At 66.5% G+C, this 57,320-nt stretch carries 45 protein-coding genes and 6 pseudogenes (1 of these 51 only partly in view); 25 read left to right on the forward strand and 26 right to left on the reverse strand.

The features are described 5' to 3' along the window. Together IPG65_RS17215 and IPG65_RS17220 are read left to right on the forward strand one after the other, a co-directional pair. Positions 1-816 (forward strand): annotated as a pseudogene (locus IPG65_RS17215) (IS256 family transposase) (its annotated part extends 84 nt beyond the left edge of the window); the annotation flags it as partial. Between the two features lie 103 nt (positions 817-919). Beyond that, positions 920-1,360: pseudogene (locus tag IPG65_RS17220) on the forward strand (transposase); the annotation flags it as partial. Between the two features lie 525 nt (positions 1,361-1,885). Here IPG65_RS17220 and IPG65_RS17225 read toward each other — a convergent pair. The 10 genes from IPG65_RS17225 to IPG65_RS17270 all read right to left on the reverse strand — a co-directional run bounded on the left by IPG65_RS17225 (position 1,886) and on the right by IPG65_RS17270 (position 12,858). Further along, positions 1,886-2,581 (reverse strand): ABC transporter ATP-binding protein, encoded by a 696-nt coding sequence (locus IPG65_RS17225; protein WP_293192175.1) that lies wholly within the window; start codon positions 2,579-2,581, stop codon positions 1,886-1,888. An 84-nt stretch (positions 2,582-2,665) separates the two neighbouring features. After that, on the reverse strand, positions 2,666-3,436 hold the full coding sequence (locus tag IPG65_RS17230) for an ABC transporter ATP-binding protein (protein ID WP_293192177.1): 771 nt from the start codon (positions 3,434-3,436) through the stop codon (positions 2,666-2,668). After that, entirely contained in the window at positions 3,433-4,731 is a 1,299-nt protein-coding gene (locus IPG65_RS17235; RefSeq protein ID WP_293192180.1) for a branched-chain amino acid ABC transporter permease, read from the reverse strand. The genes IPG65_RS17230 and IPG65_RS17235 overlap by 4 nt, the downstream gene beginning before the upstream one ends. Position 4,732: 1 nt before the next feature. Next, a complete protein-coding gene (locus IPG65_RS17240; protein ID WP_293192182.1) occupies positions 4,733-5,680 on the reverse strand; it encodes a branched-chain amino acid ABC transporter permease in 948 nt (315 codons plus the stop codon). 99 nt (positions 5,681-5,779) lie between these two features. Continuing rightward, positions 5,780-7,015 carry a branched-chain amino acid ABC transporter substrate-binding protein gene (locus IPG65_RS17245; protein ID WP_293192185.1) on the reverse strand — a complete coding sequence of 412 codons (1,236 nt, stop codon included), beginning with the start codon at positions 7,013-7,015 and terminating at the stop codon, positions 5,780-5,782. Positions 7,016-7,235: 220 nt separating this feature from the next. Beyond that, positions 7,236-8,381: an IS5 family transposase gene (locus tag IPG65_RS17250; protein WP_293192188.1), complete on the reverse strand. Its 1,146-nt coding sequence runs from the start codon at positions 8,379-8,381 to the stop codon at positions 7,236-7,238. A gap of 102 nt (positions 8,382-8,483) precedes the next feature. Continuing rightward, entirely contained in the window at positions 8,484-9,896 is a 1,413-nt protein-coding gene (locus IPG65_RS17255; RefSeq protein WP_293192191.1) for an IS701 family transposase, read from the reverse strand. 78 nt (positions 9,897-9,974) lie between these two features. Then, on the reverse strand, positions 9,975-10,646 hold the full coding sequence (locus IPG65_RS17260) for an IS630 family transposase (RefSeq protein ID WP_293187856.1): 672 nt from the start codon (positions 10,644-10,646) through the stop codon (positions 9,975-9,977). Then, a complete protein-coding gene (locus tag IPG65_RS17265; RefSeq protein ID WP_293187855.1) occupies positions 10,646-11,089 on the reverse strand; it encodes a helix-turn-helix domain-containing protein in 444 nt (147 codons plus the stop codon). The genes IPG65_RS17260 and IPG65_RS17265 overlap by 1 nt, the downstream gene beginning before the upstream one ends. A 128-nt stretch (positions 11,090-11,217) precedes the next feature. Next, positions 11,218-12,858 carry a 3-(methylthio)propionyl-CoA ligase gene (locus tag IPG65_RS17270; RefSeq protein ID WP_293192193.1) on the reverse strand — a complete coding sequence of 547 codons (1,641 nt, stop codon included), beginning with the start codon at positions 12,856-12,858 and terminating at the stop codon, positions 11,218-11,220. A 145-nt stretch (positions 12,859-13,003) separates the two neighbouring features. On the opposite strand from IPG65_RS17270, the gene IPG65_RS17275 reads away from it, so the two are divergent. The 5 genes from IPG65_RS17275 to IPG65_RS17295 all read left to right on the forward strand — a co-directional run bounded on the left by IPG65_RS17275 (position 13,004) and on the right by IPG65_RS17295 (position 16,585). After that, on the forward strand, positions 13,004-14,464 hold the full coding sequence (locus tag IPG65_RS17275) for a YdiU family protein (RefSeq protein WP_293192195.1): 1,461 nt from the start codon (positions 13,004-13,006) through the stop codon (positions 14,462-14,464). Further along, positions 14,461-14,871, forward strand: coding sequence for a peptide-methionine (R)-S-oxide reductase MsrB (msrB, locus tag IPG65_RS17280; RefSeq protein ID WP_293192197.1), 411 nt, complete (start codon positions 14,461-14,463; stop codon positions 14,869-14,871). The genes IPG65_RS17275 and msrB overlap by 4 nt, the downstream gene beginning before the upstream one ends. A 10-nt stretch (positions 14,872-14,881) precedes the next feature. Then, on the forward strand, positions 14,882-15,430 hold the full coding sequence (locus IPG65_RS17285; protein ID WP_293192199.1) for a septation protein A: 549 nt from the start codon (positions 14,882-14,884) through the stop codon (positions 15,428-15,430). Then, a complete protein-coding gene (locus tag IPG65_RS17290; RefSeq protein ID WP_293192202.1) occupies positions 15,427-15,693 on the forward strand; it encodes a BolA family transcriptional regulator in 267 nt (88 codons plus the stop codon). The genes IPG65_RS17285 and IPG65_RS17290 overlap by 4 nt, the downstream gene beginning before the upstream one ends. A gap of 73 nt (positions 15,694-15,766) precedes the next feature. Further along, positions 15,767-16,585: a peptidylprolyl isomerase gene (locus IPG65_RS17295; protein ID WP_293192205.1), complete on the forward strand. Its 819-nt coding sequence runs from the start codon at positions 15,767-15,769 to the stop codon at positions 16,583-16,585. Between the two features lie 132 nt (positions 16,586-16,717). On the opposite strand, the gene IPG65_RS17300 is transcribed toward IPG65_RS17295, so the two are convergent. Next, the gene (locus tag IPG65_RS17300) at positions 16,718-17,476 is read right to left on the reverse strand and encodes a DUF1624 domain-containing protein (protein WP_293192208.1); all 759 of its coding nucleotides are present in this window, start codon (positions 17,474-17,476) and stop codon (positions 16,718-16,720) included. Between the two features lie 65 nt (positions 17,477-17,541). Between IPG65_RS17300 and IPG65_RS17305 the strand changes: the two genes are divergently transcribed. Both IPG65_RS17305 and IPG65_RS17310 read left to right on the forward strand, forming a co-directional pair. Beyond that, positions 17,542-18,012 (forward strand): universal stress protein, encoded by a 471-nt coding sequence (locus IPG65_RS17305; protein ID WP_293192210.1) that lies wholly within the window; start codon positions 17,542-17,544, stop codon positions 18,010-18,012. Between the two features lie 83 nt (positions 18,013-18,095). Beyond that, positions 18,096-18,932 carry a substrate-binding domain-containing protein gene (locus IPG65_RS17310; RefSeq protein ID WP_293192212.1) on the forward strand — a complete coding sequence of 279 codons (837 nt, stop codon included), beginning with the start codon at positions 18,096-18,098 and terminating at the stop codon, positions 18,930-18,932. 180 nt (positions 18,933-19,112) lie between these two features. Here IPG65_RS17310 and IPG65_RS17315 read toward each other — a convergent pair. From IPG65_RS17315 to purL, 3 genes and pseudogenes are all read right to left on the reverse strand, one after another. Beyond that, positions 19,113-19,488 (reverse strand): annotated as a pseudogene (locus IPG65_RS17315) (type II toxin-antitoxin system VapC family toxin). Further along, a complete protein-coding gene (locus tag IPG65_RS17320) occupies positions 19,482-19,700 on the reverse strand; it encodes a ribbon-helix-helix protein, CopG family (protein WP_293192214.1) in 219 nt (72 codons plus the stop codon). The pseudogene IPG65_RS17315 and the gene IPG65_RS17320 overlap by 7 nt, the downstream one beginning before the upstream one ends. A 96-nt stretch (positions 19,701-19,796) precedes the next feature. Next, a complete protein-coding gene (purL, locus tag IPG65_RS17325) occupies positions 19,797-23,822 on the reverse strand; it encodes a phosphoribosylformylglycinamidine synthase (protein WP_293192216.1) in 4,026 nt (1,341 codons plus the stop codon). Between the two features lie 124 nt (positions 23,823-23,946). Between purL and map the strand changes: the two genes are divergently transcribed. Together map and IPG65_RS17335 are read left to right on the forward strand one after the other, a co-directional pair. Further along, complete coding sequence (map, locus tag IPG65_RS17330) at positions 23,947-24,768, forward strand: type I methionyl aminopeptidase (protein WP_293192218.1); 822 nt, start codon at positions 23,947-23,949, stop codon at positions 24,766-24,768. Positions 24,769-24,788: 20 nt separating this feature from the next. Beyond that, positions 24,789-27,443, forward strand: a complete 2,655-nt coding sequence (locus tag IPG65_RS17335; RefSeq protein WP_293192220.1) for a [protein-PII] uridylyltransferase — start codon at positions 24,789-24,791, stop codon at positions 27,441-27,443. Between the two features lie 190 nt (positions 27,444-27,633). On the opposite strand, the pseudogene IPG65_RS17340 reads toward IPG65_RS17335, so the two are convergent. Next, positions 27,634-28,382 (reverse strand): annotated as a pseudogene (locus IPG65_RS17340) (IS4 family transposase); the annotation flags it as partial. A gap of 239 nt (positions 28,383-28,621) precedes the next feature. Beyond that, the gene (locus IPG65_RS17345) at positions 28,622-29,029 is read right to left on the reverse strand and encodes a tautomerase family protein (RefSeq protein WP_293192222.1); all 408 of its coding nucleotides are present in this window, start codon (positions 29,027-29,029) and stop codon (positions 28,622-28,624) included. Between the two features lie 161 nt (positions 29,030-29,190). Here IPG65_RS17345 and IPG65_RS17350 point away from each other — a divergent pair, with 161 nt between their 5' ends. From IPG65_RS17350 to ahpF, 4 genes are all read left to right on the forward strand, one after another. Beyond that, positions 29,191-30,159, forward strand: a complete 969-nt coding sequence (locus IPG65_RS17350) for a LysR substrate-binding domain-containing protein (protein WP_293192224.1) — start codon at positions 29,191-29,193, stop codon at positions 30,157-30,159. 152 nt (positions 30,160-30,311) lie between these two features. Continuing rightward, a complete protein-coding gene (locus tag IPG65_RS17355; protein ID WP_293192226.1) occupies positions 30,312-31,877 on the forward strand; it encodes an AMP-binding protein in 1,566 nt (521 codons plus the stop codon). 476 nt (positions 31,878-32,353) lie between these two features. Next, the gene (gene ahpC, locus IPG65_RS17360; RefSeq protein WP_293192228.1) at positions 32,354-32,923 is read left to right on the forward strand and encodes an alkyl hydroperoxide reductase subunit C; all 570 of its coding nucleotides are present in this window, start codon (positions 32,354-32,356) and stop codon (positions 32,921-32,923) included. 137 nt (positions 32,924-33,060) lie between these two features. After that, positions 33,061-34,656 carry an alkyl hydroperoxide reductase subunit F gene (gene ahpF, locus IPG65_RS17365; RefSeq protein ID WP_293192230.1) on the forward strand — a complete coding sequence of 532 codons (1,596 nt, stop codon included), beginning with the start codon at positions 33,061-33,063 and terminating at the stop codon, positions 34,654-34,656. A gap of 371 nt (positions 34,657-35,027) precedes the next feature. Here the strand turns inward: ahpF and IPG65_RS17370 are convergent. Next, positions 35,028-36,365 (reverse strand): annotated as a pseudogene (locus tag IPG65_RS17370) (MATE family efflux transporter). A gap of 116 nt (positions 36,366-36,481) precedes the next feature. Here IPG65_RS17370 and IPG65_RS17375 point away from each other — a divergent pair. From IPG65_RS17375 to IPG65_RS17405, 7 genes are all read left to right on the forward strand, one after another. Further along, positions 36,482-37,645, forward strand: a complete 1,164-nt coding sequence (locus tag IPG65_RS17375) for an alpha-hydroxy acid oxidase (protein ID WP_293192232.1) — start codon at positions 36,482-36,484, stop codon at positions 37,643-37,645. Between the two features lie 178 nt (positions 37,646-37,823). Continuing rightward, positions 37,824-38,804 carry an acyltransferase family protein gene (locus IPG65_RS17380; protein WP_293192234.1) on the forward strand — a complete coding sequence of 327 codons (981 nt, stop codon included), beginning with the start codon at positions 37,824-37,826 and terminating at the stop codon, positions 38,802-38,804. Positions 38,805-39,328: 524 nt separating this feature from the next. Next, entirely contained in the window at positions 39,329-39,925 is a 597-nt protein-coding gene (locus tag IPG65_RS17385) for an SIR2 family protein (RefSeq protein WP_293193052.1), read from the forward strand. A gap of 52 nt (positions 39,926-39,977) precedes the next feature. Then, positions 39,978-40,679, forward strand: coding sequence for a DUF87 domain-containing protein (locus IPG65_RS17390; RefSeq protein WP_293192236.1), 702 nt, complete (start codon positions 39,978-39,980; stop codon positions 40,677-40,679). A 6-nt stretch (positions 40,680-40,685) separates the two neighbouring features. Continuing rightward, complete coding sequence (locus tag IPG65_RS17395; protein WP_293192238.1) at positions 40,686-41,378, forward strand: nuclease-related domain-containing protein; 693 nt, start codon at positions 40,686-40,688, stop codon at positions 41,376-41,378. 24 nt (positions 41,379-41,402) lie between these two features. Beyond that, a complete protein-coding gene (locus IPG65_RS17400) occupies positions 41,403-43,373 on the forward strand; it encodes an ATP-binding domain-containing protein (RefSeq protein WP_293192240.1) in 1,971 nt (656 codons plus the stop codon). After that, positions 43,370-45,034 (forward strand): hypothetical protein, encoded by a 1,665-nt coding sequence (locus IPG65_RS17405; protein WP_293192242.1) that lies wholly within the window; start codon positions 43,370-43,372, stop codon positions 45,032-45,034. The genes IPG65_RS17400 and IPG65_RS17405 overlap by 4 nt, the downstream gene beginning before the upstream one ends. 156 nt (positions 45,035-45,190) lie before the next feature. On the opposite strand, the gene IPG65_RS17410 is transcribed toward IPG65_RS17405, so the two are convergent. Then, positions 45,191-46,270 carry a site-specific integrase gene (locus tag IPG65_RS17410; RefSeq protein WP_293192244.1) on the reverse strand — a complete coding sequence of 360 codons (1,080 nt, stop codon included), beginning with the start codon at positions 46,268-46,270 and terminating at the stop codon, positions 45,191-45,193. 136 nt (positions 46,271-46,406) lie between these two features. Between IPG65_RS17410 and dusA the strand changes: the two genes are divergently transcribed. Beyond that, on the forward strand, positions 46,407-47,432 hold the full coding sequence (gene dusA, locus IPG65_RS17415; protein WP_293192246.1) for a tRNA dihydrouridine(20/20a) synthase DusA: 1,026 nt from the start codon (positions 46,407-46,409) through the stop codon (positions 47,430-47,432). A 237-nt stretch (positions 47,433-47,669) separates the two neighbouring features. Here the strand turns inward: dusA and IPG65_RS17420 are convergent, their stop codons facing one another. The 8 genes from IPG65_RS17420 to maiA all read right to left on the reverse strand — a co-directional run bounded on the left by IPG65_RS17420 (position 47,670) and on the right by maiA (position 55,050). After that, the gene (locus IPG65_RS17420; RefSeq protein ID WP_293192248.1) at positions 47,670-48,116 is read right to left on the reverse strand and encodes a hypothetical protein; all 447 of its coding nucleotides are present in this window, start codon (positions 48,114-48,116) and stop codon (positions 47,670-47,672) included. Between the two features lie 318 nt (positions 48,117-48,434). After that, a complete protein-coding gene (locus tag IPG65_RS17425) occupies positions 48,435-48,944 on the reverse strand; it encodes a GNAT family N-acetyltransferase (protein ID WP_293192250.1) in 510 nt (169 codons plus the stop codon). Further along, entirely contained in the window at positions 48,941-49,222 is a 282-nt protein-coding gene (locus IPG65_RS17430) for a DUF1778 domain-containing protein (RefSeq protein WP_293192252.1), read from the reverse strand. The genes IPG65_RS17425 and IPG65_RS17430 overlap by 4 nt, the downstream gene beginning before the upstream one ends. A 387-nt stretch (positions 49,223-49,609) precedes the next feature. Continuing rightward, the gene (phbB, locus tag IPG65_RS17435; protein WP_293192254.1) at positions 49,610-50,347 is read right to left on the reverse strand and encodes an acetoacetyl-CoA reductase; all 738 of its coding nucleotides are present in this window, start codon (positions 50,345-50,347) and stop codon (positions 49,610-49,612) included. Between the two features lie 106 nt (positions 50,348-50,453). Further along, a complete protein-coding gene (locus IPG65_RS17440; protein ID WP_293192256.1) occupies positions 50,454-51,644 on the reverse strand; it encodes an acetyl-CoA C-acetyltransferase in 1,191 nt (396 codons plus the stop codon). Positions 51,645-51,713: 69 nt separating this feature from the next. After that, a complete protein-coding gene (gene phaC, locus IPG65_RS17445; RefSeq protein ID WP_293193054.1) occupies positions 51,714-53,426 on the reverse strand; it encodes a class I poly(R)-hydroxyalkanoic acid synthase in 1,713 nt (570 codons plus the stop codon). A 179-nt stretch (positions 53,427-53,605) separates the two neighbouring features. Next, positions 53,606-54,412, reverse strand: a complete 807-nt coding sequence (gene pgeF, locus IPG65_RS17450; RefSeq protein WP_293192258.1) for a peptidoglycan editing factor PgeF — start codon at positions 54,410-54,412, stop codon at positions 53,606-53,608. After that, complete coding sequence (maiA, locus tag IPG65_RS17455) at positions 54,412-55,050, reverse strand: maleylacetoacetate isomerase (RefSeq protein ID WP_293192260.1); 639 nt, start codon at positions 55,048-55,050, stop codon at positions 54,412-54,414. Before maiA ends, pgeF begins: the two co-directional genes overlap by 1 nt. Before the next feature lie 73 nt (positions 55,051-55,123). Between maiA and IPG65_RS17460 the strand changes: the two genes are divergently transcribed. After that, positions 55,124-55,942, forward strand: a complete 819-nt coding sequence (locus IPG65_RS17460) for a hypothetical protein (RefSeq protein ID WP_293192262.1) — start codon at positions 55,124-55,126, stop codon at positions 55,940-55,942. A 785-nt stretch (positions 55,943-56,727) separates the two neighbouring features. Continuing rightward, positions 56,728-56,937, forward strand: a pseudogene (locus IPG65_RS17465) (GMC oxidoreductase); the annotation flags it as partial. Positions 56,938-57,320 lie beyond the last annotated feature (383 nt).

A 57,320-nucleotide genomic window follows, 5' to 3' on the forward strand; every position in this document is an offset into this window, starting at 1 on the left:
GCCGTCATGGCCGAGGTCACCGCCTGGCAGGCGCGCCCGCTGGAGCCGAGGTACCCGGTGGTCTTCTTCGACGCCTTGCGCGTGAAGATCAAGGAAGACGCGGTGGTGCGCAACAAGGCCATCTACCTGGCCCTGGGCGTGCTGCCCGATGGCACGCGCGACATCCTGGGCTTGTGGATCGAGGGCACCGAAGGCGCCAAGTTCTGGATGAAGGTGTTCAACGACTTGAAGACCCGCGGCGTCAATGACATCCTCATTGCCGTCACCGACGGCTTGAAGGGCATGCCCGAAGCGCTGGCGGCGGTGTACCCGGCCACCACGCTGCAGACGTGCATCGTGCACCTGATTCGCAACTCCCTGGACTACGCCAGTTGGAAGGATCGCAAGCTGCTGGCGGCGGCCATCAGGCCGATCTACACGGCCGCCAGCGCAGAGGCGGCCGAGGCCGAACTCGACGCCTTCGCTCAAGGCCCGTGGGGCGTCAAGTTCCCCACCGTGGTGGCGGCCTGGCGTCGGGCGTGGGACCGGGTGATTCCGTTCTTTGCATTTCCACCGTCCATCCGCCGGGTGATCTACACGACCAACGCCATCGAGAGCATCAACGCGCGACTGCGCAAGATCATCAAGACACGGGGACACTTCCCCAGTGACGATGCGGCCTCCAAGCTGATCTGGCTGGCGCTGCGCAACATAACGGCCGACTGGGGACGGGCAGCCAAGGATTGGAAGGAGGCGATGAACCAGTTCGCGATACTCCACGAAGATCGCTTCACGCAGCCGACCCATGGCGCCAGCAGCAAGGAGGTTGAACCATGAATACATGGCTCAACCGGGGCGCCTCCGGCGGCCTGGCAGGGGCCTGAAGACAGAAGAGAAATCAATCGAGAGCAGATCAACCAACCGCCTCGAACACAAAAATTCAGACAGGCCCGAGAAGCGCCTGCAGGAGCGCCAGCAGCGTGCACGGCCGATCACGTTGGCGCTGCACGCCTGGCTCATCGCCCAGCGCACCAAGGTCGTGGACGGCGGCGCCACCGCCAAGGCCCTCGACTACAGCCTCAAGCGTTGGGCGGCGTTGATGCGCTACCTCGACGATCCGGTGCTGCCCATAGACAACAACCACGACGAGCAGCAAATCAGGACCTGGGCTACGGGCAGAAAAAACTGGTTGTTCGCCGGAACCCTGCTGGCGGGCCAGCGCGCGGCCGCGATCACAAGCTTGATCCAGTCGGCCAAGCTCAATGGCCACGACCCCTACGCGTATCTGAAGGACGTACTCACGCGGCTGCCCACTCACAAGGCTCGCGACATCGACCAACTGCTGCCGCACCTCTGGCAGCCGCTCCCCGCTACCGCATAGCGTCGGCTCGATGCAAGGGGCTCGCGACGTGTGTTCGCTGTCCCCTTACCGCACACAGGCCACGATGGTGTCCTTGTGCACGTCCAGGCCCGCACAGCGCTCATAAAGTATCTGCATGAGAACCTCCTGGCGGTCGATGGGCACCGCAGGCAGTCCTCGTCATCGAACTCTACCAAGCGTGCTTCGGGGCGTCACCGCCCTCTGCCACATTCCGGGGTGCTCGCAGGACTGCGGGTCCAACTACTGAACGGGTTCGCAACACCAAGCAAACGCCGACCTCCTCAGCAGTGCCCGGCTCCATCCCATGACCACCCACCATCCAGCGCCAGCCATGCCCTACGCTTCATGCCCCGGGGTCGGGCTCGCCCGATGACGAACTACTGAGCAGGTACAGCACTGCGCTGCACACCTCGTAGACGCCCATTCGCCGGGGATTGGCTTCGTGCACGCGCGCTCAATGGCTTGACGATCTCGAATTGTTCGCGGCTGAAATCGCTCGGATAGCCCTTGCTCACCACCCGAGCTTCAGACCTCCAGCCATTCCTTGCGAATGGCCGCGTCGGCGCGCAGGCCGTCGGGCGTGCCGTCGAAGACGATGCTGCCATGCCCCATGACCAGGGCCCGGTCGGAGATGTGCATGGCGATGGTCAGCTTCTGCTCGATCAGCAGCACGGAGATCCCCTTGTGCTTGAGCGTCTTGAGGTACTCGCCCACCAGTTCGACGATCTTGGGCGCCAGGCCCTCGGTGGGCTCGTCGATGATGATGAGGTCCGGATCGCCCATCAGTGTCCGGCACAAGGTCAGCATCTGCTGCTCGCCGCCGGACATCACGCCGGCTTCGGTGTGCTGGCGCTCCTTCAGGCGCGGGAACATCTGGTACATGTCGTCGAAGCTCCAGCGGCTGCCCTTGCCACTGCCCTTCTGCCCCAGCAGCAGGTTCTGGTGCACCGTGAGGTTGGGGAACACGTCGCGGCTCTCTGGCACGTAGCCCAGACCCAGGTGGGCGACCTCGTAGGCTTTCTTGCCGGCGAGGGTCTGCCCTTTCCAGTCCAGTCCGCCTTCCCAGTGCACCAGGCCCATGATGGCCTTGGCGGTGGTGGATCGGCCAGAGCCGTTGCGGCCCAGCAGCGCGACGATTTCGCCCGGCCGCACGTCGAAGCTGACGCCGTGCAGCACGTGGCTCTTGCCGTAATAGGCGTGCAGGTCTTGGACTTTCAGCATACGGGCCTCCGTAGGGCCGCCCCAAGGCAGGCCTGGGCCCCCAGGGGGGCGGCGATACACGAAGTGAGGAGCGTGGGAGTCATGTCAGTGCAACCCTCCCTGGGCATCGGCCACCGAGGAACCGAGGTAGGCCTCCTGCACGCGCGCGTTGGCGCGCACGGCTTCGGGCGTGTCGAAGGCGATGACCTCGCCGTACACCACCACGGCGATCTTGTCGGCCAGGCCGAACACCACACCCATGTCGTGCTCCACCGTCAGCAAAGTCTTGCCCACCGTGACCTCGCGGATCAGATCGATGAAGTGGGATGTTTCCGTCTTGCTCATGCCGGCCGTGGGCTCGTCCAGCAGGATCACGCTGGCGCCGCCGGCGATGGTGATGCCGATCTCCAGCGCGCGCTGCTCCGCGTAGGTGAGGTTGATGGCCAGCACATCGCGCTTGGCAGCCAGCCCCACCTGGCGCACCAGTGTCTCGGCGCGCTCATTGGCGTCGTGCAGGCCCGAAAGAAAGCGCAGGAAGGTGTAGCGGTAGCCCAGGCTCCACAGCACGCCGCAGCGCAGGTTCTCGAACACGCTGAGCTTGGGGAAGATGTTGGTGATCTGGAAGCTGCGCGAGAGACCCCTGCGGTTGATCTCGTAGGGCTTCATGCCGTCGATGCGCTCGCCGTGCAGGTGCACCTCGCCACTGCTGGGATGCAGCCGGCCGCTGATCAGGTTGAACAGCGTGGACTTGCCGGCGCCGTTCGGCCCGATCACCGCCACGCGTTCGCCGGCCCCCACGGCCAGGTTGGCGCCGCGGATGATCTCGGTCTTGCCAAAGCTCTTGCGCAGATCCTTCAGTTCGATGGCGTAGGTCATGCGGCCTGCTCCTTGCGTTTGATTTCAGTCTCGATCTCCTCCTGAGCTTGGCCCCAGACGCGGGCGAACCGGCGGCGCACGAATTCCAGCGCCGCTCCACCGATCACCGCGAGCACGATCGCGCCAGCCCAGGCGGCTGCCGAGGACGTGTCGAGCTGCATCCCGAGGAACTTCACCTCCGGTCCCATCGCAGCGTTCAGCTGGATGTGATAGATCATCTCGATGAGGGCGGACACGCCCGCCAGCATCACCAGGCCGGTGACCAGCAGGCCGAGATAGAGGCCCCAGAAGCGGTGCAGCTTGCCGAAGCGCGCGACCCGCACGTTCGCCATGATCAGGCTGGCCACACCGCCGGGCGCGAACATCACCATGATCAGGAAAACCAGTCCCAGATACAGCAGCCAGGCGGTGGTGAACTCAGACAGCAGCACCGAGGCCAGCACCATCAGCACCGCGCCGATGATCGGCCCGAAGAAGACGGTCGCGCCCCCCAGGAAGGTGAACAGCAGGTAGCTGCCCGAGCGCATGCCGCTGAGCGCGTCCGAGGCGTTCACGATCTCGAAGTTGATGGCCGCCAGCGACCCGCCGATGCCCGCGAAGAAGCCCGAGATGATGAAGGCGAACCAGCGCACCAGTTGCGTGTCGTAGCCGATGAAGCTCACCCGCTCCGGGTTGTCGCGCACCGCGTTCAGCATGCGCCCCAGCGGCGTGCCGGTGAAGGCGTACATCAGCGCGGTGCAGACGAAGCAGTACACGGCGATGAGGTAGTACACCTGCATCTGCGGCCCGAAGGTCAGGCCCAGGAAGGGGGTGCCGTAGGTGCGGTTGGTGGTGATGCCGCCCTCGCCACCGAACACGCCCGAAAACATCATCGCCATGGCCGCCACCAACTCTCCGATGCCCAAGGTGATCATGGCGAAGGTGGTGCCCGCCTTCTTGGTGGAAACGTAGCCCAGCAGGAAGGCGATGAAGGCGCCCGCCAGTCCACCAATGATCGGGATCAGCACCAGTGGCAGAGGGACGGCGTGGTCCGTGACGTAGTTGATCGCGTGGATCGCCGCGAAACCGCCCAGCCCCGTGTAGACGGCATGCCCGAAGCTGAGCATGCCACCCTGCCCCAGGAGCATGTTGTAGGACAGGCAAATGATGATCAGGTAGCCGATCTGCGACAGAATGGTCAGTGCCAGGCTGCTGCCGAAGATCCAGGGCGCCGCCACCAATACCAGCGCGAAACTTCCCCAGACCAGCAGGTGGCTGGTCTTCTTGGGTCGATGGGTGGTTGGGTTCGTGGTCATGTCAGTCCTCCCGCGTGCCCAACAGGCCCTTGGGCCGGAAGATGAGGATCAGCACCAGGAACAGGTACGGCAGGATGGGCGCCACCTGGGCCAGCGTGAGCTGCAGCACCGGTGCGCCGAAAGTCTCGCTGGTGATCTGTACGCCCACCTTTTCCAAGAGCGAGCCGAGCGACTGGTCGATCGCCACCGCAAAGGTCTGGATCACCCCGATCAGGATCGACGCCAGAAAGGCGCCGGCCAGCGAACCCATGCCGCCGACCACGACCACCACGAAGATGATCGGCCCCACCGCGTGGGCCATCGACGGTTCCGTGACGTAGGTGTTGCCCCCGACCACGCCCGCGAGGCCCGCCAGCGCGGCGCCGCCACCGAACACCAGCATGAACACGCGCGGCACGTTGTGCCCCAGTGCCTCCACCATGTCGGGATGCTTGAGCGCCGCCTGAATCACCAAGCCGATGCGGGTGCGCGTGAGCAGCAGCCAGACCGACAGCAGCATCAGCACGGCCACCAGCATGATGAAGGATCGCGACTTGGGAAACTGGGTGCCGAAGATCGAGAACAGCGGGCCTTCCAACTGCGGCGGCAGCCCGTAGGGGACGACCGCCCGCCCCCAGATCAGCTGCACGATCTCCAGGATGAGGTAGGACAGGCCGAACGTCACCAGCAGTTCTGGCACGTGGCCGAACTTGTGCACCCGGCGCAGGCTGAACCGCTCGAACGCCGCGCCAAGCAAGCCCACGACCAGGGGCGCGACAATCAACGCGGGCCAGAAGCCAATGACGTTGGAGATCGCATAAGCGAAATAGGCCCCGAGCATGTAGAAGCTCGCATGGGCGAAATTGAGCACGCCCATCATGCTGAAGATCAGCGTGAGGCCCGAACTCAGCATGAACAGCAACAGCCCGTAGCTCAAGCCGTTCAGCAGCGATATGGTAAAAAACTCCATCGAAACTCCTCCTTCTCCGCGAGGAACCTGGTCACAAAACAGCGCCGGCCGGGACTCGCGTCATCCGTCGGCGCTGGGTTCTCTCCCCTCTTGTGGGCTTCAGCCCGGGCGCTTCATCTGGCAGCTGGTGGGCGTGCTGGCTATGTAGGGCTCCAGGTACTTGACGGGCGCAAACGTGAAGCCCGTGTCTTCCACGCTGTACTTGTTCTTGGCATCCACCTTCTGCCACTTGGAAATCCACAGGCCCTGCTGCAGTTGGTGATCGGCCTTGCGCATCTCCGAATCGCCGTTGAAGCCCTTGAACTTCAGGCCCTCCAGCGCCGCAGCCACCTTGACGGGGTCGGTGGACTTGGCCTTCGCGACGGCGTTGCTCATGGCCACCAGCACGTTGTAGATCGAGAAGGTATAGAAATCCTCCTTGAATTTCGCCTTGAACCCGTTGGCCAGGTTACCCAGCACGCCGTCGTAGTTGGAGTGGTTGTAGGCGATCTGGTAGACCTCCAAATCCCTGCCCTGCGCCAGCGCCGTCGGCGTGCCGGACACACCGGCGTAGTAGGCATAGATGGGAAGCTTCAGGCCCGCGTCGTTCATGGCCTTGATGAGCAGCGTGAAATCCTGCCCCCAGTTGCCCGTGACCAACGAGTCGGCACCCGCCGCCTTGATCTTGGCCACATAGGGCGAGAAGTCCTTCACCTGGCCGAGCGGAATGTAGTCCTCCCCAACGACCTTGGCGGAGGGCTTGTTGCGCGCGATCCCTTCCTTGAAGAACTTGGCCACCTGCTGGCCATGTGAGTAGTTCTGGTTGAACAGGTAGATCTTTTGCGTGCCCGGCTGATCCTGCATGAAGCTGCTGAGCGCAGCCATCTTCATCGAGGTGTCGGCATCGAACCGGAAGTGCCAATAGGTGCACTTCTCGTTGGTCATGACCGGATCGACCGCCGAGTAGTTCAGATAGACGATCTCCTTGCCGGGATTGCGTTCGTTCTGCTTGGCCACCGCGTCTGCCAGCGGCACCCCGACGTTCGAGCCATTGCCCTGCGCGATGTAGCGGATGCCCTGGTCCATGGCCGCTTTCAGCAGGTTGATGGCTTCCGGCGGCGAACCCTTGCTGTCCATCGGCACGATTTCGAACTTCACCCCTGCCGGGTTGTCCGTGGCCGAGAGATTTTGAATGATGTATTGCCAGTTCTTGAGCTGGTTCTGCCCGACGTTGCCCAGGGGACCCGACAGACCCTCGATCATGGCAATCTTGACCGTTTCGCCCTTCTGGGCGAAAGCACCGCCTGTGCACGCCAATGCTGCGCAGGCTGCCGCAAATTTGAGAGTAAAACGCATCTTCATCTCCTGGTTACATCACCGCGTGGCAGCGTACCCGCTTGTCAATGAATGTTGCACAGGGATTGCCCTAGCAGGCTGCTGAAATACTCTGCCGCTGGCAGCAGCGTTGTTCCTGGAAGCAGAGGCGGCGGCGCTGTTTTTCGCATACCGGTTTCTTTGCGTCGTCAATGCCAGGTGTTGCCGCGATTTGGCGCATTCAGAGCCTTTTTTGGCCGCGCTACGCATATTGCGCGCGCACCTGTCCCAGCGTGCGCATGCGCGTGAGGTTGTAGGCGCTCATCGTCAACACGAACTTCTGGTCCACGCGCTTGAGACCGCGCACCATCACCTGGCGCATGCGCCCGACCGTCTTGGCCCAGCCGAAGCCTTGCTCGATGAGCTTTCTCTTTTGCTGCGAGATGGCATAGCCCACGCTGGTGGCAATGGCCTCGGGCACCGCCGAGCTTCGGTTCGATGTGTTCCTCGCCACATGCGGCGTCACGCCCATCTCCAGGCAGGCATCGATGAACTCGCGCGCGTCGTAGCCCTTGTCCGCGCCCAGTGTGATGTTGGTCGTCTCTTCTTCGGCCGCCTCGCAGCTCGCCTGGATCATGATCTTGGCCGCCTCGCGTTCGGCATGGCCATCGGCGATGGTGACCATGGCGTTGGCAATCAGGCCGTGGCGGTTGTCCGCCAGAGTGTGGCCCATGAAGCGCAGTTCGCTGGCGGTGTTGTTGCCCTTGCGAAACAGCCGTGCGTCTTCATCGGTGGTGGACTGGTGGGTCTTGTTGCTGCGCCGCTCGCCCTTGAAGTTGCCCGGGTTGGCATTCGAGTGGGCGCTTGAATCGGCGCTCGAGGCCGCACCGTCGTCCCCGCTGTCATCGCCACGCTTGCGCACGAAGCTCTTGTGGCCAGCCCAGGCCTGGATCAGCGTGCCATCGACACTGAAGTGCTCGCCCGACAGCAGGCCCTTGTCATGGGCGTCTTGCACGATCTGGCTGAACAATTCAATCACCGCATCGTGCTCGATCATTCGCTCACGGTTCTTGGTGAACACGGTGGGCACCCACACGGCATCGTCCATGGACAGGCCAATGACCCAGCGAAACAGCAGGTTGTATTGCGTCTGCTCCATCAACTGGCGCTCCGAGCGCACGCTGTACAGCACCTGGATGAGCATGGCGCGCAGCAGCTTCTCGGGGGCGATGCTGGGGCGACCGCCTTTGATGCTGGGCTCGTACATGCCGGCGAACAGCCCGTCCATTCTGGCCAGCGCCTGATTGACCATCGCGCGGATGGGGCGCAGCGGATGCTCTGCAGGCACGAAGTCCTCCAGCTTGCGCAGCGTGAACAGGCTCTCGGTGAAGGTGTCGGGGCCACGCATGTTCAGACTCAGGTGTGCATCAGTGATCGGGACTACAGATCTCAACGCCGCCCCAGATCCCGAGGCTGACGCTGGGGGAGGTATTTCAGCAGCCTGCTAGTCTTACTGTGTTACAAGCGTAGTCTTGCGTTTGCCCGCAGGCAGCACGGACACCTGGGCAGCGTCTTGAGCAAGGCTGCGGCGATACGCAGCCGCAAAGTCGTGATGGACGATGGGACGTGGCGCTGCGTGCGCGGGGCTGCCGCGAGGCTTGTAATGCGTGGGTAGGGCAGGTTCTTGGCTTCGTGCAGCGTTTTTTTTACCCGCACCCTCGGGATGGCGCAGTTGCTGGGCCGTCAGGAAGCCATAGGCGGCAATGCTCAGGCTGGCGTGGTGATGGAACCCCCGCCAGCCCCGGCCCTCGTAGTGCCCCAGTCCCAGCTCCTGCTTGAGATCCTGGTAGTCGCGCTCGATGCGCCAGCGCATCTTGGCCTCGTAGACCATGCGCTCAAGCAGCACATCCTCATCCAGCGTGGACAGCCAGTATTTCATTGGCTCCTTGTGGCCTTCTGGCCACTCGATGAGCAGCCACTCCTCGGGTCGCTGCTCGGTGCGCAGGTGCTCACGATGGGCCGCCCGCACGCGCACGCGGGCAAAGCGCGAGCGCAGCGTGAAGTTCGTGCCTTCTCGCCATTCGATGTTCTGCCATTGATCGGCTGCCAACCCGAAGGCCACTTCCTTGACCGACAGGGGCTGCTCGTGCCGGACGTCACCCCGCCGCAGCCGGGTGGGCACGTGGCCCCGGCCGCTGTACGGCTTGGGCGGCAGCGGCGCATGCCCGGGGGGCCACACCGTCACCTGGCCTGTCACGCCCACTGCGTACGCCAGACCCATCTGGCCGAGGCGCTCGCGAAACGCCGTGTCCACGCCGTAGCCAGCATCGGCCAGCACGCAGTGCCTGGGCGCACCCTGCGCCATCAGGTGCTCGATCTGCGCCAGCGCAATCGCCGGCTTGGTGGCGAACTCCAGGCCTTGCGGAACACCGGCCTTCTTGCGCCGCTGCGGGTCATCGGCCCACTCCTGGGGCAGGTACAGCTGACAGGCGACCGGCAGGCTGCCCGCCTGGCAGGCCAGACTGACGCTGACGGCCACCTGGCAGTTGTCCTGTTTGCCCAGCATGCCGCAGTACTGGCGGGCCACGCCCACCGAATGCCGGCCTTGCTTGGGAAAGCCGGTGTCGTCCACGATCCACCAGCCGCCATCGGAAAAATCCATCGCCGGCACCACCCATTGCGCCACGCGCAGCAGCATCTGCTCGTCCGACCAGGCCGAGTCGGCCACGAAGTGGTGCAACGACTGATGGCGCGAGCGCGTGGCCGAGGGCGCCAGGTGCGCGGCCATCGGCTCCACGCTCTTGCGCTTGAGCGGGGCCATCAGCCCGGTGCAATACCCACGCAGTCCACCCTGCCGGTCGGCATGGCCCAGTCCCTCGCCCAGATGCGCCATGTAGCGCTCAAATTCCTGCAGATCCTTCATAAGGCTCACCTCCTGCTCGAAGATGTGCGCATAATGCCTTGAATTTGTTCAAATTACTAACACAGTAAGACTAGTACATCAACACGCAAATTTCGGAACGAAATGCGTAGCGAGTTTCTGATCCGCATCCTGTCGAGTGAACCGCCATTCGATGGTTCGTCGCTGGTCGTTGCGCGCCTGCTGCCAAGCATCAACCTCGGATCGCAGCAGGTCGCGGTTGGGGATTCGCCGGTCCAGGCATTGACGACTCAAGATGCCGATCTCGATCTCCGCCATGTTCAGCCAACTCGCGTGCTTGGGTGTGTGGTGGAACTGCACGCGACGCAAGAGCCTTGCGGCCGCGCGCCGGCCCAGCACATCGTCGAAGCACTTTCTGAAGTGAGTGTTCAGGTTGTCCAGCACCAGATGAACACGGCGTGCCTGGGCGTATGCGCCGGTGAGAAGCTCGCCGATGAAGGCCACGAAGTCAACCTTGCCCCGGTGCGCGGTGACCGAGACGATGCGCTGGCCGGCCTTGGGTTCCACGGCCACGAACAGATTGGTGGTGCCGTGGCGCTTGTACTCGTAGTCCTGTTTGAGCGGGCTGTGCGAGGCCATGGGCAGCGCCTCGCGACCGTGACCGAGGAGTTGCAAGCTCTTCTCGTCGATGCAGATCACGGGTTCGGCCTTGGACACCGGCCGCGCATACAGCTCGAGCAGGTTGTACATGCGCGCGCGGTACTCCTCGGTCAACGCCCCGATGCACCACATCAGTCGGCGCCAGGGCTTGAGGTCGTTTTTTTGAGCATGCGTCGCACGGTTTCCCGACTCACCGTGCCCAGACCGGGCTCCTGGCGGGCAGCACGTTCGAGTTCGACCATCGTCCAGCGCTGCCGGCCCTTGGGAGGCGCCGAGCAGGCCAGTGCCGTCACCCGCGCTTGGGCGTCGGTGTCATACCGCGGAGGTCGACCCGAGCGCGCCACGTCGAACACCGCCAGGTCGACCCCACCTTGCAGATACGCCGCGCGGGTGCGCCACACGGCGGTGCGACCGATGCCCAGCACGGCCATGATCCGGGCCTCCGGGATGCCCCGATCCAGGCATGACAGCACATGAGCGCGATTGACCTCCCGCGAAGAATGAACACCCTTGCTGCGAATTTCCTCGATGACCGAGCGATCCTCCTCGCTCAAGTGCAGTTCGGTCTGGCGCATGACAACTCCTTCGTGAGCCAAGTGGCAACGAATGGAGTCTATTCATGTTTCGTTAATTACGTGTCAATGTACTAGCTCTCGTCGAGCGCTTTGGCCGGCGCGCCGTTCGGCGCCCGCCCAGGTGCCTTTCACAGCCCCGGCAGCTTGTAGCCCGCCAGTTGCTCGCGCAGCTTGGCCTTGAGCATCTTGCCGGTGGCGCCGATGGGAATGGCGTCGACGAACACCACGTCGTCGGGCACCTGCCACTTGGCGATCTTGCCCTCGTAGAACGCCAGCAGTTCCTCGCGCGAGACGTCCGCGCCAGGCTTCGTGACCACCGCGACGATGGGGCGCTCGTCCCACTTCGGGTGCGGCATGCCGATGCACGCCGCCATGGCCACGGCGGGGTGCGCCATGGCGATGTTCTCGATCTCGATCGAGCTGATCCACTCGCCGCCGGACTTGATCACGTCCTTGCTGCGGTCGGTGATGAGCATGAAGCCGTCGGCGTCGATCGTGGCCACGTCGCCCGTGGGGAACCAGCCGCGACCCCGTTCGTCCGCCACAAGCGGGCTGCCGCTGCCCTTGTAGTAGCTGCCGACGATCCACGGCCCCTTGACCAGCAGATCACCGTAGGTCTTGCCGTCCCAGGGCAACTCCTTGCCGTCGCCATCGATGATCTTCATGTCCACGCCGAAGACCGCGCGGCCTTGCTTCAGGCGGATCGTCATCTGGTCCTCGGCCGACATCTCCAGATGCTTGTTCTTGAGCGTGCACACCGTGCCCAGCGGGCTCATTTCGGTCATGCCCCAGGCGTGCAGCACCTCGACGCCGTACTGGTCCTGGAACGCCGCGATCATCGCCGGCGGGCAGGCCGAGCCGCCGATCACCGTGCGCTTGAGCGTGGAGAACTTCAGCCCGCCCGCCTGCACGTGGCCCAGCAGCATCTGCCACACGGTGGGCACGCCGGCAGCGAAGGTGACGCCTTCGTTCTCCATCAGGTCATAGACCGACTTGCCGTCCAGCGCCGGGCCGGGGTAGACGATCTTGCAGCCCGTGAGCGCGGCCGAATACGGCAGCCCCCAGGCGTTGACGTGGAACATGGGCACCACCGGCAACACCGAGTCGCGTGCCGACAGGCCCATGGCGTCGGGCATCACGCCGGCGTAGGCGTGCAGCAGCGTGGAGCGATGGCTGTACAGCACCGCCTTGGGGTTGCCCGTGGTGCCGCTGGTGTAGCAGATGCTGGAGGCCGAGTTCTCATCGAAGTCGGGCCAGGCGTAGTCGCTGGACGCCGCGCCGACCCAGGCCTCATAGCTCACCAGGCCCGGAACGCCCGAATTCGCGGGCAGCTTGTCGGCGTCGCACAGCGCCACCCACTGCTTGACGGTGGGGCAATGGGCGTGCACGGCCTGCACCAGCGGCAGGAAGCTCATGTCGAAGCACAGCGCCTTGTCCTCGGCGTGGTTGACGATCCAGGCCACCTGGTCAGGGTGAAGGCGCGGATTGATGGTGTGCAGCACGCGGCCCGAGCCGCTGACGCCGAAGTACAGCTCCATGTGGCGGTAGCCGTTCCAGGCGATCGTGGCCACGCGGTCGCTGGGTTGCAGGCCCAGGCCATCCAGCGCATTGGCCACCTGCCGGGACCGCCGCGCCAAGTCGCGGTAGGTGTAGCGGTGGATGTCACCCTCGACCCTGCGTGAGACGATCTCGCCGTCGCCGTGGTGGCGCTCGGCGAACTCGATCAGCGACGAGATCAGTAGGGATTGGCTTTGCATCAGGCCCAACATGGGTGCTCCTTGGATTGGATCGTGAAAATCAGGAGTCGAATCCTAACCCTGCGATGCCCCGCCGACGCCCGTGGCAGCCACGTCCGGGGGTTGGGGTTTTCCCGCCCATCGGGCGTGGGGTTGGCCGCTGCCCGACAATCCACCCATGAACCTGCTTGCCACCTCCAGCGGCCCCGTCCTCGCGAGGCCGGGCGGCTTCGCCAACCTGGGCCCGGCCTTCTACACCGAGCTGCTTCCCACGCCGCTGCCTGACCCGTACTGGGTCGGCACCAGCGCCAGCTCGGCCCGCCTGCTGGGCATCGACGCCGGGTGGATGGCGAGGGACGACGCGCTGCAAGCCTTCTCCGGCAACGCGCTGCTGCCCGGCAGCCGGCCGCTGGCCAGCGTGTACAGCGGACACCAGTTCGGCGCGTGGGCCGGGCAGTTGGGCGACGGCCGCGCCCTGCTGCTGGGCGAGACGGCTCAGGGCCAGGAAATCCAGCTCAAGGGCAGCGGCCTGACACCCTACTCCCGCATGGGCGACGGGCGCGCGGTGCTGCGCTCGTCGATCCGCGAGTTCCTGTGCAGCGAAGCCCTGCACGGCCTGGGCATCCCAACCACGCGCGCGCTGTGCATGACCGGCTCCGATGCCCCGGTGCAGCGCGAGGAGACCGAGACCGCCGCCGTCGTCACGCGCGTGGCGCCCAGCTTCATCCGCTTCGGCCATTTCGAGCACTTCAGCTACAGCGGCCAGCACGACGAACTGAAGCGGCTGGCCGACTTCGTGATCGACCGTCACTACCCCGCTTGCCGCGCTGCCGTCCAGCCCTACGCCGCGCTGCTGGAGGCCGTCACCCGCCGCACCGCCACCCTCATCGCCCAATGGCAGGCGGTGGGCTTTTGCCACGGCGTGATGAACACCGACAACATGAGCATCCTGGGCCTGACCATCGACTACGGCCCGTTCCAGTTCCTGGACGGCTTCGATCCGGGCCACATCTGCAACCACTCCGACCACCAGGGGCGCTACGCCTACCAGCGCCAGCCCGGCATCGCGCACTGGAACCTGTGCGCCCTGGGCCAGGCCCTGATGCCGCTGATCCAGGACTCGGACGCGGCCCTGGCGGCGCTGGACACCTACCGCCGCGCCTTCCCCGAAGAACTGGCCGCGCGCATGGCCGCCAAGCTGGGTTTCGGCCAGGCCTGCGAAGGCACGGGCCGGCTGACCGACGAGCTGCAGGCGCTGATGGCGCGCGAGCGCACCGACCACACCATCTTCTGGCGCCGGCTGGCGCGGCAAGCCGCAGGCGACGGCGCCGAGCCGGTGCGCGACCTGTTCATCGACCGCGCCGCCATCGACGCCTGGTTGCTACAGTTTGAAGAGCTTACGGCGCAACACGGACGAGGGCACAGCCCCGATCTGATGCTGAAAACCAACCCCGCCATCGTGCTGCGCAACCACCTGGCCGAGCAGGCCATCGCGCGTGCGAAACTAAAGGACTTCAGCCTCGTCCAAGATCTGCTGGCCGCGCTGGAGCGCCCGTACGACGGGCACCCGGCGCACGCCGACTGGGCCGGCTTTCCGCCCGACTGGGCGTCCCACATCCAGATCAGTTGCTCCTCATGACCCACCCCATCCAGAAAACCGACGCCCAATGGCGCGCCCTGCTCGAAGCCAAGGGCGCCGAGCCCGTGGCCCACCAGGTCACGCGCCACGCCGCCACCGAGCGCCCCTTCACCGGCAAGTACGAGCAGCACTGGGCCGACGGCAGCTACCACTGCGTCTGCTGCGGCGCCAAGCTGTTCGAGTCCGGCACCAAGTTCGACGCCGGCTGCGGCTGGCCCAGCTTCTCGCAAGCGGCCGTGCCCGGCGCCATCGAGGAGCGGCGCGACGCCAGCCACGGCATGGTCCGCGTCGAGACCGTGTGCGCCCAGTGCGGCGCCCACCTGGGCCACGTGTTCGAGGACGGCCCGGCGCCCACGGGCCTGCGCTACTGCATGAACTCCGCCTCGCTGGACTTCACCCCGCGATGAACCGCCGCCCATGAAGATCCTGCTCGACTTCCTCCCCATCCTGCTGTTCTTCGTCGCGTACAAGCTGCAGGGCATCTACGCCGCCACCGCCGTGCTGATGGCCGCCACCACGGTGCAGATGGCCATCATCTACTGGCTCGACAAGAAGCTCAGCACCATGCACAAGGCCACGCTGGCGCTGATCCTCATCTTCGGCGCGCTGACGCTGACGCTGCAGGACGACCGCTTCATCAAGTGGAAGCCCACCGTGCTCTACGGCGCCATGGCCGCCGCGCTGGCCGTGGCGCTGTGGCTGCTGCGCAAAAACGTCCTCAAGGCCATGCTGGGCGCCCAGATCGGCCTGCCCGACGCCGCCTGGCACCGCCTGAACGTGGCCTGGATCGTCTACTGCGTGTTCATGGCCGTGCTCAACGGCTACGTGGCGGCGTATTTCTCCACCGACGCCTGGGCCAATTTCAAGCTGTGGGGCTACGTCTTCCCGGTGGTGTTCATCCTGGGCCAGGGCGTCTACGTGGCCCGGCACATGAACGACGCGCCCGCACCTGGAGGCTCCGAATGAGCACCGCCCTGGCCAACCAGATGGCCGAGCGCCTGCGCCAGCGCCTGCAGCCCAGCGCCCTGGAGGTCATCGACGAAAGCTGGCAGCACGCCGGCCACGCTGGCGCCAATGACAGCGGTTTCGGCACTCATTTCCGGGTGCGCATCGCCGCGCCCGCCTTCGCCGGGCTGGGCCGCGTGGCGCGGCACCGGCTTGTGTATGATGCCCTGGATGACTTCATCGCCCGGCAGGGCGTGCATGCCCTGGCCATCGAAACGGGCTGAAAATTCCGTCAAATCCCCGGTTTCCACCCTTTCCTTCCCTCGTCCCGCGCGGGACTCACCCCCTAGTCTGACCATGAAAAAACAGCTCCTGGCCGCGACCGCCGCGGCACTGCTGGCCGGTGCCGTCGCGCTGCCGGCCTTCGCCCAGAACGTCGCCATCGTCAACGGCAAGCCCGTGCCCAAGGCCCGCCTGGACGCACTGGAGGGCCAGATCCGGGCCCAGGCCGCCCGCACCGGCCAGCCCGTGCCGCCCGAGGTGCAAAGCCAGTTGCGCGAGGAAATCATCGCGCGCGAGATCTTCATGCAGGAGGCCCAACGCCGCGGCCTGGAAGCCTCGCCCGACTACCGCGCCAAGATGGAACTGGCACGCCAGAGCGTGCTGATCGGCGAGCTGTTCGCCGACTTCGAGGAGAACGCCGCCGTGACCGACGAGGAAGCCAAGGCCGAGTACGACCGCATCGTCGGCGCCCAGGCCCCGGCGGCCGGCGCCCGGGAATACAAGGCGCGCCACATCCTGGTCGAGAAGGAAGACGATGCCAAGGCCGTCATCGCCCAGATCAAGAAGGGCGGCAAGTTCGAGGACATCGCCAAGAAGCAGTCCAAGGACCCCGGCTCCGGCGCGCAGGGCGGCGACCTGGGCTGGGCCAACCCGTCCGGCTACGTGCCCGAGTTCGCCAATGCCCTGGGCAAGCTGAACAAGGGCCAGATGACCGATGCGCCGGTCAAGTCGCAGTTCGGCTGGCACGTGATCCGCGTGGACGACGTGCGCGACGCCAAGGCGCCCGATGTGCCCAAGTTCGAGGACGTCAAGCCGCAACTGGTGCAGCAGATGCAGCAGCAAAAGCTGGCCAGGTTCCGGGAAGAGCTGCGGGCCAAGGCCAAGGTCGAGTAAGCCGCTGCGCTTGCCCAACCGGCGGGCCGGTCTCTCAGGGGCCGGCCCGCCGTTTATTTGCTATTGTTAATATAGCTATCAGCATAAGTGGGATATAGGCTGATAGCCGATTTGGCTTAAAACGGCCACATCTCAACCACGCACGGCACCCCAGGCCATCAGCGCCCCGATCAACACCGGTTGATGCAGCATGTAGTAGCTCAGGCTCCAGCGCCCCAGCACCGCCAGCTTTCGTCTCAGCGCGCCGACGGGGGGCGCCAGCACCACTGGCGGCAGCGCCTGGCCGGCCCCAACGCCCAGCAGCAGCACGCCCAGCCACGGCAGCAGGGGCACGTAGTCCTCGGTGATGGGCTTGTGGGTGACCACGCCGATCCAGTTCAGCCAGCGGCTGTCGAACAGGGCGGCGACGTGGAGCGGCCGGGTGCCCAGCCATTCACCCAGCCACGGCGCGCCGGCGACCAGCGCCGCGCCCAGCACCCACGGCACGGCGGCGCGCAGCAGCCCGACCGCCAGCAGACCGCGCGCGATCAGCAGCATCGCCGCCAGGCCATGCAGCACGCCAAAGCTGATCCAGCTGCGCGGGAACATCCACCACGAGCCCAGCGACACCAGCAGCGCGCAGCCCGCCACCTGCGCCCAGCGCCGCCAGAAGCGCGGCCAGCCCTGCGCGCCGCGCACCGCCAGCGCCTGGCTAGCGCCGGCCGTGAAAAGGAACAGGCTGACGATGGCCGTGCGCTGCCACGTCCAGAACGGATCGCCGTAGAAGTCCTGCCGGATGTGGCCGAAGTGATTGAGGTCGAAGCAGAAGTGGTACGCCGTCATCCACACCATGGCCAGGCCGCGCAGGGCGTCGAGGCGGTCATGGCGGGCGGCGCTGATAATCCACCCCATGCCCACCCGTACCAGGCTGCGCCACCCGCTATCGATGGAATAGCCAACAACCCCAGGACCACGCCATGAAGATCCTCCTGCCCGTCGACGGCACCGAACTCTCGCTGCACGAAACCCGCTTCGCCCTGCGCCTGGTGCAGGACGGCCTGCGCGCCAGCTTCGTGCTGGCCAACGTGCAGGAGCCCGCCTCGTTCTACGAGATCGTGACCTCGCAGAACCCGGCGATGATCGAAAGCGCCGCGCATGAGGCCGGCGAGGACCTGATGGCGCCGTCCGCCCAGCTGCTGGCCGAGGCCGGCGTGGCCTTCGAGACGGCGGTGGTCACCGGCGACCCGGCCCACGCCATGCTGGAGCTGATCGAGCTGCGCGCCTGCGACATGGTGGTGATGGGATCGCGCGCGCTCGGCCCATTGCGCCGCATGCTCGAAGGCGGCTCCACCTCGCGCCGGCTGCTCGACGACTGCCCCGTGCCCGTGCTGCTGGTCAAGCCGCCGGTGGCGGCCGATCCCGACATGGAGGGCGGCGACGCCCTATGATCTCAATCAAAATCAGGCCACAGCCCGCTCGGGTATTGCGCCAGTAGCTATTATTTAAATAGTAACAACCAGGAGACGAAGACATGCGCCCCACCTTTCCCATCCTTCCACGCCGCGCCCTGCTGCTGGCGGCCGTGGCCGTTTTGGCCGGCTGCGCCGCGCCGGACCTCCAGCAAGGCGCCAAGCCGACGCACCCGTCGCTGGCCCAGCCCGTCCGGCTGATGACCTCGGGCGGCTTCGCGGAGGCGCACCAGCGCCTGTTCCCCGTCTTCGAGCAGCAGACCGGCGGCAAGGTGGAGTCGGCCTATGGCTCGTCCATGGGCGCGTCCACCACCTCCATCCCGAACCGGCTGGCGCGCGGCGAGACCGCCGACGTGGTGGTGCTGGCGCGCTCCGCGCTGGACAAGCTGGTGGCCGAGGGCCACGTGGTGCCCGGCAGCCAGGTGGACCTGGTGCGCTCGTCCATCGGCGTGGCGGTGCGCGCGGGCGCGCCGGTGCCCGACATCGGCACCGAGGAAAAATTCAAGCAGCTGCTGCTCAGCGCGCCGTCGATCGCCTATTCGGCCAGCGCCAGCGGCACCTACTACGAAACCCAGATGCTGAAGAAGCTGGGCATCGAGGCCCAGGTGTTGCCCAAGAGCAAGAAGGTGGTGGGCGACCGCGTGGGCACCATCGTGGCGCGCGGCGACGCGGCCGTCGGCATGCAGCAGGTGAGCGAGCTGCTGCCCATCCCCGGCATCACCTACGTGGGCCGGCTGCCCGAATCTGTGCAGAGCTACACCGTGTTCTCCGCCGGCATCGCCGCCAAGGCGCAGAACCCCGAGGGCGCCCGGCAGCTGATCCGCTTCTACCGGTCGGCCGCCGCCAGGCCGGTGATCGAGAAGACGGGGCTGGAGGTGGCAGCGCCCGCAGTGCGCTGATTCCATGAAGAAAAGTGCCTGCTTCGCGGGCATGGGCCGCGTCGAAGGCCATCCAAAGGCAGACGAAGGTCACGTCGCCGTCCTCGTCCGCCGCCTCGTCGCGCCTCATCCTGTTCAGGGCACGGTGCATGCGCAGGGGGAGGCGGATGCGGTGAGGTTTTCAGTCATCGATTTTCCAGTTCAGTGCCTGGGGAGTACATAGGGCACCCGTACCCCCGGCTCAGTCTCGGGAAAATCCTTGGTGTTGCGCGAGACGAGCAGCATCGAATGCACCTGGGCCGTGGCCCAGATGATCGCATCCGGCAGGCGAATGCGCCGGGCCTTGCGGATCGCCACGGCGCGCTCCGCAACGGCACCGCCCAAAGCCATCACCTCGAAGGGAGAGCAGCCACGCCCGCACGGCGCCCTGCTCCTCGGGGGCCGCGCCTGCAAGCACTTCCATCCAGGTGATGACGCTGATCACCTTGCCGGGATAGCGCGACAGCTCTTGATCCGCTGCATCGATACCGTTGAGGTAGTCGATCAGAACGTTCGTATCGAAAAGCGCTTTCACCATTCAGAGCGAAGCTCCTCTTGGTACGCCAGGCCGTCGGGCTTCTTGCCTTTCCACAAGCCGAACACACTGGCCCCCAGCGCGGGGCCGAACTGCGCAAGGTAGGCGTCAATGGCATCGCGAATGAGGGCGGCGCGCGGGCGGCCTTCGATTTGCACCAAAGCCCCAAGCGCTTGCACCTGAGCTTCGGGCAGATCAATCAGGATTCTGCTCATGAGTTTCTCCATATTTGATATACATATCGTATATCAATATGCCGCCGAACGGCTGTGACACATCGGTGCGGGCCGGCGTGCGTCTCCGATACCTCCTCAGCCGACCCACCTGCGCGCATTGCGCCACAGCCGCATCCACGGGCTGAGCGCCGAGGGATCGCCGCTGGTCCAGCTCATCTGGATGTTGCGGAAGACACGCTCGGGGTGCGGCATCAGCGCCGTGAAGCGACCGTCCGCCGTGGTGACGGCGGTCAGGCCGCCGGGACTGCCGTTGGGGTTGAATGGGTACTGCTCGGTCGGCTGGCCGTGGTGATCGACGAAGCGCATGGCGGCGATGGCCTTGGCCGCGTCGCCGCGCTGGCTGAAGTCGGCGTAGCCCTCGCCGTGCGCCACGGCGATGGGTAGGCGGCTGCCGGCCATGCCGGCGAAGAACAGGCTGGGCGAATCCAGCACCTCCACCTGCGACAGCCGCGCCTCGAAGCGCTCGCTGCGGTTGATGGTGAAGCGCGGCCAAGCATCGGCGCCGGGGATGATGTCGGCCAACTCGGCGAACATCTGGCAGCCGTTGCACACGCCCAGGCCGAAGGTGTCGGCGCGGCCGAAGAACTGGCTGAACTGGTCGGACAGAGCGGGGTTGAAGGTGATCGAGCGCGCCCAGCCGATGCCCGCGCCCAGCGTGTCGCCGTAGCTGAAGCCGCCGCAAGCCACCAGACCCTTGAAGTCGGCCAGCCGCGCGCGGCCGGCCTGCAGGTCGGTCATGTGCACGTCGAAGGCCTCGAAGCCGGCGGCGGTGAACGCGTAGGCCATCTCGACGTGCGAGTTCACACCCTGCTCGCGCAAGATCGCGACCCGGGGGCGCGCCAGGTTCAGGTATGGGGCGGCCACGTCCTCGGCGGGGTCGAAGCCGGGCGCCACCTGCAGGCCGGGGTCGTCGGCGCGGCCGGCGGCGGCGTGCTCGGCGTCGGCGCAGTCGGGGTTGTCGCGCTCGCGGGCGATCTTCCAGCTCACGCTGTCCCAGACCTGGAACAGGTCTTCGAGCGTGGCCGAGAAGATCTCCTTGGCGTCGCGCCACACGCTCAGGCAGCCCTTGCCCCTGGCGATGGGCGAGGCCTCGGGCCGCGTCTTGCCGATGATGTGGCTGTGCCTGGCAAGCCCATGCGCGCGCAGGGTCTGCATGACCTGGTCGCGCTCGCGGGTCGCGACCTGCAGCACCACGCCCAGTTCCTCGGCGAACAGGGCCTTCAGCGTCAGCTCCTCGCGCCGCGCGCTCACCTGGCTGGCCCAGTTCTTGGCGTCGCCGGTTTCCATGCGGCTGTCGCTGATGCCGTCGCCCTCGGTCACCAGCAGATCGACGTTCAGCGCCACGCCGACGTGGCCGGCGAAGGCCATCTCGGCCACGCAGGCCAGCAGGCCGCCATCGCTGCGGTCGTGGTAGGCCAGCAGGCGCCCCTCGGCGCGCAGTTGGTTGACGGCGGCGACCAGCGACTTCAGGTCCTGCGCGTCGTCCAGGTCGGGCACGCCGTCCTTGTCGGGGCAACCGCTCTGCCCCAGCGCCTGCGCCAGCACGCTGCCGGCCAGGCGGTGGCGGCCCTTGCCCAGGTCGACGAGGACGAGGGTGGAGTCCGGCTTATCGGCGTCGAGCTGCGGCGTGAGCGTGCCGCGCACGTCGCCCAGCGAGGCGAAAGCGGTGACGATCAGGCTGACGGGCGAGACGACCTTGCGCGCCGCGCCGCCCTCGTCCGTCCACTGCGTGCGCATCGACAGGCTGTCCTTGCCGACCGGAATGGCCACGCCGAGCTGCGGGCACAGCTCCAGCCCGACGGCGCGCACGGTGGCGTACAGCGCGGCGTCCTCGCCCGGCTCGCCGCAGGCGGCCATCCAGTTGGCCGACAGCTTGACGCGCGGCAGCTCAATGGGCGCGGCCAGCAGGTTGGTGATGGCCTCGGCCACGGCCATGCGCCCCGAGGCGGGCGCGTCGAGCGCGGCCAGCGGCGTGCGTTCGCCCATGCTCATGGCCTCGCCGGCGAAGCCCGCGTAGTCGGCCAGGGTGACGGCGCAGTCGGCCACGGGCACCTGCCAGGGGCCGACCATCTGGTCGCGGTGCGTGAGGCCGCCCACGGTGCGGTCGCCGATGGTGACGAGAAAGCGCTTGCTGGCGACGGTGGGGTGGCTCAGCACCTGGATCGCGGCGTCCTGCAGCGTCACGCCGTCCAGGTCGAGCGGCGCGAAGCGGCGCTCGACGGTGGCCACGTCGCGGTGCATTTTGGGCGGCTTGCCGAGCAGCACGTCCATGGGCATGTCCACGGGCTGGTCCACCTTGGGCGCGGCGGCATCGGTGACTTCCAGTTGGCGCGCCTCGGTGGCCAGGCCTACCACCGCGAACGGGCAGCGCTCGCGCGCGCAGAGCTGCTCGAAAAGGGGCAGCGACTCCGGCGCGATGGCCATCACGTAGCGCTCCTGGCTCTCGTTGCACCAGATTTCCTTGGGCGCCAGGCCCGATTCCTCCAACGGCACGGCGCGCAGGTCGAAGCGCGCGCCGCGCCCGGCGTCGTGGGTCAGCTCGGGGAAGGCGTTGCTCAGGCCGCCGGCGCCGACGTCGTGGATGGCCAGGATGGGGTTGGCCTCGCCCAGTGCCTGGCACTGGGTGATGACCTCCTGCGCGCGGCGCTGGATCTCGGGGTTGCCGCGCTGCACCGAGTCGAAGTCCAGGTGCGCCGCGTTGGCGCCGCTGGCCAGCGAACTCGCCGCCCCGCCGCCCATGCCGATGCGCATGCCCGGCCCACCCAGCTGCACCAGCAGGCTGCCGGCGGGGAATTCGATCTTGGAGGTGAGCCGCGCGTCGATGCTGCCGACGCCGCCGGCGATCATGATGGGCTTGTGGTAGCCGCGCAGCACGGCGCCGTCGCCCTCGCCCACGGGGAGCTCGTACTCGCGGAAGTAGCCCAGCAGGTTGGGCCGGCCGAACTCGTTGTTGAACGCGGCGCCGCCCAGCGGCCCCTCGGTCATGATCTGCAGCGCGCTGGCCATGTGGGCGGGGCGGCCGTGCGGGCTGTCCCACAGCCGGCTGACGGTGAAGCCCGTCAGCCCCGCCTTGGGCCGCGCGCCGCGCCCGGTGGCGCCCTCGTCGCGGATCTCGCCGCCTGCGCCGGTGCTGGCGCCGGGGAAGGGGCTGATGGCCGTGGGGTGGTTGTGGGTCTCCACCTTCATCAGCACGTGGCGCGTTTCGCTCTCTTTATGATAGCTATTGGCGAAATCTCCATGCGGGCTGGCGGCATATTTCGCTTGAAAAACTTCGACGGCATGACCCTCCATCACCGCCGCGTTGTCGCTGTAGGCGATGACGGTGTGCGCGGGACTGTGCCGGTGCGTGTGGCGGATCATGCCGAACAGGCTGTGCTCCTGCGCCACGCCGTCGATGGTGAACTGGGCGTTGAAGATCTTGTGGCGGCAATGCTCGCTGTTGGCCTGGGCGAACATCATCAGCTCCACATCCGTCGGGTTGCGCCCCAGCTTGGTGAAGGCATCGAGCAGGTAGTCGATCTCGTCGGGCGCCAGCGCCAGGCCCCAGTCTGTGTTGGCCTGCTGCAGCGCCGCGCGGCCACCGCCCAGCACGTCCACGTGCGCCAGCGGCTCGGGCTGCAGCTCGGTGAACAACGCGCGGGCGTCGTCGCGATGCGCCAGCAGGCTTTCGGTCATGCGGTCGTGCAGTAGCGCGGCAATGGCCGAGAGCTCTTCTTTCGATAGCTGTTGGCGCTTTATCCATGCTGGCTTGAGGCCGATTTTGTACTCAACGATGCGCTCCACGCGGTGCAGCGCGATGCCGCAGTTGCGCGCGATGTCGGTGGCCTTGCTGGCCCAAGGCGACACGGTGCCCAGGCGCGGCGCGACGACGATGGCGGCGGCGCCCTCGCCGGCGGCGGCCGGCTCGCCGTAGGTCAGCAGGGCCGCCAGGCGCTGCAGCACGCCGGCGCCGGGCTCGGCGTCGAACGCCGCCAGGTGCACGTGGCGCGCGGCCACCGACGCGATGGCCGGCTGCACGGCCTGCAGGCGCGGCAGCAGGCCGCGGGCGCGGAAGTCGCTCAGGGCGTTGCCGCCGTCGAAGAAGTGGATGTGCTGGGTCACGGTCGGCAAGGCTGGTTCAGCGAAGGCGCGCGGCTGGCGTGAAAGGAAGCGCCCGGCCGCTGACTGGGGCCGGGCGCGCAAGGATGGCCGATTTTATCCGCCGCCCCGATGGGATAATTTACCCATGAGCATCACCATCAAGGACGCAGCCGGCATCGCCGCCATGCGCACGGCCTGCCGCCTGGCCTCGGAAGTGCTGGACTTCCTGACCCCGCACATCCAGCCCGGCATCACCACGCTGGAGATCGACCGCCTGGCCGCCGCCCACATGGCCGCGCAGGGCACCCGGTCGGCCACCATCGGCTACCAGCCGCCGGGCTACCCGCCCTACCCCGCGCACCTGTGCACCTCGGTCAACCACGTGGTGTGCCACGGCATCCCGGCCGACAAGCCGTTGAAAAAGGGCGACATCGTCAACGTCGACGTCACCGTCATCACGCCCGAGGGCTGGTTCGGTGACAACAGCCGCATGTACGAGATCGGCGAATGCTCCATCGCCGCCCGGCGCCTGTGCCAGCTCACCTACCAGTCGATGTGGCTGGGCATCGAGCAGGTGCGCCCCGGCGCGCGCCTGGGCGACGTGGGCCACGCGATCCAGAAGTTCGCCGAGGGCCACGGCCTGTCGGTGGTGCGCGAGTTCTGCGGCCACGGCATCGGCCAGCGCTTCCACGAGGACCCGCAGGTGCTGCACTACGGCCGGCCCGGCACGGGCGAGGAGTTGGTGCCGGGCATGACCTTCACCATCGAGCCCATGGTCAACATCGGCCGCCGCGACATCAAGGAGATGAACGACGGCTGGACCATCGTCACCAAGGACCGCTCGCTGTCGGCCCAGTGGGAGCACACGGTGCTGGTCACCCCCACCGGCTACGAGGTGCTGACGCTGTCGGCCGGCAGCCCCGCCGTGCCCGACTTCGTGCAGGGCATGGCCCGCGCCGCGGCCTGACCGACCCGAGGCCGCCCGCCATGCCGGACGCCACCCCGCAGGCGCCCTCGCCCCTCCAGGCCCTGCGCAGCGACTACCGCCAGAAGAAGGGCGAACTGCTCGATGCCATGCGCGCGGCCGGCTCGGCCACGCGCGGCGTGCGCGCGGCCCTGGGCCGGCTGGCCGCGCTGGCCGACGGCACGCTGCGCGCGCTGTGGCGGCAGGCCGGCTTCGACGCCAGCTTCGCGCTGGCCGCCGTGGGCGGCTACGGGCGGGGCGAGCTGTTTCCCTATTCCGACATCGACGTGCTGCTGCTGCTGCCTGCGGGCAGCGATCCCGCCGCCGACGAGGCGCTGCGCCAGCGCATCGAGGGCTTCATCAGCCAGTGCTGGGACGTGGGGCTGGAGATCGGCTCCAGCGTGCGCACCGTCGACGAGTGCCTGGCCAAGGCCGACGTCACCGTGCAGACCGCGCTGCTGGAGGCGCGCCTGGTCACCGGCGACCGCAAGCTGTTCGGCGGCTTCCAGAGGCGCTTCATGGCGCAGCTCGACGCGCTGGACTTCTTCACCGCCAAGCGGCTGGAGATGCACCAGCGCCACGTCAAGTACGAGGACACGCCCTACGCGCTGGAGCCCAACTGCAAGGAATCGCCCGGCGGCCTGCGCGACCTGCAGATGATCCTGTGGACGGCGCGCGCCGCTGGCATCGGCAGCCGCTGGGAAGACTTGGCGCGCGCCGGCCTGGCCACCGCGCACGAGCTGCGCCAGCTCAAGCACAACGAGGCGCTGCTGTCGCTGGTGCGCGCGCGCCTGCACCTGATCGCCGGCCGGCGCGAGGACCGGCTGGTGTTCGACCTGCAGAACGCCGTGGCCGAGTCCTTCGGCTTCGCGCACCGCCAGTCCGACGACGGCCGCATCGTCCTGCGCGCCAGCGAAGTGCTGATGCGCCGCTATTACTGGGCCGCCAAGGCCGTCACGCAGCTCAACCAGATCCTGCTGCAGGGCATCGAGGAGCACCTGCGCGCCGCGCGCGGCGAGCCGCCCACCGAGCTGCGCCGCATCAACGATCGCTTTTTCGACAAGAACGGCATGATCGAGGTGGCGCAGGACGACCTGTACCAAGCCGAGCCGCACGCCATCCTGGAAACCTTCCTCATCTACGCCAAGACGCCGGGTCTCAAGGGCCTGTCGGTGCGCACGCTGCGCGCGCTCTACAACGCGCGGGCGGTGATGGACCGCCACTTCCGCAACGACCCGGTCAACAGACAGACCTTCCGTGCCATCCTGATGCAGCCGCAGGGCATCACCCACGCCATGCGCCTGATGAACCAGACCTCGGTGCTGGGGCGCTACCTGTGGGTCTTCAGGCGCATCGTCGGGCAGATGCAGCACGACCTGTTCCACGTCTACACCGTGGACCAGCACATCCTGATGGTGCTGCGCAACGTGCGGCGCTTCTTCATGGCCGAGCACGCGCACGAATACCCTTTCTGCTCGCAGCTGGCCGCCGGCTGGGACAAGCCCTGGGTGCTGTACGTGGCCGCCCTCTTCCACGACATCGCCAAGGGCCGCGGCGGCGACCATTCCGAACTGGGCGCCGGGGAGGTGCGGCGCTTCTGCCTGCAGCACGGCATCCAGCCGCTGGACGCGCGGCTGATCGAGTTCCTGGTGCGCGAGCACCTGTCCATGAGCCAGATCGCGCAGAAGGAAGACCTGAGCGACCCCGAGGTCATCCAGGCCTTCGCCCGGCGCGTCGGCAACGAGCGCAACCTGACCGCGCTGTACCTGCTGACGGTGGCCGACGTGCGCGGCACCAGCCCCAAGGTGTGGAACGCCTGGAAGGGCAAGCTGCTGGAAGACCTGTACAGGCTGACCGTGCGCGCCCTGGGCGGCCGCGCGCCCGACGCCAACGCCGTCATCGAGTCGCGCAAGCGCCAGGCGCTCATCCAACTGGCCCTGGCCTCCGAGCCGCACGAGTCACACAAGGCGCTGTGGGACACGCTGGAGGTGAGCTACTTCATGCGCCACGACGCCGGCGACATCGCCTGGCACGCGCGCCAACTCGGACGCCACGTGCCCGGCGCGCGCGCGCCGGCCGGCGCCGGCGCCGCGCCCCGCACCATCGTGCGCGCGCGGCTGTCCCCCGTGGGCGAGGGCCTGCAGGTGCTGGTGTACGCCAGCGACCGGCCCGATCTGTTCGCGCGCATCTGCGGCTACTTCGAGCGCTCGGGCTTCTCCATCCTCGACGCCAAGATCCACACCACCCGCAACGGCTGGGCGCTGGATACCTTCCAGGTCGTCAGCGGCCTGGTGCCCGAGCATTACCGCGAGCTGATGAACATGGTCGAGGCCGAGCTGCCCGCCGCCATCGACAGCCAGTCTCCCCTACCCGCCCCGCGCCTGGGCCGCGTGTCGCGCCGCGTCAAGAGCTTCCCCATCGCCCCGCGCATCGACCTGCACCCAGACGACAAGGCCCAGCGCTGGCTGCTCACCGTCACCGCCAGCGACCGCGTCGGCCTGCTTTACAACATCGCCCGCATCCTGGCCGCTCACGGCATCAGCGTGGAGCTGGCCAAGATCACCACCCTGGGCGAGCGAGTGGAGGACATGTTCCTGCTGCAGGGCGCGCAGTTGCAGCACAACAAGGCGCAGCTGGCGATCGAGCAGGAGCTGGTGGAGGTGCTGGAGGGGGTTTAGACCCAATACTGTTCAGATACGCAGTACTGGCGTGGGCTGATGTCGCTGGTGGAGCAACGCGCCGCGATGGCGGACGGTGAAGCTGCTCATCTTGCGCTTGACTCCGCGCGGGTTGAGGCGTCCGCGGCTACTAACGCAGCGACCACGGGCAATCTCGGCCAGCAGGGACTCACGCCAGCTTTCGAGGCGCTCAGGGGGGAACGGCCGCGGCTTGCGGCATCTTGCGTTTGATCACGCGCGCCGCGTGGCTGAAGCTCAGGCGATCCGGGTCGAGTGCGCGCTGCCAAGCCGCTTGTGCCATGAGTTGGCGGATGGCGAAGTGCGCCAGCAGCAGCCCCCACGGTTCCTGCTTCACCAGATCGGGCGTCTTGCTGCGCAGCACGGTGCTGCTGGCGCGCAGGTGCGTCTTGAACTCATCGAACACACCTCGATCTCCCAGCGCTCGTGGTACAGCGCCGCCAATTCTTGGCCGGGCGCCTGCTCGGGGTCGAGCAAAGTGGTCACCAGGCGGTAGCTGTCCTTTGTGGGGACGGCCAAGTCGCGCAGCGTGTACTCGATGACGCGCACCGTGCGGCCATGCCGCCGGGCGCTGTCTTCACTGTCGAAGACGGTGCTCAGGTACGAGCCATCGGGCAGGACCTGCTGCGCCGCCAGCTTGATGTTGGAACTCACGCGCCACAGCAGCGTGGCGCCGCTGTCGCAAGCGAGCGCCCAGAGCTTGAAGCTGTAGAAGCCCCGGTCGGCCATTACCAACATGTCCTTGCGCAGCCAGCCCGGCAGCAGTTCCGTGGCCATCGCCTTCTCGCTGCGTGCGTACGCGGCGATGCCGGCGGCCACGATGGCGTGCGTGCCGCACTCGACCAGGCCGAGCAGGCGCGCCTGCGGGAAGGCGCTCTGGCCGCGTACGGCTGTGGGGTAGCCGATTGCGCTGACTGCCTCGCCCTGTCTCGGCCAGCACCTCGTCGATCAGAGGCCTCGAACAACAGTATTGGCTTTAGGCCTGCACGCCGCTTCGTCCAGTTGGTACTCACCGAGTTCGCTGCGCTGCATGCGGGAAATGCCGTGCGATTCGGCATTCGCCCGCTGGAGTTCTCGGCCTGGCAGGAGCAGCATCGAGGGGGCGTTGAGCGTTGACCATCGCGATGGCTGGCGCCGCTGCCGGCCAGACTGCAGGACGCTCAATCCGGCGCCCCCTCCTGCTGAACCAAAGCCATGGCAAAGCAGCCATGGCCCACGGACCAATCGGAATAGTCGTTCTCGTGCATGAAGATGAACACATCGGCCGGGGCCACCTCGGCCATGGCTTGCAGGTTGCGCGAGATCGCGGCATACAGGGCGCGCTTCATCGCGTCGCTTCGGCCGCGCCGCAAGGTGATGTCGATCACCACCACGCGATCGGATCGGGACACGCCGTTGAACGTGCGGCTGCAGGCGAATTCGCCAGGCGCGTAACCCGTCACCAGATTGAACAGCTCGTCGGACGGCATCCCGATGCTGTCCATCAGCGCCTGGTGGATGCCTTGCACGATGGATTCACGCGCGAATGGGGATGTGTCCTGGGGGATGTAAGTGCGGATGAACGGCATGGTCTCTTATGTACTTTCAGATCAAATATTGAAGACCCATCAGCGTTGCGGTAAAAAGCCATTCGTGCTTCTTCTGAAGGAGTTGATCGTGATTTTTGACGACACCGAGGAGCTTGAAAAGCGATGATTTCGCGGGTTGTATGTGCTCTAAGATCACATACATGAGCCATCATCTGCCACCATTGACCGCCTTGCGCGCATTTGAAGCCGCTGCGCGCCTGGGCCGCATGTCGGCGGCGGCGGATGAGCTGTCGGTCACCCCTGGCGCCATCAGTCGCCAGGTGCGCCAGCTGGAACAACACCTGGGCGTGCCCCTGTTCGACGGCACCAAGGCCCGCCCCACGCTCACTCCGGCGGCGCGGATGCTGCAGCCGGTGCTGACCACCGCCTTCGCGCACATTGCCGATACCGTGCGCGAGATCAGCGATGAGGGCCGAGGTCCGCTGGACGTGACGTGCTTCAGCACCTTCACCGTGAAATGGCTCATTCCCCGGCTGTTTGACTTCCAGGCTCGGCACCCGGGCATCGACGTGCGCTTGCGCACCACGGACACCGGGAGCGACGCGGACCGCGAGCACTGTGACCTGCTGATCACCGCCGAAGAAGCCAACGGCGTCCAGGACGCGGCCGCGCAGCGGCTGTTCCCTGAATGCCTCGGACCCGTGCTCTCCCCGGAGCTCGCGCGGCGCGTGGCCTTGCATCGGCCCGTTGATCTGGCTGGTCAGCCTCTGCTGCACACACGCACCCGCCGCAACGCCTGGGCGATGTGGGCGGCGGCAGCGGGTGCGCCTGTTCCCACCCTTTTGTCGGCCCCGCTGCCACCGGGCTCCGAGTTCGAGCACTACTACTTCACGCTGGAGGCCGCCGTGCGCGGCCTGGGCATTGCGGTGGCACCCTGGCATCTGGTGACGGACGATGTGCGGTCCGGCAGGCTGTTGGCCCCGTTGGGTTTTGTGGCATCGGGCTACGACTACGTGCTGCGCCACCGCGCGATATCCCACCCCCGGATGGATGTGTTCTGCATGTGGCTGCAGATGCAGGCCAAAGCTGCCTCGATACCGCCAGGTCCGCAGGAGGCTGGCCAAGATGACCCCCTTGGGCGAGCAGGCAGCGCAGCATGTTGCTCATAGCAACATGCGTCCCCTTGCCGGTATCAGGACCATCGCCCTCGCACTGATCCCACGCGGCGCCTGACGCGCGCGCCTGCCCATTCGGGGGATGGAGGCCTTGACGCGCCTCCGCCTTGAAACATAGGATGCGCCGAAACGACGAGGAGGCCGCCATGATCTACCGCAGCCCGTATCCCGACGTGGCGATTCCCGAGATCGCCTACAGCGACTACATCCTGGCCGACGTGGACCGCTGGGCCGATCAGCCGGCCCTCATCGACGGCCCGAGCGGACGCAGCCTCAGCTTCGCGCAGGTGCGCGGCGGCGCGCGCAAGGTCGCGGCCTCGCTCGCGGCGCGCGGGTTCGCCAAGGGCGACCGCTTCGCGATCTTCTGCCCGAATCTGCCCGAGTACGCCATAGCCTTCCACGGCGCCGCGCTGGCCGGCGGCGTGGTGACCACCGCGAGCCCGCTGCTCACCGCCGACGAACTGGCGGCGCAGCTGAACGACACCGGCGCGCGCTTCCTGCTGACGGTGCCGCCCTTCATCGAGGTCGCGCGGCAGGCCGCGGCGCGCGCGAAGGTGGAGGAGCTGTTCGTGCTCGGCCAGGCCGATGGCGCGACCCCGCTCGGCGCGCTGCTGGCCACCGACGCGGCGCCGCCGGCGGTGGCGATCGACCCGCGCGAGGACCTGCTCGTGCTGCCCTACTCCAGCGGCACCAGCGGGCGCCCGAAGGGCGTGATGCTGACGCACTACAACGCGGTGGCCGCGCTGGCCCAGCTCGACCAGTGGCCGGACCCGAAAGCCGGTGAGCGAGTCATCGCGGTGCTGCCGTTCTTCCACATCTACGGCCTGCAGCTGCTGAACGCGGCGCTGCGCCGCGGCGCCTGCTCCGTGACGATGCCGCGCTTCGACCTGGAGCAGTACCTGCGGCTGATCGAGCAGCACCGCGTGGAAGCGTTGTACACGGTGCCGCCGATGGTGCTGGCGCTGGCCAGGCATCCGCTGGTGGACAGCTTCGACCTGTCGTGCGTGCGCAAAGTCGGCTGCGGCGCCGCGCCGCTCGACGCCGCCCTGCAGACGGCCGCCGAGGCGCGGCTGAAGGCGCGCGTCGGTCAGGGCCTGGGCATGACCGAGGTGGGCCTGGCAATCGCGGCGCAGCCGCCGGACGCGGCGGACTGGCGGGCCGGCGACTGCGGCTTGCTGCTGCCCAACATGCAGGCGCGCATCGTCGACGTGGACAGCGGCGCCGACCTCGGCCCCAACCAGCCGGGCGAATTGCTGGTGCGCGGCCCCGGCGTGATGCGCGGCTACCTGAACAACCCCGAGGCGACGCGGGCAACGATCGACGCCGACGGCTGGCTGCACAGCGGCGACATCGCGCTGTTCGACGACGACGGCCGGCTGCACGTGGTCGACCGGCTCAAGGAGCTGATCAAGTACAAGGCCTACCAGGTCGCGCCGGCGGCCCTTGAAGGCGTGCTGCTGCAACACCCGGCGGTGGCCGACGCGGCGGTGATCGGCGTGCCCGACGCGGCGGCCGGGGAGATCCCGAAGGCCTACGTGGTGCCGCGCGGCAGCGCGAGCGCCGAGGAGATCATGGCCTTCGTCGCCACGAAGGTCGCACCGTACGAGCGGGTGCGCGCACTCGAGTTCATCGACGCCATTCCGAAGGCACCGTCGGGCAAGATCCTGCGCCGCGTGCTGCGGGAGCGGGCGGCCGGGCAGGCCGCGGCCTGAAGGCAGTCGGCTGGACCTGCCCTGCGGTTACCCCGGCGCCAGCGGCAGGTTGCGGGTTACGGGTTGCCAGTTCGGAGACCCAAGGTTCACTCGCTGCGCTCGCTGCCTTTGGAACGCTGATGTACATCGCCGTCTGGCCTGCATCTTGGCTGGCCGAATTTCTGAAGACACGCAGTCCTCATGCAGTGCCGCAAGAACAAGACACAAGGCAGGTCAATGTTCGAGCAGGCCGCAGGACGAGTGCTGAGTGAGAACAAGGAGAAAACGATGGAGCCACCCTTGCGCTGGCCCGGCGTGACGGCCCCGGTTCTGAGTTAAGCTGGACGCGGCGGCCATCGCCCCAGCCCACTGGCGCCGTGGCGGCTTCATAGTCACCGCCTAAGTATAGATTAGACAAAATGAATTGTTAAATTCAATAGCTTAAATCTATACTTCAAGCCATCGAATCCGTTTTCGTCAACTCAAGGAGCACACGCATGTCCCTCATCAACACCAAGGTCCAACCCTTCAAGACCCAGGCCTTCCACAACGGCCAGTTCGAGGAAGTGACCGAGAAGAACCTGTCCAACGGCAAGACCTGGTCCGTGGTGATCTTCATGCCCGCGGCTTTCACCTTCAACTGCCCAACCGAGATCGAGGACGCCGCCGACAACTACGCCGACTTCCAGAAGGCCAATGCCGAGGTCTACATCGTCACCACCGACACGCACTTCGCGCACAAGGTGTGGCATCAAACCTCGCCCGCCGTCGGCAAGGCGAAGTTCTACCTGGTCGGCGACCCGACGCACCAGCTGACCAACGCCTTCGGCGTGCACATCCCCGAGGAAGGCCTGGCGCTGCGCGGCACCTTCGTGATCGACCCCAGCGGCACCATCAAGACGATGGAAGTGCATTCCAACGAGATCGCCCGCGACGTGAAGGAAACCGTGCGCAAGCTCAAGGCCGCCCAGTACACCGCCGCCCACCCCGGCGAGGTGTGCCCCGCCAAGTGGAAGGAAGGCGAGAAGACGCTCAAGCCTTCGATCGACCTGGTCGGCAAGATCTAAGCCCGGCTCAAGCGACCTCCACGGCCGGACGGCGACGGGGCGCAAAGCGCCCCACCCTCCGGCTTTTTTACGACCAAATCAGGCGCCAGCCCGCTTGGATATTGGGCCATAAGCTATCAATACAGGAGTAAACCACCATGTTGGACGACGACATCAAGCAACAACTCGCCGCTTACCTGGAGCGCGTGCAGCAGCCGTTCGAGATGGTGGCCACGCTGGGCAGCGACGCCAAATCGGCCGAGATGCGCGAGCTGCTGGAAGAGATCGCCGGCATGCGCCCCGACAAGATCACGCTGCGCACCGACGGCCAGGACGCGCGCGTGCCCTCCTTCACCCTGGCGCGCCCCGGCAGCGGCACGCAGTTGCGCTTCGCCGCCATTCCGCTGGGGCACGAGTTCACCTCGCTGATCCTGGCGCTGCTGTGGACCGGCGGCCACCCGCCCAAGGTGGAGGCCGACACGCTGGAGCAGGTCAAGGCGCTGGACGCGGACCTGGACTTCGAGGTCTACATGAGCCTGTCGTGCCACAACTGCCCGGACGTGGTGCAGGCGCTGTCGCTGCTGGCCATCTTCAACCCGCGCGTCAAGACCACCATCATCGACGGCGGCATGTTCCAGGGCGAGATCGAGGCGCGCGAGATCATGGGCGTGCCCACCGTGTTCCTGAACGGCCAGTTCTTCGCCAACGGCCGCATGACCGCGGAGGAAGTCCTGCAGAAAGTGGACACCGGCGCCGCCAAACGCGATGCCGCCAAGCTGAGCGCCAAGGCGCCGTATGAAGTGCTGATCGTCGGCGGCGGCCCGGCCGGCGCGGCGGCGGCCATCTACGCCGCGCGCAAGGGCATCCGCACCGGCCTGGTGGCCGAGCGCTTCGGCGGCCAGGTCAACGACACGCTGGAGATCGCCAACTACCCCGGCGTACCCGAGACCGACGGCCCGCACTACGCCGCCGCGCTGGAGCAGCACGTGCGCAACTACGACGTGGATCTGATGAACACGCAGCGCGTGGCCGAACTGGTGCCCGCCGACGAGGCCGGCGGCCACGTCACCGTCAGGCTGGACAACGGCGGCGAGCTGAGGAGCCGCACCGTGATCCTGGCCACCGGCGCGCGCTGGCGCAACGTCAACGTGCCGGGCGAGCAGGAATACAAGACCAAGGGCGTGGCCTACTGCCCGCACTGCGACGGCCCGCTGTTCAAGGGCAAGGACGTGGCGGTGATCGGCGGCGGCAACTCCGGCGTCGAGGCCGCCATCGACCTGGCCGGCGTGGTCCGGCACGTCACCGTGCTCGAGTTCATGCCCGAGTTGAAGGCCGACGCCGTGCTGGTGAGCAAGCTGCACAGCCTACCCAACGTGACGGTGCACACCAACCAGCAGACCACCGAGATCCACGGCGAGGACGGCAAGGTCAGCGGCATCGAGTTCAAATGCCGCGCCACCGGCACCAACACCAAGGTGCCGCTGCACGGCGTGTTCGTGCAGATCGGCCTGGTGCCCAACACCGAGTGGCTGGGCAGCACGGTGGCGCGCAGCAAGTTCGGCGAGATCGTGGTGGACGCGCGCGGCGCCACCAACGTGCCGGGCGTGTTCGCGGCCGGCGACTGCACCACCGTGCCCTACAAGCAGATCGTGGTGGCAGCCGGCGCGGGCTCGACGGCGGCGCTGTCGGCCTTCGACTACCTCATCCGCACGCCGGCACCCCAGGCGGTGGAGACGCAGGCGATGGCGGCCTGAAGTTCAAGACCAATTGGGCTCCAGCCCGCGTGGATACTTCGTTGGCAGCTATCGAATTTGATGTTCTCTGAATTGGAAACGCTGTTGGCCGGGATGGACGCCCGGCGGCGCCCATCCCGGCCGACCGCGCTTCAAACCAATTGAGGATAACTACAAAATCAATAGCTTGTTGCGCAATATCCATACGGGCCAGAAGCAAGTCTAGTACGCCGGCACGGAGATATCGGAACACAATGAAACCGATGGATTTGCGTTCAGGGCAAGGCGCGAACCGCGGCGATACCGGGCGGTATCGCGAGGATTTGCAACGCCGCCCTGGGCGCAAAGACGCGGTTTCATGTTTCGATATCTCCGTGTCGGCGTACTAGGCCCTAAATACCCGCCCTCGCCCCAACCGCCCGCCCACTCACCCGCCACAGCATCCGCTGCACCACCAGCGCCGTCACCAGCAGCGCCCCGGCCGCGGCCTGCCAGAAGGCGACGGGTGAGTGCTGCGCGGCCAGCGGCCCCAGGCCGTGGTAGGCCAGCACGTAGCCGCCCGCCAGGCCCACGCCCCACAGCAGCACGCAGTACACCAGCAGCGGCGCCAGGGTGACGCGGTAGCAGCGCAGCACGAAGATGGCCACGGTCTGCATCGCATCGGCCAAGTGCAGCAGCGCCACCCAGCCCAGCAGCCGCGAGGCCAGCAGCGCCACGCCGGCGTGGTGGGTGTAGACCGCCGCGATCCAGGGTTTTGCTATGAAAACGATTGCTGACAGCGCAAGCGCCACGCCAGCAGAGGCCCAAAAAGCCTGCAAAGCCACGCGGCGTGCGCGGCCCTCGTCGCCGGCGCCGCGCCAGTAGCTCACGCGCGCGCTGGCGGCAACGGCCAGCGACAACGGCACCATGTACATCAGCGCAGTGACGTTGGCCGCGATCTGGTGCGCGGCCGCGACGGTGGTGCCCAGGCGCGCGACGAACAGCGCCATCAGCGTGAACGAGGTGATCTCCACCAGGATGGTCAGCGCCGCCGGCACGCCCAGCCGCGCGAACGCGCGCAGCGTGGGTGGGTGCGGCGGTTCCATGCGGCGCCACAGCGCCAGGGGCGCGTACAGCCCCTGCGTGCGCAGCAGCCACAGCGCCAGGGCGCACAGCAGCCAGTTCACCGCGAAGGTGGCCCAGGCGCAGCCGACCACGCCCAGCGCCGGCACACCCGCGCCGCCGAAGGTGAGCCAGATCGACAGCGGCAGCTTGACCCCCAGCGAGACGACCTGCAGCTAGGTCACCAGCCGCGGCTTGCCCAGCGCCTGGTTGAGCGTGCTGAAGGCGCGGAACAGCAGCGCCGCCGGCAGGCTCCAGCCCACCACGGCCAGATCCTCGTCCAGCACGGGCCGCAGGTCGGCCGGGACCTCCGTCCAGCGCAGCAGCGGCGCCGGGTGCAGCAGCACCGCCATGCCCAGCACGCTGGCCGCCGCGCAGACGTACAGCGACTGCCGCGCCGACGGGCCGACGTCCGCCGGCCGGCGCGCCCCGTGCATCTCGGCCCAGACGGGCAGCAGCGCCTGCAGCAGGCCCATCAGCGACACGTAGACGGTGATGAACACGGCCGAGCCGATCGACAGCGCCGCCAGGGAAACGTCGGAATGCCGCCCGGCGACGATGGTGTCCACCACCCCGAAGCCCATGACGGCGATCTGCCCGACGAACACCGTCGAGGCGTGGGCGGCCATGGCCTGCAGGTCGCCCTGGGAGCGCGGGGAGCGGTGGGTCTGATCGGTCACGGCGCGCATTGTGTCAGGCCGAGGCGACCGGGAAACGCAATACCATGGCGCCCGAGGAGACCCGGATGACCGACCTGAGCAAGATCACCTGCATCGAAGACCTGCGCCTGCTGGCCAGGCGCCGCGTGCCGCGCATGTTCTACGACTACGCCGATTCGGGCAGCTGGACCGAGGGCACCTACCGCGCCAACCAGGCCGACTTCCAGCGCATCCTGCTGCGCCAGCGCGTGGCCGTGAACATGGAAGGCCGCAGCACCGCCGCCACCATGATCGGCCAGCCCGTGGCCATGCCGGTGGCCATCGCGCCCACCGGCCTCACGGGCATGCAGCATGCCGACGGCGAGATCCTGGCGGCGCGCGCGGCGATGAAATTCGGCATTCCCTTCACGCTCTCGACCATGAGCATCTGCTCCATCGAGGACGTGGCCCGGCACGCCGGGCCGGGCTTCTGGTTCCAGCTCTACGTGATGCGCGACCGCGGCTTCATCGAGCGCCTGATCGACCGCGCCAAGGCCGCCGGCTGCGGCGCGCTGGTGATCACGCTGGACCTGCAGATCCTGGGCCAGCGCCACAAGGACATCAAGAACGGCCTCTCCACCCCGCCCAAGCCCACCCTCGCCAACCTGATCAACCTGGCGACCAAGCCGCGCTGGGTGGCCGGCATGCTGGGCACGCCGCGGCGCCAGTTCGGCAACATCCACGGCCACGTCCAGGGCGTGACCGACATGAGCAACCTGGGCGCCTGGACGGCCGACCAGTTCGACCCGCGCCTGAATTGGGGCGACGTGGAATGGATCAAGAAGCGCTGGGGCGGCAAGGTCATCATCAAGGGCATCATGGAGCCGGAGGACGCGCGCCTGGCGGTCGAATCCGGCGCCGACGCGCTGGTCGTCAGCAACCACGGCGGGCGGCAGCTCGACGGCGCGCCCTCGGCCATCGCCGCCCTGCCCGCCATCGTCGATGCCGTGGGCAGCCGGATCGAAGTGCACATGGACTCGGGCATCCGCAGCGGCCAGGACGTGCTGAAAGCCTGGGCGCTGGGCGCGCGGGGCACCTACATCGGCCGCGCCTTCCTGTGGGGCCTGGGCGCGGCGGGCGAAGCCGGCGTGACCCGGGTGCTACAGATCATCCACAAGGAGCTGGACCTGACCATGGCGTTCTGCGGCCACACCCGGATCACCGGCGTGGACAAGAGCATCTTCAGGCCGGGCACCTATCCCACGGCCTGAGCCGGCGTATCCACCACTTCGCCGAAGGCCCCGCCCGCGGCCACTCTTCCATTGATAGCACATTGCGCAACGTGGCTGCGGGCCAACACCTGATCCGGCATTAAGATCCCGCATCTTCCCAGCCGCGCCCGGCCTGCGCCTGCCCGCATCGGCGCGGGCAGCGCGCCGATCCGCCGACATGCCGCCCTCTCCTGTTTCCTCCCCCTGGCCCCTCTGGGGCAAGGCCCTGGCCTCGCAACTGATCGTGTGGCACCACCTGGTGCACTACGGACCCCTGCCCGACGCGCTGCGCGAGCGCCTGCCGGCGCTGGTGCGCTGGCTCGACACGCAGGCGCTGATGGCGGTGCAGGTGTTCCTGGTGACCGGCGGCTACCTGGCCGCGCGCAGCCTGTGGCCAGCGCCGGGCGAGCCGCGCGTGAGCGTGCGCGAATGGCCGGCCCGCGTGGGTCGGCGCTGCGCCCGCCTGCTGCCGGTGTACCTGCTCGCGCTGCTGGCGGCGGCGCTGGCCGCCGCCGTGGCGCGTGCCTGCATGGTGGACGAGGACACCCCCGCCGCGCCCACGCTGGCCCAGGTGCTGGCCCACGCCGCTTTGCTGCAGGACGTCGCGGATCAGCCGGCGCTGAGCGCAGGCGTGTGGTACGTGGCCATCGACCTGCAGTTGTTCGCCCTGCTCGCCGCGCTGGCGGCGCTGGCCGGCACGGCGATGCGCCCGCGCACCGGCGGCACGGCCGGGCTGGCGCTGGTCGCGGCGGGCGTGGCGGCGTCGCTGCTGGCGTTCAACCTGATGCCGGAGGGCGACATGTGGGCGCCCTATTTCTTCGGCGCCTACGGCCTGGGCGTGCTGGCGGCCTGGGGCGAGGGCCGGCGCGTCGGCGTCACGGCGCTGCTGCTGGCGCTGGTGGGCGCGGCCCTGCTGGTGGAATGGCGCGACCGCATCGCGCTGGCGGGGGCGCGGCGGCGCTGGTGTTGCTGTGGCAGCCGGGGGGCGCGGTGCTGTCCCGCTCGGCCCTGCAGCCCCTGGTGGCCTGGCTGGCCAAGGTGTCGTACGCGGTCTTCCTGCTGCACTACCCCGTCAGCTTGCTGGCCAGCGCGGCGGCAATGCGCTGGGCGCCCAACGACGACGCAGTGCACCTCGCCGCCCTGGTGGCGGCCTGGCTGACCAGCCTGGGACTGGGCTGGCTGGCGTGGCGAACGGTGGAGACGCGGCTGGGGTCGCCGCGCTGGCCGATGCGCGCGGCAGCATTCAGATGCGCTCTTGCTTTGGGTAAAAATGCAGGGCAGGGAGTGCAAACAATGAAGGAAATGGATTCAATGCAGTCGCTCTTACAGGACTGCACCGGAAAATTACCGGTCATCGTGTTGGGCAGCGGTGCATCCGCAGCGCATGGTATTCCAGGTATGGATCCGTTGGGCAAGCACCTTGCGGCGTCGATCTTGCCTGCCACCTGCCAAACCGAACCGCATCTCGCGGGATGGAGTGATTTCCTGGACAAGGTCCAAAAGATGGACCTCGAGTCAGCGCTGACCGGCGTCAACGTGACGCCCGAAGTGCTCGAGCACATCGTGCACACCACTTGGCAGTTCCTTAACACAGCGGACTTTCGGATATTCGAGCAGGTACTGGCCGACCGGCGCTTGCTGCCGTTAAGCCAGCTCTTCCAGCATCTGCTGCGCAGCACTGCCATGGAGCTTCAGGTCGTGACTCCCAACTACGACCGTCTTGCTGAGTACGCTGCAGAGGCGGCAGGCTATTGCGCCTACACGGGTTTTACCTTCGGCATGTTCGGCACACGAGCCGTCGATGTGCCTCGGATCCATCTGGGACGGCGGCCGGCGCGGACGGTAAACGTCTGGAAGGTTCATGGCTCTCTGGGCTGGTTTAGCGGCAGCGATGGTTCCATCGTTGCGCTACCGCCTTTGGGGGCGGTGCCCAGCGGCTTCACCCCCGTGATCGTCACCCCTGGCACAGAAAAATATCGACGCACGCACGAGGAGCCTTTCCGCAGTGCAATGCATAGCGCCGACGATGCCGTCGCCCGTGCCAGCGCCTTCCTGTGCATCGGATACGGCTTCAATGACGACCACCTGCAGCCGTTGATGATGGAGCGCTGTACGCGGCCGGAGGTCCCGTTGGTACTCATCACCAAGGAAATCAGCCTCACGGCGCATCGTTTTCTCAAGAGCGGACGCTGTAGTCGCTACGTCGCACTTGAGGAAGTCCCCAAATGGCACGCGCATGTTCAGCCACGAAGTGCCGGATGGCCTGGAACTGCCCGGTGAGTCCTTTTGGCGCCTTGACCACTTCCTTCCACTTGTCACTGGGTAAGTACCTATGAGCATCCTCGATTACAAAGACGGCGAATCGCTCGGACGCGTCCGGTCGGTCGATACCGCAACGGTGGTTATCGCTGTGGACGATGTCGAGCGACTGCGCAAGCTACAGGTCAATCGCTTGGCGGTGTTGCAAAGCAGCCGTGCCGGCCAGCACCTGATAGGCATCATCCAGAAGATCACGCGTACGGCGGTCGATGGTAAAGCGAGTTCCGTGGACACTGAGGACGCTCTGGATGGCGATCAAACCATGGAGCTCAACGTAGTGCGCATCGCACTCATTGGCACCCTCATGGATAAAGTTGGTCAGCGCAACAACGTCTTCCTGCGTACGTTGGAAACAGTTCCAGAGATCGATGCCAACTGCTTCGCTCTCGAAGGAGCGCGGCTGACTGCCTTTATGCGCGTCATCGCCAACATTTCTGGAGACGGACAGAAACTCACGCTGGGCCACTACACCCTTGACGAAAGCGCTGACGCTTTCCTGAACGGCAACAAGTTCTTTCAGCGGCATGCAGTCGTCGTAGGGAGCACCGGATCCGGAAAATCCTGGACAACCGCCCGAATCCTCGAGCAGGTTGCAGCCCTACCCATCATTGAGGCCTTGCCCGTAATGACCGCTGAATTACCCATCCTCCGTGCTGGCTGCAAGGTCCCTCGCTCGCCTGCAGCATGGCCCATGTCCTTGACCTTGCGCACCTGACTTCCAATGACACTGCTCATCTACGGCGACAAGGCCAGTCGTACCCATGAAAACCAGATGCTCCAGGTCTTTCTGGGCCAATTGGAGGAGCGTTGGGCGGACAGCACCGACTGGATCTTTGTTGTAGCCAATGCAATGTGGAACGGAGCCGAGATCGACTTGGTCTGCATCCTTCCGTCGGCCATCATCGTGGCCGACTTCAAGAGTTATGGCGGCACGCTGTCGGGTACGGAAAACGGGCCCTGGCAAGCGGATGGCGTGATCGTAAAAGGCGGACGAAAGGCCAACCCTTACCAGCAGCTGCGAGACAACAAGTTCTCCGTTCTGGAATGGCTGCAATCGAAGGCGCTGCTGTCAGGGCGCAACCTCGGCCATATCTCTGCAGGTGTCATCTTCTCAGGCGGGATCGAAGATCAACTGGAGCTCTCGCCTAAAGTCCGCTCCTGGTTCTATACGAGCGATTTGGCCCGCTGCGCCGTGATGCTCGGCGGTCTGTCCTCGCCGGAACTACGGATCGCTCGGGACGAAGCAGAGGAGATCGTCCGCAGATTGGGCGTGCAGCCGATGGAATGGGTGTCCGCTCGCCCACAAGTCCGCGATATCTTTCCGCGCCTGGAGCAGTCCCAGGCGCGTACCCCGCTGACTGCACATCAACGCGAGGCCCTGCAAACGCTGCGCAGCTTTGTCGAGGCCGAGTAGTCGGTCAGTTTTTCCGTGTTGGGCATGACGTCGACCGGCAAGAGTCGCCTGTTGGCCGCACTAATGGAAGAGGCCAAGACGGCAGGTAAAAAGGTCATCGTGCTGGAGCCGAACCGGCGCCTTGCCGATGGTGCCCAAGTGGAGTCCAACAGCATCTACGGCCATCTCTACACCGGAGGCGTGAAAGAGGAGGATGAGACGGAAGTCGCTGCGGAGCAGAAGAATCTCAAAGTGATTCCGTTGCGTGCCTGCGATGACCCGGACGACTGTGTCTATCTGCTGGATGACGCCCACCTGCTGGGCAATGCAAGAGTCTCCACACCTGATGGCAAGCAGTACGGCAGCGGCCAGTTGCTGTCGGATTTCTTCGACTTCACCGGTGTTGGAGGGGGTAAACGCAAGCTTGTCTTCTTTGGTGACCCGTATCAAATCCAGCGTGGTGGCGGGGATGAATCGGTGCTTTCCGGCGGGTTCCAGAAAACGCGTGGGCTGAAACACCAGTCTCTGGAGTTGATCCAACTCATCGACACCACCGGTGGCTCGGCCAAGCTGGCCAACGCCGCCAAGTTGGCATCAGCCATTGGGGCCCAGAGATTCGCCGCATTTGAGCTGCAAACCGACGAGGGTTGCAGTATTGCCGACAAGCGGGAGGCCGCGATAGCAATGCTGGATCGCTTTCGCTCCGACCCAAGTTCAGTCTGGTGTTTGGCCGAGACGCATGGCCAGGTGAATGCACTGACCCAGTGGCTTCGCGAGCGTTTGCACGAGAAAAAGGCCTTGAACCCCGTGGAGGCCGGTGATCTGCTGGAGGTTTACGTGAGCCCCGATGTGCGCGACGCGTTTGGCTCACGTGTGACCATGCAGTCTGGCGGGCGCACTACCGTTGCGAGTGTGGGGCGGCGTACCCCATACCAACAAAGCTTGAGTTGGGTAAAGAGCGGCCCGGTGAGGTTCCACACCGTGGGGTGTGGGCTTCGCAGTCGAGAAGAGGTCGAAATCGAGGTGTTCGAGGAGTTCCTGATCGCCGAAAAGCCGGAGCTGGACAAGGAAACCGCCGTCGCTGAAAGCGTTTGGCGTAACACCATTAAACGCGCCCGAGAGAAAGCGTTGGAAGGCAGTCAAGCAATGCTGCAGGGTATTGGAAGGCAATCGCCGCCACTGCCGGCGCCAGACTTCACCTATGCACGATATGGCTACGCCTCCACGGTTCACCATGCTCAAGGGATGTCGCAACCGGTGTGCTACGTGAACTGCAATCACACTGCGGGCCGCCATTCGGAAGGATTCTTTCGTTGGCTGTACTCGGCCCTCACCGTCGCTGAGCGTAAGCTGGTCTTGTTCAATTTCACGCCCATCCACCCGTTTGACGATGCCGTTTGGAACGCTGGTTCCGTCAAAGCGGCTGCGGATATCGCAGTGGGTGCAGGCTGGGCATTCCAGCCCAACGGAATCGCGACTGAAAGAGATCAGCAACGCAGCCTGCCAGAGGGGCTGGATCAATCAAAGGATGTTCTGAAGTCGGTCGCAATCTGGTTGCGTGTCGTCAATGCAGCGGAGCGCCTGGGTTGGCAGGTCGTCAAGGCGGTCTGTCACCCATACCAGGAGCAGTACGAATTTTTAGGCCCGCAAGGTGACCAATGCCTGCTGCGGATCGCCTACAACGGAAAAAATGTCGTCACGGCCATGCATTTGAAGGACTCGGAACATTGGTCTTTCCTGTCCGACTTGGCCTATGAATGCCTCGCGACAAATGCTTTTTCTTCGGAGGCTGAAGCATTGCTTCGCTCTGCACGCTCGCGTCTAGATGACATTGGCTGGAAGATCGTATCGGCCAATGAAACTCCGTACCGGCTAGCACTGTCGATCGTGCGCAATTCCGATGAGCGCGTCGGACTTGAAATCAATTTCGACAAACAAGGTTTGGTTTCCAGCCTGCGCCCCCTGACATGCAGCAAGCTCGAACTCGTTGAAACCATACGGCCCGTCTTCCAATGACGTGGGAGGGCGTACAGGTTCTCCGAAAATCGGGGAAATTTCAGCAGGCTGTCGACTTCGGGCTTCAAGGGCTCGCGGAGGCTCCTGAAGACTTCAAGCTGAGAACGCAACTGGACTGGGCGTTCTATGGTTTGGTGAAAACCCATGTGTCTGGCGTCGTTGCCAAACTCAAAGCGGGGCAACCTGCCCCGAGCGGGGTTGTCAATGAAGTTCACCAGACGCTGCGTCGCTTCGCGAAGCAACCGAAGCGGCGGCCAGACAACGCGCTGTCCAACATTTTGCGCGAGCTCTCAAAGATTGCGCCGCATTCTTCTTTTTTTCCGGGGTTCGTCCGGTGGGTTGGTATCGATGGACTTGGTGCAGAGGATTGGCAGTACAGCCAACTCGATGAAAGTCGTTTCCCGCCAATCGCGCTCGGAATCGCGCGGGGGTTGGCAAAATGGACGAAGGCGTTTCCTGACGCGACACAGGCTGACATTGATCTCGCGCTGCAATGGATCGAAAGGATGCGTCCCAGGGCCGAAGGAAATGACGCCCTGTGGCTGGACTGGGACAGGGTGCATCTACTTCGCCACGCTGATCGCCATATCGAGGCGGCGCAAGTTCTTGGCCCAGTCATAAAGGCGAAGAGAAATGAATTTTGGGTTTCGGCGGAAGCGGCTAGGCTGTATGCGGATGAGCAGCCGGACCTCGCGCTTGCGTGCGCGTGCCGTGCGTTGGAGTGCGGATCAGAACCAAAATTCACGGTGAAGGTTCATCGTGAACTGGCTCAGATGTTGGCCGAGCGCGGTGATTTTGCGCAGGCAAGTAGCGAACTAGCCACAGTGATCGCGCTGCGAGAAGAACAAGGCTGGGGTCTCGACGCTGCGCTTCAAGACCTGATCAACAGCAGTTGGTACGACCCATCGGCGCAAGGCGCTGAAACGGCCAAAGCCTTCTATGCCAACCACTCTCAGGATGCGTTGGTGCTGTGCTTCGACTCTGTAGAGCCAAAATCGGCGACGTTCTTGGGCACGATCCTCCCGCAACAACACAAGGATGCTCCAACAGGCAGAAAGCCGCGGCCGCTTCCACGCTTTGCAATACGTGATTCTGGTGGCGCATCGGTCAGCATTGTTGGTCCGGGCGTGCGATCTCGAAATCTCAAAATCGGGGATCCCGTAACGCTCGTTCTTGGGCGCCAACGGGACACCGCTCGTGACGCAATAGTTCAAGTCTCAGCTCGCCCGGAAGGGGCCCGTTGGGACTGTACCGATGCCGGGGTGGGACTGATCACCCGGATGGCGGCAGATGAGCGACGGACAAAAGTCTTTATTGATCGAGACTCAGAGGTCGGAATCGACGAGGGGGCATGGGTCGGGGGGCATCCAGAGGTAGGCGAAGGTGTTCGTTTTCGAATGACACAGAACCGCAAGACGGGCCGGAGAGATCTTTTCGCCGTGGAGCCCGGTCCTCGTCCGGAAGTTGATGTGAGGGTGACCAGTGGGTACTTGAGGAGGAATCCCAAGGGGTTCGCCTTCGTCGAAGACGCCTTCGTCGCGCCTTTTTTGGTCGAGACGATCCCATCAGACGTCGATACCGTGGCTGCAGTTCTTGTGTACGCGAAGCACCCTAAAGAGGAACGATATGGGTGGCGCGCGGTAGCAATAAGTGTGGAGTGAGCAATGCGGAGCTGGAAGTGTTGATTGCCGCTGAATTGCAGCAAGCAGAGCGGCTACTGACGCACCACGAGCGGGCCCGGCAATATAGGGCACGCCGATTCGGACGAGAACCAGCGCTGCGCAAGCCTGGCGCGAGGGGAGCAGGCTCCACGTCCCTTACCGCACCGGCTTCAGCGCCTCAAACCGCCGATGCAGATCTTCCGGCCGGATGTGCGTGTACCGGCGCAGCGTGTTCCAGTTCTTGTGTCCCGACACCAGCGCGACTTCCTCGATCTTGAAGCCGTACCAAAACAGCATCGAGATCCCGGTGTGGCGCAGGTCGTGGAATCGCAGGTCCTTGATTTTTGGCAGGCCGGTTTCCGCGATGCGATCGCGCGCGCGCTCGAACGCGGACGATGCGGATTCCATGTTGTACGGAAAGATGCGGGCGTCGAGCTTCGGCATTTCGTCCAGCAGGGTCCAGGCCGGCGTGAGCAGGGGCACTACCTGGTCGTTGTATTCCTTCTTGTTGGGATGCTTCACCTGGCGCAGGATGATCGTCCGGCGCTTGGTGTCGATGTCCTTCCATTCCAGGCGCCCCAGCTCGCTCAGCCGCCGCGGGAAGGCCAGCGCGAACTTGTAGAGCTGCGCCATGTCGATCGTCGTCTGATGGTGCGCGTTGCGCCGTGCAAACTCGGTCAGCAGCGCTTCTTCTTCATCCCCCTCCACCCAGCGGATGACCTCGCGCGATTTGCCGACCAGGCCCTGCTTGTCAAGGTGGAACATGGCCTCTTGAATGACCGTTGGATCGGCGTCCACGTGGTAGGCGATGCGGGCGATGCCAAACGCTGCCGACAAGGGGGAGAGGTCGGACTTGATGGTGGCGGGTACAACGCCGTCCTCGGTTTTCCGTCGAGTGGCGTAGTCAATCAGGTGCTTGGGCTTGAGCTCGCGCACCAGGATCGTGTCGAACTCGTCCGCGATCTTGTTGTGGTTATGGATCGTCGAGCGGCCCAGAAGAGGGCGCACCGCTAGCTGCGCAGCGAGGTGCATGCGGACGAGGTCGCCTACGGTCATCTTGCCGGAGGCGTGTCTGGCCGGCCCCTCAGCCTTGACCTTGGTCTCCAGGCGATCGCCCCAGGACACTGCCTGGGCCTTGGTGTCGAAGACCTTCGACTCTGAGAAAATCAGGGCGCCGCCCTGTTTGATGCGAACCTGGGCGAGGAATTTGTCGCCGCGTGGTGTGACTGACGCCATGGTGTGATCTCCGGTGCAACTTGCTTTTATGATGTGGTGCAACTGTAGCTGAAAGTTGCACCGAGTCGTTGCACTTGGGGCGGTTTTATCCCGTTAAATGTCCGGCAAAACGCCGGCGACACTCAGAAATTAAAGAATGAATTTAGAACAAAATCAACAACCTACAGAAAAATTATCGCCCTGGCGGTTAAGTGTGGCTCCGATGCTCGATTGGACGGACAAGCACTGCCGCTATTTCCACCGCCTGCTGACGAAGAAGACGCGCCTGTACACCGAGATGGTGACCACCGGCGGCCTGCTGTTCGGCGGCGAGCGGCGCCACCTGCGCCTGGACGAAAGCGAGCATCCCGTCGCGCTGCAGCTGGGCGGCAGCGAGCCGGCCGACCTGGCGCGCTGCGCCCGCATCGGCGAGCGCTGGAGCTACGACGAGATCAACCTCAACTGCGGCTGCCCGAGCGAGCGCGTGCGGCGCGGTGCGTTCGGCGCCTGCCTGATGGCCGAGCCGCGGTTGGTGGCCGACGGCGTCAAGGCCATGGTGGACGCGGTGAGCGTGCCGGTCACCGTCAAGCACCGCGTCGGCATCGACCGCGAGGAGAGCTACGGCTTCGTGCGCGACTTCGTCGGCACCGTCGCCCAGGCCGGCTGCCACGTGTTCATCGTGCACGCGCGCAACGCCTGGCTGCAGGGTCTGTCGCCCAAGGAAAACCGCGAGATCCCGCCGCTGCGCCACGAGCTGGTGCACCAGCTCAAGCGCGACTTTCCAGGCCTCACCATCGTGCTCAACGGCGGTATCACCAGCGACGAGCAGATCGCCGCCCACCTGCCGCACGTCGATGGCGTGATGCTGGGCCGCGAGGCCTACCACCATCCCTGGATGATGACCGCCTGGGACGCGCGCTTCCTGGGCGGCGCGGCTTGCGAGGCCACGCGCGACGCGGTGGAGGACGCGATGGTCGCCTACATGCAGCGCGAGGCGGTCGAGGACGGCACGCCGTGGCCGGCCATCGCCCGCCACATCCTCGGCCTGCGCCACGGCGAGCGCGGCGCGCGCCTGTGGCGCCAGGTGTGGAGCGACCACAAGCGCAAGCCGCTGCCCGCCGCCGAGGTGGCGGCGCAGGCGCGGGCGTGCTTGCGCGCGGACGCGCCGGCGCTGGCGGACTGAATGGCGCGCGGGGGCGTGTTTTCAAGCCTTTCGGGGCTTAAGCCAGCGCCGCTATTGCATCATATGCTATTGATTGAATAGCAATCCAGGGCCGCAGGACGTCGAGGCGCTGCTGCTCAGTTTCCCAAAACATCGGGCGCAGAAGACACTCGCGATCAATGGTCGATGGTTGCAGATCCAAGCGGATGCTCTGTGCGACACGGACCGTAGCCGGACATCTCGAAACCCTTGAACGGATCAAACACCCTGCTTGCGCTCCCGCAGGTAGTTCACGAGCAACGTCGCCATGTCATCCTTGGTCAGCTTGCCTGCACGCTTGAGGGCGACCAGCAGATCCTGCACCGGGCCGGAACGCACGTCGTCTCCGGCCAGGCGGGTCACCGTCTCGGCCCATTGATCGGCGGCCGTCGGCTCATACCGGACCCCGTGAAAGGCCGCAAGCCCGCGCACATAGCTGCCCACATCGGTGGTCGGGAAAGGGGTCGTGCCACTCGGCTTCTTTCTGGTTGCCGTGAAGGCCCTGCGATTGCGATCATTGACGTAATGCACGGCGCCATGGTCCAGAGCCAGCTTGCGCGAAACACGACGGTCGCCCGTATCCAGCACCAGCGTGCCATCCCCGCCGTCGATCACCTTTGCCTTGAGCTTGTGCGCCACCTCGCGCCCCAGTGTCTCGGCATCCACCCACCGGCGTTACCTCGTGCGTGGATTCGTCCCGGCGGGCCATGGCATAGACGCCTGCGCCAAGGCGAAGCAACTCTCCATCGCGCTGAAGCGCCTTCAGCGCTTGCGAAACCTGCGATGCGCTGCCCAGGGGCGCGAGCTCGGCGCGCAGCACGACATGGCCAGATCGACGTCGAATCGACTGGCGCAGGCGGTCAGCGAGCTTCATCGTGGAACCCATGCACCTGTCGTCTTGGTTGAGTGGCCTCGGCTTGACCCGACGAATGTCCAAGCTGGCGACTGGCAATCAAAAGAACGATGCTCCGTAGCCGGCCTGACTCAGGGAATCGCCGACATGGGCAAGAACATGGGCGAAGGTGCGGGGCTCTTTTCACCCTCCAACGGCACAAAGCCCAGCTTCTGATAGAAACCGAACGCTCCCGCGTCAGCATCCAGGTACAGGCCGTAACTTCCGATGCTCTGCGCCCCCACCTTCACGATGTCCAGCGCATGGTTCATGAGCTGCAAGCCAAGACCCTGGCCTGCATCGGCATGGTGAACCCCGAGCATGATCAAGCGCACACAGGGAATGGTTTTGGGGAGCCCGCCACGCTGCAGAGCACCCAGCGCCGACAGCGCAATGGTGTGGCTGGCGATCGTGAAGAAGCCGGCGAATCGCTGCGTGGCCCCATCCTCTTCCAGCAGCGCGTAGGCCACGCTCAAGCCCTGTTTGACCTGCTTCTTGAGTGAGTCCTTGACGAACTTGTTGATGACGGCGTGCTGGCAATCGAACTGGTTGTAGCCCCCATACTTCGCCCCCGGATCGAAGCGAGTGATGAAAAAACTCATTCACGCACTTTCAAGCGGGGCGTGCGGCGCAGTTCCTTCATGGCCTCGGTCGGAGCAACCGGCTTCTGCAGCACGGTGGCCAACTGCGCCTGCCCCTGCACCGAGAGCTGGATGGAGGTGTGGTCGAGCAGAATCGCACGCGCCTTTTCCATGGCGGTCGACAGCATGAAGGACGACAGGTCCATGCCGCCCAGGACGGCAGCCTTGCTCAGCAGCTCCTTGGCTTCCTTGGTGGTCTTGAGCTCCATGCGAGCATCTTTGAGTGCGAGCGCGCCCATGTCGGTTCTCCTAGTACAGGCCTCATATCATACGGATATCAGCCGTACAGTCAAGTCATCCGCGGGCATGCTGGACTGGCATCCCCGCCGACGCTTCAGGCGCTGACGACGTTCTGGAAAGTGCAACTCGGCCCCGATCTCAAGCGCCTTTCTGCACTTTCAGTGCAACCAAAATGCAACGCCGCCATAAATCCACGTGCAACACGTTGATTTTTCGATGATTTTTTAAGATTCCGTCCAGTCGAGCATGGGGGCAATGGACAAGCGCCAGGGCGATGCGGCAACGGACATGAGTCGATTATCCCCGCGGCGGCCGGGCGCCCCAGGCCTTGCGCCCAGCAAAAACCCCGCCGAAGCGGGGTTGTGCCATCGCGCGCGAAGCGCCGGTCAGCCCATGTGCAGGCCGCCGTTGCAGGAGAAGTCGGCGCCGGTGGTGAAGCCCGAATCCTCGCCCGACAGCCAGGCCACGATAGAGCCGATCTCCTCGGGCGCGCCCAGGCGCTTGACCGGGATGGTGGCGACGATCTTCTCCAGCACGTCGGGGCGGATGGCCTTGACCATGTCGGTGCCGATGTAGCCGGGGCTGACGGTGTTGACGGTGACGCCCTTGCCCGCCAGCTCCTGCGCCAGCGCCATGGTGAAGCCGTGCATGCCGGCCTTGGCGGCGGAATAGTTGGTCTGGCCGGCCTGGCCCTTCTCGCCGTTGACCGAGCTGATCTGCACCACGCGGCCCCAGCCGCGTTCCACCATGTCGGGAATGACCTGCTTGGTGACGTTGAACATGCTGTTGAGGTTGGTGTCGATCACCGCGTCCCAGTCGTCGCGCGTCATCTTCAGGAACATGCGGTCGCGCGTGATGCCGGCGTTGTTGACCAGCACGTCGATGGGGCCGTGCTCGGCCTTGGCCTTGGCGAAGGCGTCGGCGGTGGACTGCCAGTCGCCGACGTTGCCGACGCTGGCGTGGAAGGTGTAGCCCAGGGCCTTCTGCTCATCCAGCCATTTCTGGAAATCGCGCGTGGGGCCACAGCCGGCGATCACCGTCATGCCCTCCTTGTGCAGGCGCTGGCAGATGGCGGTGCCGATGCCACCCATGCCGCCGGTGACGTATGCGACTCTCTTGCTCATGTGCTATCTCCTCGTGTGTTGACTATCAAAATAAGAGCTGTCCGCGCAGAACCGGCGCGGACAGCGGGGCGATTCGATCAAATTTCGTGCAGCGTGGGACGGGTGGTCAGGCGCGCTCGACCGCCAGCGCCACGCCCATGCCGCCGCCGATGCACAGCCCGGCCAGGCCCTTCTTGGCGCCGCTGCGCTGCATCTCGTGCAGCAAGGTCACCAGGATGCGGCAGCCCGAGGCGCCGATGGGGTGGCCGATGGCGATGGCGCCGCCATTGACGTTGACCTTGGCCGGATCGACCCCCAATTGCAGGTTGACGGCGCAGGCCTGCGCGGCGAAGGCTTCGTTCAGCTCGAACAGATCGACGTCGCCCACGCCCCAGCCGGCGCGCTTGAGCGCCAATTGCGTGGCGCCCACCGGGCCCAGGCCCATGATCGCCGGGTCGAGCCCGACGGTGGCGTAGCTGACGATGCGCGCCAGCGGCGTGAGGCCCAGCGCGGCGGCCTTCTTGGCCGTCATCACCACCACCGCGGCGGCGCCGTCGTTGATGCCGCTGGCGTTGCCGGCGGTCACGCTGCCGGCCTTGTCGAACGCCGGCTTCAGGCCGGCCAGGCCTTCGGCGGTGGACTTCTTGTTGATGAACTCGTCGCTGTCGAAGACGACGGGATCGCCCTTGCGCTGCGGGATGCTGACCGGCGTGATCTCGTCCTTGAACTTGCCGGCGGCCTGCGCGGCGGCGGCCTTCTGCTGGCTGCCCAGGGCCAGCGCGTCCTGCTGCTCGCGGGTGATCTTCTCCTGCTTGGCCACGTTCTCGGCCGTGATGCCCATGTGGTACTGGTTGTAGACGTCCCACAGGCCGTCGACGATCATGGAGTCGATCATCTTCCAGTCGCCCATGCGCTGGCCGTCGCGGCTGTTCAGCAGCACGTGCGGGCTGGCGCTCATGTTCTCCTGGCCGCCGGCCACCACGATCTCGCTGTCGCCGGCGGCGATGGCCTGTTGCGCCAGCATCACCGCCTTCAGGCCCGAGCCGCAGACGACGTTGATGGTCATGCCCGGCACCGCCTTGGGCAGGCCGGCCTTGAGCAACGCCTGGCGCGCCGGGTTCTGCCCCGCGCCGGCGGCCAGCACCTGGCCCATGATGACCTGGCCGGCCTCGGCCAGCTGCTCGCCGGTGAGCTTGGCGCGCTCCAGCGCGGCCCTGATGGCGATGCTGCCCAGCTCGGTCGCCGACACTTTGGCCAGCGAGCCGCCAAACTTGCCGACGGCGGTGCGGGCGGCTGAAACGATGACGATGTCTTCCACGGTTACGCTCTCCTTTTAATAGCTGTCAGCGTAATATCCACGCCGACATATGGGGGTTATGATCAAAAATCACGCCTTGGCCTTGACGTAGCGCCCGGGCGCCGGCTCAAGCGCCTTGTAGCGCGGCGCGTGGCCGTAGGCCTTGGGCGCGGCGACCTGCTTGCCGGCATGGCTCTTGAGCCAATCCGACCAGTCGGTCCACCAACTGCCGGGGGTTTCGGTGGCGCCGTCGATCCAGTCGGCTACCTTGCGCGGGAACTTGCCGTCGTCGCGCACCCAGTGGCTGCGCTTCTTGGCCGCGGGCGGGTTGATGACGCCCGCGATGTGGCCCGACGAACCCATCATGAAGCGCTTCTTGCCCGGCAGCACCTGCGTGCTGGCGTAGGCGCCGCCGATGGGCACGATGTGGTCCTCGCGCGAGCCGTAGAGGTAGACCGGCAGATCAACCAGGTCGAGGTTGATCTTCTCGCCGCACACGGTGGCCGCGCCGGGCTTGATGAGGTCGTTCTGCAGGTAGGTGTGGCGCAGATACCAGGCGTAGAAGGGGCCGGGCAGGTTGGTGGCGTCGCTGTTCCAGTAAAGCAGATCGAATGGCGGCGGCGTCTCGCCCTTGAGGTAGTTGCCCACCACATAGTTCCAGACCAGATCGTTCGGGCGCAGAAAGCTGAAGGTGGATGCCATGTCCTTGCCCGCCATCAGGCCGCGCTGCCCCATCTGCATCTCGCGGAAACGCACGAAGGCTTCGTCGATGAACACGTCCAGGATGCCGGTATCGGTGAAGTCCAGCAGCGTGGTCAGCAGCGTGGCGCTGGCCACCGGTTTTTCGCCGCGCGCGGCCAGCACCGCCAGCGCGGTGGTCAGGATGGTGCCGCCCACGCAGAAGCCCAGCGCGTTGATCTGCTCGGCGCCGGTGACGTCCTTCACGGTGCGGATGGCCTGGATGGCGCCGTCCTCGATGTAGTTGTCCCAGGTCTTGGCGGCCAGGCTCTCGTCGGGGTTGCGCCAGCTGACGACGAAGGTGCGCATGCCCTGGCTGACGGCGTAGCGGATCATCGAGTTCTCGGGCTGCAGGTCGAGAATGTAGAACTTGTTGATGCACGGCGGCACCATCAAGAACGGCCGCTCGTGCACCTTGGCGGTGAGCGGCTTGTATTCGATGAGCTGGAACAGCTCGTTCTCGAACACCACGGCGCCTTCGGTGGTGGCGACGTTGCGGCCGACCTCGAACAGGCTCTCGTCGGTCATCGAGACATGGCCCTGGCGCATGTCGTGCAGCATGTTCTGCACGCCCTTGGCCAGGCTCTCGCCCTTGGTCTCGATCGCCTTGCGCTGGGCCTCGGGGTTGAACGCCAGGAAGTTGCTGGGCGCGGCGGCGGCCATCCACTGCTCGACGGCGAAGCGCAGGCGGGCCTTGGTCTTGGCGTCGCCCTCGGCCGCCTCGGCCAGCGCCATCAGCGTGCGGGCGTTGAGCAGGTACACCGCAGCGGAAAACGAGGCCAGCGGGTTGCGTGCCCAGGCGTCGCCCTTGAAGCGCTTGTCCTTCAGCGAGAAGTTGGCCTGCAGGGTCTGGTTCCAGAGCTCGGAGGCCTCGCGCACGTAGTCCTGCTGGATCTGCAGCAGCTTGCCGGGCGCGAAGCCCACTTGCGGTGGGTCGCCGCCCTGGGGCATCAGGCCCATGCCGCCGAGGTCAAGGTTGCGCAATTGCTGGAGGGCCTTGGCCCAGCCGTCGCCCAAGCCGAGTTCAAGCGATTGCGACAAGGCCGGGGGTAGCGCGGCGGTCATCTGCTGCCACAGCGCGGCAGGCTGGTTCGGGGTCATGCGTTGTCTCCTTGCGATCCGATTGTTCTATGGGCAGCGACGCGCCCGGCGAGTCAGGGCCCATCGCCGACAGTATCGCCGACCTGCCCGACGCGGGACTGACACGCCGCCAATATACGCTGGGTTCGGGGCCGTCGGCCCGCTCATGCGCGCCAGATGCAGGCCGCCATGCGTCCGCTGCCGCCCAGCACGGCCTGGTCGCGCCGGTGCGAGAACCAGCGCTGGCGCTGCGTCACGGTGCACCAGGGCGCGCTGCCGTCGTTGCCGTGCACCCGCACGACGCCCTGCGCGGCCAGGCGCCGACGCGCCAGCGCGGCCAGGTCGGCCAGGTACTTGCCGCCGCCCAGCGGCTGAAAGCACGCGCCAGCGCCAGCATCGGCCGCCACGAAGGCCGCGCGCACCTCGGCGCCGACTTCGAAGGCATGCGGACCGATGCAGGGGCCGAGCCAGGCGATGATCTCGTTTGCTTCGTTATTGATAGCTGATGGCGCAATATCCACACCGGCTAAAGCCAGAAAACGCTTCAGAGTTTGCTCCAGCACCCCGCCCGCCAGTCCGCGCCAGCCCGCGTGCGCGGCGGCCACGGCGCGGCCCCGCGCGTCGGTCAGCAGCACCGGCAGGCAGTCGGCCACCAGGATGGTGCAGGCCACGCCGCGCCGCACGGTCATGGCGGCGTCGGCGGTGGCGCCGTCTGGCGTGCTCTCTTCCAGCTCGGCCACGGCGACACCGTGCACCTGCCGCAGGAACACCGGGCGGGCGCCCAGTTCGCGCCGCAGCCGCGCGCGGTTGGCGCTGACGGCGGCGGGCGCGTCGCCGACGTGGTCGCCCAGGTTGAGGAAGTCCCAGGGCGCGACCGACGCACCCTCGCCCGGACCCTCGCCGCGCGTGGTGAAGACCGCCCGCACGCCGCCCGGCGCGGGCCAATCGGGAACGAGCCAGCCGGGGGGCACTACTCGGCGTCCGGGCAGGCCGAGGGCTGGGCCTGCTGGAAGGCATCCAGCCTCATGCAGGCGTCGAACACGCCCAGGGTGAGCGGCAGGCCGGACAGGTCGCAGTCGAAACGCTGGGCGTTGAAGATCTGCGGCACCAGGCAGCAGTCGGCCAAGGTGGGCGTGTCGCCGTGGCTGAAGGTGCCGGGCCGCTCGGCCAGGTGCGCCTCGTACGACGCCAGGCCCAGGCACACCCAGTGCCGGTACCAGTCGTTCTTGGCCTCGTCGCTCGCCTGCAGATCGCGCACCAGGTACTTGAGCACGCGCAGGTTGTTGAGCGGATGGATCTCGCAGGCGACGATCTGCGTCAGCGCCCGCACCCGCGCCCGCCCCAGGGGGTCGGCGGGCAGCAGCGCCGGCGGCTGGGGGTGGACTTCGTCCAGGTATTCGATGATGGCCATGGACTGCGTCAGGCGCTGGCCGCCCGCCAGCTCCAGCACCGGCACCAGTTGCTCGGCCGTCAACGAAGCGAAGCCAGGCTGCTGGTGCTCGCCCCGGGGCAGGTGCACGGGCACGTAGTCGTGGGCCAGGCCCTTCAGCCGCAGCGCGATGCGCACGCGGAACGACGCGGAGGAGCGGAAGTAGCTGTAGAGTTTCATGGACGACAGAATACACAGCCATGCCCGTTCATGCGGGCGCGCACTCCTTCGCATGAACGACGACAACGCAGCGTTGTCGTGCTGGAATGCCCGGTCCGAACCACTGCCGCACATCATCCCTTCCACACCCATGGCCGTGACCGATCCTCCCGCGCGGGCAGCCTCCTGGCTCGCCAGCGATCTCGTCGAGTGGATCGATGAGGTGCTGCGCGCGGGACCGGCCGCGCTCGACGACGAGGGCCATCACTTCGACGTCGTGATCGTCGGCAGCGGCTATGGCGGCGGCATCGTCCTGGAGGAACTGGCCGGCTACGCGCGGCCCGGCGCACCGCACGGCGCGCCCCTGCGCATCGCCCTGCTCGAGCGCGGCAACGAGTACCTGCCAGGCGCCTTCCCCTCGCGCCTGGCCGATCTGCCCGGCCACCTGCGCTACAGCAGCCCGGACTCGCCCGCGGTCGGCGGCCGCGCGACCGGCCTGTTCGACCTGCGCCTGGGGCCCGACATGGGCGTCGTGCTCGCCAACGGCCTGGGTGGCGGGTCGCTGATCAACGCTGGCGTCATGGCGGCGCCGCTGCCCGAGGTCTTCGAGGACCCGCGCTGGCCCGCCGCCCTGCGGGCCGACCCGGGACTGGGCGCCGCGCTCGGGGCCATGCAGTCCCACCTGGGCGCGCAGGCGGCGCCGGTGCTCGGCGGCCGCCTGGCGGCGCTCGACGGGTTGGCGCCGTCGGCGCGGCGCCGATCACGGTGGCCCTGTCGGATGCCGGCGACCTGCGCGCCTGCAACCAGTGCGGGGACTGCGCGACGGGGTGCAACTTCGGCGCCAAGCGCTCGATCGACGTGGGCCCGATCGCCAACGCCCGCCGCCGCCACGACGCCCGCCGGCTGCGGGTGATCACCGGCGCCACCGCGCGCAGCTTCCGGCCGTCGGGCGAGGGCTGGCGCCTGCAGGTCGAGCACACCGACCCCAGCCTGCGCGACCGCGCCCAGGTCCGCTGCGACATCTCGACGCGGCTGCTGATCGTCTGCGCGGGCACCTTCGGCAGCACCGAGCTGCTGCTGCGCGCGCGGGCCGACGGCCTCGAGGGCTTGTCGCCGACGTTGGGGACCGGCTTCTCGGGCAACGGGGACCACCTCGTGCTGCTCGATGGCACGCCGCAGCCCGTGCGGGCCGTGGCGGACGAGGAACAGGCCTTCGGTGCCCGCGCCGTCGGGCCGACGATCACGCGGAGCCTCGACCTGAGGCGCGACCCGGAGCAGGCCTGCGTGATCCAGGATCTCGCGATCCCCGGCCCCCTGCGGCGGCTGTTCGAGGAAGTGGCCGCGTACACGGGGATGATGGATCGGCTCATGCGCGTCGATCGGCAGACCTACGGGCCAAACGAGAACCCGCCTGATCCCAATGGGCGCTGCCCTTCGGCCGTCGACCACGCCCTGGTCCTGGCGGTGATCGGCCGCGACGATTCGGCCGGCCGCCTCGATCTGCCGAGCGACGGGGCGGACGCCGAGGTCGGCACCCTCACCGTGCGCTGGCCCGGCGCGGGGACCGATCCGGGCATCGACGCCCTGCTCGAACGGGTCGCCCGCCTGGCCGGCGCCGGCGCCGCGGCGCCGGATCGGCCGACCCCCGTCCTGCACGCGAATCCGCTGTGGCGGCCGTTGCCGGGGCCGGTCGAGAACATGCTGGGCGCGGCGCGCGGCCCCCTCGTCTCGGTCCACCCCCTGGGCGGCTGCCGGATGGGAGACACGGTGCACCACGGCGTTGTCGATCACCTGGGCCGGGTGTTCCGCGGCGACCAGACGGACACCTTCGCGGGGCTGGTGGTGCTGGACGGCTCGATCATCCCCGTGTGCCTGGGCATCAACCCGGCCCTGACCATCGCCACCCTGGCGCGCCGCGCCATCCGGCGCCTGCGCGATCACCATTGGCGCTTCCAGCCGGCCGTCGCCGGCCCGGCACCGGCCGTTGATGCCACCTGGCCGCCCCGCCCGGTTTTCCGGCCCATGCCGGACGCGCAGGCGATCAACCCGACCCGCTTCGAGATCACGGAGAGAATGCAGGCGCGGGCCAGGATCGCGCACGCCGGGCGACGAACGGAAGCCCTGGTCACGGTCGAGCTCTGGTTCCGGCCCTTCACCCTGGCCGACGTGGCCGGGCGCGCCGCCGAACGCCGGCTGGAGGTCGATCCGGCGCGCAGCCGACTGCGGGTCGTGACCTGGGCCGACGCAAGCGAGCCGGACGCCTCCGCGTCCGGCAAACTGCTGCTGGAGGC

Origin of the sequence: Ottowia sp. (assembly GCF_016703145.1) — a bacterium.
Lineage (GTDB): Bacteria > Pseudomonadota > Gammaproteobacteria > Burkholderiales > Burkholderiaceae_C > Ottowia.

Bases quoted from the DNA above. Each gene is read 5' to 3' on its own strand.
- IPG65_RS17225 (WP_293192175.1), bottom strand. From the start codon at position 2,581: ATGCTGAAAGTCCAAGACCTGCACGCCTATTACGGCAAGAGCCACGTG.
- IPG65_RS17230 (WP_293192177.1), bottom strand. From the start codon at position 3,436: ATGACCTACGCCATCGAACTGAAGGATCTGCGCAAGAGCTTTGGCAAG.
- IPG65_RS17235 (WP_293192180.1), bottom strand. From the start codon at position 4,731: ATGACCACGAACCCAACCACCCATCGACCCAAGAAGACCAGCCACCTG.
- IPG65_RS17240 (WP_293192182.1), bottom strand. From the start codon at position 5,680: ATGGAGTTTTTTACCATATCGCTGCTGAACGGCTTGAGCTACGGGCTG.
- IPG65_RS17245 (WP_293192185.1), bottom strand. From the start codon at position 7,015: ATGCGTTTTACTCTCAAATTTGCGGCAGCCTGCGCAGCATTGGCGTGC.
- IPG65_RS17250 (WP_293192188.1), bottom strand. From the start codon at position 8,381: ATGCGTGGCCCCGACACCTTCACCGAGAGCCTGTTCACGCTGCGCAAG.
- IPG65_RS17255 (WP_293192191.1), bottom strand. From the start codon at position 9,896: ATGAAGGATCTGCAGGAATTTGAGCGCTACATGGCGCATCTGGGCGAG.
- IPG65_RS17260 (WP_293187856.1), bottom strand. From the start codon at position 10,646: ATGTGGTGCATCGGGGCGTTGACCGAGGAGTACCGCGCGCGCATGTAC.
- IPG65_RS17265 (WP_293187855.1), bottom strand. From the start codon at position 11,089: ATGCGCCAGACCGAACTGCACTTGAGCGAGGAGGATCGCTCGGTCATC.
- IPG65_RS17270 (WP_293192193.1), bottom strand. From the start codon at position 12,858: ATGTTGGGCCTGATGCAAAGCCAATCCCTACTGATCTCGTCGCTGATC.
- IPG65_RS17275 (WP_293192195.1), top strand. From the start codon at position 13,004: ATGAACCTGCTTGCCACCTCCAGCGGCCCCGTCCTCGCGAGGCCGGGC.
- msrB (WP_293192197.1), top strand. From the start codon at position 14,461: ATGACCCACCCCATCCAGAAAACCGACGCCCAATGGCGCGCCCTGCTC.
- IPG65_RS17285 (WP_293192199.1), top strand. From the start codon at position 14,882: ATGAAGATCCTGCTCGACTTCCTCCCCATCCTGCTGTTCTTCGTCGCG.
- IPG65_RS17290 (WP_293192202.1), top strand. From the start codon at position 15,427: ATGAGCACCGCCCTGGCCAACCAGATGGCCGAGCGCCTGCGCCAGCGC.
- IPG65_RS17295 (WP_293192205.1), top strand. From the start codon at position 15,767: ATGAAAAAACAGCTCCTGGCCGCGACCGCCGCGGCACTGCTGGCCGGT.
- IPG65_RS17300 (WP_293192208.1), bottom strand. From the start codon at position 17,476: ATGGGGTGGATTATCAGCGCCGCCCGCCATGACCGCCTCGACGCCCTG.
- IPG65_RS17305 (WP_293192210.1), top strand. From the start codon at position 17,542: ATGAAGATCCTCCTGCCCGTCGACGGCACCGAACTCTCGCTGCACGAA.
- IPG65_RS17310 (WP_293192212.1), top strand. From the start codon at position 18,096: ATGCGCCCCACCTTTCCCATCCTTCCACGCCGCGCCCTGCTGCTGGCG.
- IPG65_RS17320 (WP_293192214.1), bottom strand. From the start codon at position 19,700: ATGAGCAGAATCCTGATTGATCTGCCCGAAGCTCAGGTGCAAGCGCTT.
- map (WP_293192218.1), top strand. From the start codon at position 23,947: ATGAGCATCACCATCAAGGACGCAGCCGGCATCGCCGCCATGCGCACG.
- IPG65_RS17335 (WP_293192220.1), top strand. From the start codon at position 24,789: ATGCCGGACGCCACCCCGCAGGCGCCCTCGCCCCTCCAGGCCCTGCGC.
- IPG65_RS17345 (WP_293192222.1), bottom strand. From the start codon at position 29,029: ATGCCGTTCATCCGCACTTACATCCCCCAGGACACATCCCCATTCGCG.
- IPG65_RS17350 (WP_293192224.1), top strand. From the start codon at position 29,191: ATGAGCCATCATCTGCCACCATTGACCGCCTTGCGCGCATTTGAAGCC.
- IPG65_RS17355 (WP_293192226.1), top strand. From the start codon at position 30,312: ATGATCTACCGCAGCCCGTATCCCGACGTGGCGATTCCCGAGATCGCC.
- ahpC (WP_293192228.1), top strand. From the start codon at position 32,354: ATGTCCCTCATCAACACCAAGGTCCAACCCTTCAAGACCCAGGCCTTC.
- ahpF (WP_293192230.1), top strand. From the start codon at position 33,061: ATGTTGGACGACGACATCAAGCAACAACTCGCCGCTTACCTGGAGCGC.
- IPG65_RS17375 (WP_293192232.1), top strand. From the start codon at position 36,482: ATGACCGACCTGAGCAAGATCACCTGCATCGAAGACCTGCGCCTGCTG.
- IPG65_RS17380 (WP_293192234.1), top strand. From the start codon at position 37,824: ATGCCGCCCTCTCCTGTTTCCTCCCCCTGGCCCCTCTGGGGCAAGGCC.
- IPG65_RS17385 (WP_293193052.1), top strand. From the start codon at position 39,329: ATGGAGCTTCAGGTCGTGACTCCCAACTACGACCGTCTTGCTGAGTAC.
- IPG65_RS17390 (WP_293192236.1), top strand. From the start codon at position 39,978: ATGAGCATCCTCGATTACAAAGACGGCGAATCGCTCGGACGCGTCCGG.
- IPG65_RS17395 (WP_293192238.1), top strand. From the start codon at position 40,686: ATGACACTGCTCATCTACGGCGACAAGGCCAGTCGTACCCATGAAAAC.
- IPG65_RS17400 (WP_293192240.1), top strand. From the start codon at position 41,403: ATGACGTCGACCGGCAAGAGTCGCCTGTTGGCCGCACTAATGGAAGAG.
- IPG65_RS17405 (WP_293192242.1), top strand. From the start codon at position 43,370: ATGACGTGGGAGGGCGTACAGGTTCTCCGAAAATCGGGGAAATTTCAG.
- IPG65_RS17410 (WP_293192244.1), bottom strand. From the start codon at position 46,270: ATGGCGTCAGTCACACCACGCGGCGACAAATTCCTCGCCCAGGTTCGC.
- dusA (WP_293192246.1), top strand. From the start codon at position 46,407: ATGAATTTAGAACAAAATCAACAACCTACAGAAAAATTATCGCCCTGG.
- IPG65_RS17425 (WP_293192250.1), bottom strand. From the start codon at position 48,944: ATGAGTTTTTTCATCACTCGCTTCGATCCGGGGGCGAAGTATGGGGGC.
- IPG65_RS17430 (WP_293192252.1), bottom strand. From the start codon at position 49,222: ATGGGCGCGCTCGCACTCAAAGATGCTCGCATGGAGCTCAAGACCACC.
- phbB (WP_293192254.1), bottom strand. From the start codon at position 50,347: ATGAGCAAGAGAGTCGCATACGTCACCGGCGGCATGGGTGGCATCGGC.
- phaC (WP_293193054.1), bottom strand. From the start codon at position 53,426: ATGACCGCCGCGCTACCCCCGGCCTTGTCGCAATCGCTTGAACTCGGC.
- maiA (WP_293192260.1), bottom strand. From the start codon at position 55,050: ATGAAACTCTACAGCTACTTCCGCTCCTCCGCGTCGTTCCGCGTGCGC.